Here is a 56688-nt window from a genome sequence, read left to right on the forward strand (position 1 = left end):
TGCTTATCAGATTCGTCTACCTTAAAGTCGACTTTGGCGAAGCGCGGGTCGGCTTTCACGATCTCCATGTACCTGTCGCAGTCGGCCTTCAGACCCGACACAGTGCCGTTAAGGCCCTCTTTGGAAATGATGATGCGGCCGAGCAGATTCAGCTCCAGGCAAAGTAGGTGGTGCTCCTCCCGGAACGCCTCAGGGTCTGCTATTGGTGTGTAGCAGTAGTACAGTAGTATGCTGTAGGGTTTGTTCATAACTGCTTAGGTTCAACTAAGTGTTAAAATTAATTGTTGATTGTTTGCCCCTTTGGGGCTATTGTTAAATTGTTGGTGGTTAAATTGTTGTTAGTGCACGATTGGGCAGATCGCGATCTGGCCGTACGAACGGGCCTGGTTTTATACCTGCCCACCATGACGTTACGGTGTAACGTAGCTACTTTTCAACTATCTAACTACCGGCAAATTTCTTGCTTTTCTCTTTAACCAAAAATGACTTTGGTCAGTTCGGTTTTCAAAAGCAGGACAGGTATAAAATTACTTAACCGGTGCAGCCGGGTTGCCGAATACAGTGGCTTTGGCAGGCACGTTCGCAACTACCACAGAGCCAGCGCCTACACGGGCGTTCTTACCAATTTTCACACCCGACACGATCACAGCACCTGAACCAATAAAGGCACCGTCTTCCACTACCACTTCAGAGTTAACAATGGCGCCTGCACCGATCTGTACGTTATCGCCGATCTCGGCTTTGGTGTCTACCAGCGCACGCGATTCGATGATGTTGTTGTCTCCGATCTTTGCGTTGTTATTCACGATGGCACCCGCTGCGATCATGTTCCCATGACCCAGCCAGGCGTGTTCTGACACTGCACTGAATTTATGGATCGCATTCACAGGCACCACCTTGTACTCGTCTTTGAGCATCTTGATCAAACCCTTGCGGGCGGCTGAGTCCTCTACAGCCACAAATACATCGCACTTCTTGCCGATCAGTTTCAGGAATTCGCTGTCTTCAGTGCCGCTCATCACCGACACATTGTTCAGTTCCTGCTGCTGCAGGTCCTTGCTGTCGTCGAGGAAGCAGTACACCACCACGTTGTTGCTGTTAAATATATCGAGAGCTGCCGTACCCAGTTTCTGGGCACCAAGTATAATTACCGGATTTTGCATAGCCTATGTCAAATAAGGTGCAAAGGTACGAAGATTAGCGCTAATCTGCAGCGATTTGTGCAGGCTCGTCTTCTTCGAGCTGCGGCTGACAGTTAAGCAGCAAGTACCGCAGCAGTTCGCTGTTGGTCTTACAAAGCAGCAGCAGGTATACCACAAAAGGCAGCACAACTACCCTATACCTGTTGAGCGTGCCCAGGTTCGGCATACTGTAAGCCAGCAGAACGCCCATCACAAAGATGTATACCAGCAATGCCGTGAGTAGATAGCCATAGCGCCACTTCACACGTCCGGCCTCAAACAAGTCGCGCACAAAGCCAAATGCCAGCGCCAATAGCAGTGTATTTTCAAGGGCAGCTACAAAGGTGCGCACATTGTATACCTCCCAGATGAAAGGCCGGAACAGCATCCCGATAAAGGCTAATTGTGAGTGCAGCGCAAAGCTCAGGTAGGTCGGCTCCAGAAAAGGAAAGTCGATGCGGGGTTTGTCCTGCGAGGCCAGCAGGCTAACCTGGTAATTGCCATACACCACATCCGGCAGGGCCTCGAGGTTCAGATTAGGGTTGAGTTGCGTACCTAGCCAGGCTATACCTGAAAACAGCACCAGCAGTGCCAGCCCTTTTAGCAGCCAGTGAATGTGCGCCAATTTCGGGCTGTAAAAGATCACTTTCAGGAGCAGCGCCAAAGCTAAAGTTAGTGCCAGGGCCACGGCTACAAAGTATTTCACGAGCCAGATCAGGTATAGGCCCAGCACGGCCAGCAGCAGGTATAGCACGGGCCTGCGCTTCAGCTTCCCGTACAGCAGGTATAAGCTACTGCCCAGCAGCAAACCCATCCCTCCCATCAGCACGCTCTCTTTGAGCACACCCGATGACCAGAAGACCACCGAGGGGAATGCCAGAAAGGCCACCACAGCAGGTATAGCCGTTGTTGGAAAATACCGGGCCAGCGCATTGACGAAGAACCAGAGCCCGGCAAAGCTGAACAGCGACAGGTAGAGTGAACTGAGGTAGTAGTTGCCGTTTGTCAGCAGCAGGGGCACGCTCAACAGACGCGGCATGTTCCAGGCGCTTTCATAAAATGGCTTTTGCAGCCCTTGAAAGGGTGTTCCTGTAGGGTCGTTAGAGAAAAGATACTGCAAGTAGGCACCTATACCTTGCTCGTGAGCCAGGTCGGTCATCAGGAGGGCGCGCTGGTAATAGAGCTGCGTATCGCCTTTGTCGTACACATGAAAGCTCAGCACCCCGATCAGGAGCCCGCAGGCCAGTTTGAGCAGTAGCGTCGGGAAGAAGAAAGGCCGCAATTTGGGGTTCCAGTCCTGTTTCCAGAGCCACCAGATTAGCCCAGCCAGCACCAGCAGGTTCAGGCCGTAGATCAGTACACTCACGTAGTTGGTAGATTTTGCTTCATAATCTTGTTGCCAATGGCACAGCGCAGGCAGTTTACCGGCTGGCAGTAGCGTTTGTAGAGTCCGAGGGCAGCCTGGTTATCAGCCGCAGAGGCGGCTTTCCAGCCCAGTTCCTCATACTGCCGCGTAATGCGGTTACTGGCTTCTTTCACCTTTTCGAGCAGCTCAACCGCCTTGTCCAGGTGCTCCAGCTGCTGCGTGTGCACGGCGTAAGCCGCCAGCAAGGGCGCTGCCACATTGATGGTCAGGTTCTGCGCACTCGACTTGCCCAGTTGCACCTGCACCGCCTTCGACTCCGCCCCAAAGGTATAATGTTTTTGCCAATAAGCCGACACCGGTGCCAGCCACAGCGCATCGTAGTTTTTGACGCCCTCGGTTTGGATGATGGTGGAAAACAAGCTTTTGTGCTTGTGAAGCAAGGCCGCCAGTTGCGCCAGCCGTACCGTCGGAAAGTTAGCAGGACGCATGCGCAGGAAGTTCCAGTGGTGGCGTTGCATAGCTTGCTCCTGTAGCTTGTACTTTTGGCTCAGGTAGGCATGCTCTTTGGCCAGCGAGGCGCTGTACTCGTCTACATGCTCAGCCAGAAAACCTGCCTGCCCAAACAGCAGAGCCTCCAGCTGAAACAAATCGTGCTGATGCTTGCGCACCACCTGCATCGGCAGCGCACGGGACAGTCGCTCGAAATGCTCCTGGTTGATCTTGAAGCCGAAGCCTTTGCTCAGCACCTGAAAAGCGGTGGCTTCCCAATCATTACCAAGCTGGCGGTATACCTGCAACACCTCATCGCCTTTCAGCTCCAGCCTTTCGGTGAGGGCACGGCCCAGCATCATGGTTTTGGTGATATCAGGCACGTGGGGCCAGAAGCCGGCGCAAGGTATAGCATAGGGAGCCCGCCGCAGTTGCTCGTAGGTTTGCAGCATCGCCAGGTTTACCCTGTTTTTCAGTTCCAGTGTAGGTATAAAGGTACCATCGGTACGGCGCACAGCCTCGTCGGCTTCCCACACCACGTGCAGCACCACCTGGTTGTACTTAAAATCGAGTTGGTGCTGGTGTCGCCGCCAATCCGAGCCGCGCAGGTGTATCTCCACGCTACCCGACCACTCCACCTCCCCTACCCGGATGATCGCCTCCTTGAAATCCGGTCCGGCGTCGGTGTTATACATTCCCACCCGCAGCACCTGCACCAGTTCCCCTTCTACTGTGTACAAATCCGTTTTGTCGAAATACTGATGCTGCCAGATGTAGTGCAGGAACTCTTCCTTCATGGGCGGTAGTTGTGGGTTGGGAAAGAATACGAGTTTAGAAGTTTGGGAGTTTGAGAGTTTAGGAGTTTGAGAATTATGAATGAAGATTTAAGAATTGAGATTATGGAAAGGGTTAGCAATTTTGCATTTGGGGAAAGCCTGAAACAGTGGACAAAGGAATTTGCACTGCGGTGTATCCGTCTGTTCAGGGCACTACCTAAACAAGCGGATGCTTACATTTTTGGGAAACAGTTATTAAGGTCAGCTATATCGGTTGCTGCTAATTACCGCGCTGCTTGCCGGGCACGCTCCAACGCTGAGTTCGTAGCAAAGATAGGTATAGCCCTTGAAGAAGCTGACGAATCGCTTTTCTGGATTGAGCGCTGGAAGAATCCGAAATAGTAACAGCAAGCCGTCTAGCCGCTCTGAAGCAAGAAGCCAATGAACTAACCGCCATATTAGTGACAATCAGAAAATCATCCTATAAACGCATCAACTCCTAAACTCCCAAACCCTTAAACTCCCAAACTTTTGTATCTTTGCAGCCTTAAAATTAAACGTTTATGATTTCAGTTGACGCGGTGAGCGTGGAGTTCAATGGGGCGGCCCTTTTCAGCAATGTTTCCTTTAACATCAACGAGAACGACCGCATTGCCCTGATGGGGAAAAACGGAGCGGGTAAGTCTACTTTGCTCAAAATTATAGCAGGCGCCAGCAAGCCTACCCGTGGCAAGGTGTCGGCTCCGAAAGATGCCGTGATCGCTTACCTGCCGCAGCACCTGCTCACCGAAGACAACTGCACCGTGTTCGAGGAGGCCTCCAAGGCTTTTGCCAAAGTGCTCGACATGAAAAAGCAGATGGATGCCCTCAACGCTGAGCTTGAAACCCGCACCGACTACGACTCTGATGAATACTACAAGATCATCGAGCAGGTATCGGAGCTGGGTGAGAAGTACTACTCCATCGAGGAGATCAACTTCGACGCGGAGGTAGAGCAAACCCTCAAAGGCCTGGGCTTCTCCCGCGAAGACTTCACCCGTTCCACCACCGAGTTCAGCGGCGGCTGGCGTATGCGCATCGAGCTGGCCAAGATCCTGCTACAAAAGCCGGACCTGATCCTGCTCGACGAACCGACCAACCACCTCGACATCGAGTCCATCCAGTGGCTGGAGGATTTCCTGGTAAACAATGCTAAGGCTGTGATCGTGATCTCGCACGACAAGACCTTTGTGGATAACATCACCAACCGCACCATCGAGGTAACGATGGGCCGCATTTACGACTATAAGGTAAACTATACCCAATACTTGCAACTGCGCAAAGAGCGCCGTGAGCAGCAGCAGAAACAGTTCGACGACCAGCAGAAGGAGATCGCCGACATTCAAGCGTTTATTGACCGCTTCAAGGGCACTTACTCGAAGACCCTGCAGGTGCAGTCGCGGGTGAAGATGCTCGAGAAGATGGAAATTGTGGAGGTGGACGAAGTGGACACCTCGGCTCTGAATGTCAAGTTCCCCCCAGCGCCACGCTCGGGCAACTACCCTGTTATCGTGGAGGAGCTGACCAAAAAGTACGGTGACTACACGGTGTTCAAAGATGCTTCCATGACCATCAACCGGGGTGAGAAAGTAGCTTTTGTAGGCAAGAACGGTGAGGGTAAGTCGACGATGGTAAAAGCCATTATGGGCGAGATCGACTTTGAGGGCAAGCTGCAACTGGGCCATAACTGCCTGATCGGCTACTTTGCCCAAAACCAGGCCGCCCTGCTCGACGGCGAACTGACCGTTTTCCAGACCATCGACGAGATTGCCGTGGGCGATGCCCGCACTCGCGTGAAGGATCTGTTAGGCGCCTTCATGTTCAGCGGCGACACCATCGAGAAGAAAGTGAAAGTGCTATCCGGTGGTGAGAAGACCCGACTGGCCATGATCAAGCTATTGCTGCAACCGGTGAACCTGCTCATCCTGGACGAACCGACCAACCACCTCGACATCAAGACTAAGGACATCCTGAAAGATGCGCTGAAGGCTTTCGATGGCACGATCATCCTGGTGTCGCATGACCGCGACTTCCTCGACGGGCTGGCTGACAAAGTGTTTGAGTTCGGCAACAAACGGGTGCGCGAGCATTTCGAGGATATCAACGGCTTCCTCCGAAACAAGAAAATGGAAAACCTGCGGGAGATTGAACGCAGCGCAGCCAAGTAACAAACGAAAGCCCTGGTTCTGCGCCGGGGCTTTTTGCTTTAAATTGTGAATTGCCTGAACCGTAACTCCTTTTCCGTATACCTTAAAAACACTGAAAAACCTGAGATACTTCGTTACAGTGCCATCACCAGCTTAAGCGCCTCAATTTATGAGTAACAATAGCGGGACCAACATTGCCCAAGAACTAAAGTTTTACCTATTCGAACTAAAGCAATCGGAGCGACTCTGGCACATTCCGGTGCTGGCTTCTTTGTGCGTAGGTATACCCCTGTTCGTTGGCTATTATTTTGGCCGGCTGGATTACAGCATACTGGCTTCAACCGGCGGCCTGGTTATTTTATACCTGCCCTCCACGTCCCTGGCCAACCGCATGCTCACATTGCTGGTCTGCTCGTTTGGGTTTGTGATTTCATTCGCCGTGGGCATCAGCTTTAGCTTTAACCCGATCATGTCTTCTGTTGTACTGGGCCTGTATACCTTGTTTGTGCACTGGGTAGCTAAATATTTTGCCATGAAACCGCCGGGCAACTTCTTCTTTGTTATGCTGGCGTGCATTGCCAGTGCCTCCCCCTTCGACCTGGCAAGTATACCCACCAGAATAGGCTTAATCGCAATGGGCACTATCTTCTCCTGCGTGCTGGCATTCTTTTACAGCCTTCTGATGATCAAGAAACACCGGTCTGGCTCGGCCTTGCTCTATATTAAGAAAAATGCCTTTACCAACCTTGTGGAGTCAGCTGTGGTAGGTATGTTCATTGGCGGCTCTTTTCTGATCGGGCACCTGTTGGAGTTGGAGAACCCGTACTGGGTGCCTATCTCCTGCCTGGCTGTAATGCAGGGCGTGAATACCCGCCATATCTGGCAGCGTAGCCTGCACCGGATTCTGGGCACTTTCGTGGGGCTGGGTTTAACCTGGCTGCTGATCTCCCAAAATCTGACTGCGCTGGGTATTTGCGTAAGCATATTGGTGCTCCAGTTTATTATTGAGATGCTCGTGGTGCGGCATTATGGCTTAGCAGTTGTTTTTATCACGCCCATGACCATTTTTCTGGCAGAAGCCAGCAGCGCCATGACTGCCGACCCGAACGCGCTGGTATACTCCCGGTTCCAGGATATATTGGTGGGTAGTCTGATTGGTGCGGTGGGTGGCTGGGTGCTGTACCACCAGAAACTGCGTTACAATGCAGTGCGGCAGCTTCGTAAAACACGTGTGGCTATCTTGCGCCGGCAACCCAACCGCTCCGTCTAGCTTATACAACTTTTCTTAAGCTAAAAAGCTGTGTCAAGAGATGGCTGGTTTGTTTAAAGTTCTATACTTCAGGTATAGGCACTGGGTAACAGCCATTATGCTTTCAGGTATAAGCGGCTTGTTTGGAGGGTGCTTTACTACTTAAGGTATAAAAACTCCATGGTATAATCGGTGTATTCCGGCTGGGTTATGCCGATCGCGTAGGGAAGGTTTTCGGGCGTGGTATACCTTTTTCGGTAAGCCTGATCGATTTGCCTATTCAGCGAAGGGTCTTTACAAGGTATCCCTATAACATTCACTACCCTTTCACCAAACTTGATCTGCCCCTCTTTTTCTTCGAGAAGTGTGGTAAACCAGCTACGTTCGCTCTTTCCCCAACTTCTAGCAAAGATCCGTCCTTCCACATTTACCATCCAGATATTCAGGAACGTCGATCTGGCTTTGCCTGCTTTAATGCCGGTTAGGGTGTTTTCCTCCAAGTGTCGGTAGAATTCTACAGGAAATTCAGATGGTGGCATAGCTGATAGCATGGTTTGCGCTCCTACAAATGCATTACATACTGCTCCAGGTACTGCTCCATCTCTTTCTGTACTTCCAAAGCAGCTTCACGGGCTTTTTCGGCGAAGTCGCGGCCAGACGAGGCGTAAATGATGGCGCGGGAAGAGTTGACCAAAAGGCCGCACTGCTGGTTCATACCCAGGCGGGAAATCTCTTCCAGGCTGCCGCCCTGGGCACCCACGCCCGGTACCAGCAGGAAGTGGTTCGGTACGATGGCCCGCACCCGCTCAATATACTCGCCCTGCGTAGCACCTACTACATACATCATTTGCCCTACGCTGGCCCAATTGGCGCTCTCGCGTAGCACTTGCTCAAACAGGTACTCTTCGTTACCATCCGACAGCTTCAGCATCTGGAAGTCTTTACTGCCTGGGTTAGAAGTAAGCGCCAGCAGAATCACCCAACGGCCCGGCTGCACCAGAAAAGGCTTCACTGAGTCCGCGCCCATGTAGGGGGCCACGGTAATCGAGTTAAAGTTCATGGTCTCGAAGAAAGCGCGGGCATAAAGCTCCGAGGTATTGCCGATGTCGCCGCGCTTGGCATCGGCTATGGTAAAGATTTCCTCTGGTATGATCTCCAGCGTTTTCTCCAGACTCACCCATCCCTTTGGCCCCTGCGCTTCATAGAAAGCAATGTTCGGTTTGTAAGCCACGCACAGGTCGGCGGTGGCCTCCACGATCTGGCGGTTGAACTCAAATACCGGGTCCTCGTGGTCGAGCAGGTGCTCGGGCAAGCGCTTTGGGTCGGTGTCGAGGCCAATGCACAGGTAGGACTTTTTCTGGAGGATTTGCTCAAACAGCTTTTCTCTGGTCATGACAGGTATGGGGGCTTAGGTTCAAGGTAGAGCAAAGCTAGTTTATTTAGAGGCAGCTACAAACTTTTTATACCTGCAGAGCCCACTAATTATAGTATCCGACCAAATCTTATAAGACTTGCAACCCTTCCACCATAAAAAGGATCGACATAGTAACCAGCAACTTAAATCCAAAGTCCATGAATCGACTTGTTTGCCTCTTTGCTATTATGCTCTTCTCTGTAACGGGCTGTTCTAAAGAAGACGCTGAGCCGCCGGCACAGGAGCGCCCCGCTCCTATTGTGCGTGTGGAAGCGCCGGCAACTGCCCAGGCAGGTGAAGCGGTGGCGATGGATATTTACTTTCAGGTGAACGGAGGTTGCGGCCAGTTCGGGTCTTTTGACATAAGCACTTCCGGCAAGGAAACAGTTATCCGGGTCGTAGCAAAGTATAGAGGGAAGATCTGTACCGATGATCTGCCTATCCGAATGGCTGCCTATACCTTCCGCCCGACCGAGGCCGGTACTTATACTTTTCGGTTCCGGTCCACAACGCAGGTAGGTTTTATTTCTAAAATCATCGAAGTCAAGGCACCCTAAGCACCTTATTATAGCAACAAAAAGAGCTGCCCCAAACAGAGCAGCTCTTTCCTTTTATCATAAATTGGTTGGTTTATCGCAAATCTACCACCTGCACGCCTTTGTATTTGGCCTTATTGAAGCTAAAGGCGTCAGAAGCCAGCTCAGGGTTTGCCTGGAAGTTTTTGATGGTATAGGTATAGCGGTTGCCGTTATTGCGGAACATCTGCCAGCTCTTCAGCGATTTATCTTTTTGGTTGATGTGCAGACGCACCTTAAAGATTGGGTTACTGCGGTCTACCGGCGCCAATTCGATCACGTCGTAAGTGTCAGCGCCCTGTTTTTCGGTGCCGGCATAGGCGTACTTGTAGCCTTTCTTATACATGTCGAATATCTTGCTTGGGGCCATGGCCTCTGCTTCGGCGTCGGACTCCGTGATGGTCACTTCGTTTACTTCTTTCAGGTAAGTCCACATCAATTTGCCGTCGCTGATAATCTCCTGTCCGCTCACAGCCAGTCTATACTTGGGGCCACTCACCAAAATGTCGCCCTCCATAGTTTCTTTTACCTTGGCCGACGGATTCTCCAGTGTTTGTGCAAAAGTCGCTTTAAAAGCTTTCATACTTCTGTACTTCTGGCTCATCTGGTCCAGTATTTTGCCTGCTTTCGGGTCCTGCTGCGCATGGGCCAGGTTCACAAACATAAATACGGCCAGCAATAGGGATAATACTCGTTTCATTTTAGTAGGTGTCTTGTTTCGTTCTTTCTACAGCGTATTCAATAACTGTTCCAAACTGTACTCGTCCGGAATTAAAACCTCACGGGCCTTGCTACCCTCAAACGGCCCCACGATGCCTGCCGACTCCAGCTGGTCGATCAGGCGGCCGGCGCGGTTGTAGCCCAGCTTGAGACGGCGCTGCAAAAGCGAGGTACTGCCCTGCTGGTGCTGCACAATAATGCGGGCCGCTTCCTCAAACATCGGGTCTTTGGAGCTCGGGTCGAAGTCGGCTTTCTCGTTGCCGCTCTCGTCGCCCACAAACTCTGGCAGCAGGTAGGCGTCGCTGTAGCCCTGCTGCTCACCAATGAAGTCGCAAATGCGGTCTACTTCAGGTGTATCCACGAAAGCGCACTGGATGCGAATCATGTCCGAACCGATAGAGAAGAGCATATCACCCTGGCCAATCAGCTGGTCGGCGCCACCGGCATCCAGAATGGTGCGCGAGTCGATTTTGGAGGTTACTTTAAAGGAGATACGTGCCGGGAAGTTCGCTTTAATGATACCTGTGATCACGTTCACCGACGGTCGCTGTGTGGCTACCACCAGGTGTATACCGATGGCACGGGCCAGCTGGGCCAGACGGGCAATCGGCGTCTCCACCTCTTTGCCGGCTGTCATCATCAGGTCGGCGAGCTCATCTATCACCAACACAATGTAAGGCATAAACTTGTGTCCCTTTTTCGGGTTCAGCTTACGCTCCACAAACTTCTTGTTGTACTCTTTCAGGTTACGGCAGCCGGCATCCTTCAAGAGGTCGTAGCGCATGTCCATCTCCATACAGAGCGAGTTGAGCGTGTTCACCACCTTCTTAGTGTCGGTGATGATGGCCTCCTCTGTATCCGGTAGTTTGGCCAGGAAGTGGCGCTCAATCTTGTTGAACAGCGAGAGCTCTACCTTTTTCGGGTCGACGAGCACGAACTTAAGCTGCGAAGGGTGACGCTTATAGAGCAGCGAGGTCAGGATGGCGTTGAGACCAACCGACTTACCCTGCCCCGTGGCACCTGCCATCAGCAAGTGGGGCATTTTGGCCAGGTCGGTGATGAACACTTCGTTGGTGATGGTCTTACCGAAAGCAATTGGGAGGTCCATCTCGCTCTTCATGAACTTCTCCGTCGACAGGATCGACTTAATCGACACCATCTCCTTTTTGGTGTTCGGCACCTCTATACCGATTGTACCCTTTCCGGGTATAGGCGCGATGATGCGTATACCCAAGGCAGCTAAGCTCAGGGCGATGTCGTCTTCCAGGTTTTTGATCTTGGAGATACGCACACCGGCATCCGGCACGATTTCGTACAGCGTCACTGTCGGGCCAATAGTGGCTTTGATGCTGGCGATGCCGATGTTGTAGTGGCCCAGCGTGTCCACGATTTTATCTTTGTTGGCCTCAAGCTCCTCCTTGGTCACCGATACTTTGGTGGTACCGTAGTCGTTGAGCAGGTCAATGGTCGGGTACTGGTAACGGGCCAGGTCCAGGGTTGGATCGTAGTTTTCGGTTGCCAATACATCGGCAACTTCCTCTTCCGGCGTCTTCTCAACTTTCAGGTCCAGCAGGTCGTCGCCGTCAGCCGTGTCAAATTCATCCTCAGCCAGTTCTTCCTCTAATTCAGTTTCAATGTCGAGCTCCAGGGTAGGTGCCGATGTAGGTATAGCAGGCTTAGACGGTTCTGGTTTGATGGCGCTCAGCTCCATTTCGAGAGCACGGTTAATGGCCTCTTCCTCTTCTTCAGCCAGGTATAGGTCATCTTCCTCTTCTTCGGCATCCAACGAAGCGGTCGGGTCGGCGTTGTGGTTGATGTTGCGGGCCGAACCATGCACCACATCGCGCAGCGAGGATGCGCTACCGCGCTCAATTTCCACATCACCGGTCTCCTCAGCGGCAGGCTTGCTCCAGCTCATGCTGGTGATATTGAAGAAAAAAACCAGGAAAATAAGCAACAGGAAGCCCAGCAGCAGGCCACTCCCCCAACCGATCAGGCTGCTCAGCCAGATGGCTGTTTCGATGCCAATACCACCTCCCAGGAAACCCAATTCGCTTACTGTATTGGTGGTCAGCACGACGTAGCCCAACGTCAGGCTCAGCCACAGCGTCGAGAAAGTGCAGAGGCCCAGCACATACGACATGGAGATAGATTTCCAGCGGAATACGATGCGACTGCCCGCGAAGAATGCGATCGGGATCAGGAAGAAAGCTCCTATACCTAGCAGATTATAAATAAAATAATGCGAAACCCAGGCCCCAAACAGCCCTAGCCAGTTCTCCGCCTCCTGCCCCGACTCCTTCAGCCCCGTGCCCTGCACCGACTCCACCACGCTTTGGTCTGCCTGCCCTGTAAAGAGGTAGGACACGAACGCGATGGTCATGAAAAATGAGATAAGCAGAAAAGAGAAGCCGATGAACAGTTTAAAGCGGCGGTCCGTCAGGAAAGCGGGCGCTTTGATACTGAACCGGAAAGACGGCAGCTTGAAAAAAGGCTTTTTCTGTTTCTTTTGTTTCGTTTTTTCGCTGGCAGGGGCAGTACCACGTGGTTCATTACGGCCACGCACTTCATTCCTCGCCCTTCCCGTGCTTACTGCATCGTTTCTGTAAGTGTTCTTCGCCATACCCTTCGACTAATTAAGATTTCAAATTTACATTTTTTCAACACACGCCGCTCAGCAAATCTGAAGGCATTTGTGGAAATGTGCTAAAAAAATGAACCTCCCCCCGGCCCCCTCCTTTTGTCGATGGCCCCTACTCCTAAAACAGGAGGGGGAGCTCAAAAGGGATACTCTAATATTGAATTGGAACGTCTTCATCAGGAACTGTTGTTGGTCACCAAAAATATAGTTCAAGTGTGAAAGGACCAGTTTAGTTTGCCGCATCTGTAACAGATTAGAAGCAGGCTTAGAGATGAAAATACGCCAGCAGAGGAGTTCCTATGATCAATGCTACGGGGCAAAAAGCTTGAGAGAAGAAAATTCAGACGGCAACCCAGCATTGAAAATTATGAGGTAGACTTCTACTGTGGCTCTGAAAAACTAGTCATCGAAGTTGACGGATCTGTTCACGACTCGCCCGAGGCAATTGAAAACGATAGTCTTCGGGATGAGACATTGACAATTGGGGATTTAATAGTAATGAAGAGATCTTCAATCAAATGCAGACCGTGCTACAGAAAATAAAAGCTTCATTTTAAATCTCCCCCTCCTGTTTTAAGGGTAGGAGCCCTCGACAAAAGGGGGGGGGCCGAGGGAGGTTACTTCAACAACCGTTTATTAATACCCGCAATCAGCGCAGGTCCTTCGTAAATAAACCCGGTATACAGCTGTACCAGATCAGCTCCAGCCTCTAACTTCTCTACAGCATCCTCCGCCGTCATGATACCGCCCACGCCGATGATCTTGATGTGCTGTGGCAGGTGCTGGCGCAGGTAGCGGATGATCTCGGTGGCATGTTTGGTGAGTGGCTTTCCGCTCAGGCCGCCGGCACCAATCTCTGAAACGCGGCTAACTGAAGTGTGTAGACCTTCGCGGCTGATGGTGGTGTTGGTGGCAATAATACCACTGAGCTTGGCGCCAATGGCTATTTCAATTATATCATTTAATTGGGCCTCGTTCAGATCCGGAGCAATTTTAAGCAGCAGGGGTTTGGCCTTGGGCATGGAATTGTTCAGCTCCTGGAGCGCCATCAGCAATTGCTGGAGTGGCTCTTTTTCCTGCAGGGCGCGCAGGTCGGGCGTGTTGGGTGAGCTCACGTTTACCACAAAGTAATCGACTACATCATACAGTGCCTTGAAGCAGTAAATATAGTCGTTCAGTGCCTCCTCGTTAGGCGTTACCTTGTTCTTGCCGATGTTGCCGCCGACAATGATGTTGCTTTTGCGGTTGCGCAGTCGCATTACTGCCGCATCCACTCCCTCGTTGTTGAAACCCATGCGGTTGATAATGGCCTGGTCTGCCGGGAGCCGGAAAAGGCGTGGCTTCGGGTTGCCCTCCTGCGGTTTGGGTGTGAGCGTACCGATCTCGATAAAACCAAAGCCTAGTTCTCCCAACTCATCCACCAGTTTGGCATCTTTGTCGAAACCTGCTGCCAGACCTACCGGGTTGGGGAATTTCAAGCCGAACAACTCCCGCTCCAGCCGCTTGTCTTCAACCCGGAACATACTTCGGCTGATGCCTTTTGTGAACGGCAGACTGAAGGCCGTGCGTAGGGCATCGGTGGTGAGGTAGTGTACTTTCTCGGGGTCTAGTTTGAAAAGCAGCGGACGAAGGAGGCTCTTATACACGGCAGCGGATTTGGTTGTGGTTAGCTGCCCGCAAAGATAGAAAGAGAAACCATACAGCGCTTGAGAATTCTGGTATGGATGATACGCATCCTGCGGCGCATTCGGACCTGCGAGTGTCTGACACGAAGGTAGCAGCCAAACCCTGTTACGAGGCTCTTCCGTCGAGCCCTAAACACTCCCGGGAGCTGCGCAGACCGCTAGGTCTTTGCGCTATACCTTGTTTAGTGTTTAGCGCTTCAACTGCTTCCAGTATCGCTCTAATTCCGGATTCTCTTTAATCGACTGCTTCTTCTCCCCTATCAGATCGTTCAGCACCTTGATGCGGTCGCCTGTGTTGGGGTGTGTGCTCACAAAGGCGAGCATCTCCGATTCGCTGCCCGATTGCAGGCGCTCCATCAGCAGAATGACACCTTGTTCGTTCAACTCGTTTCGTCGCAGCAGTTCCAACCCTTCCCGGTCTGCTTCGAGTTCGAGGCTGCGGCTATATTCCAGGTTGCGCAAGGCTGAGGCATTGTCGACCAGCACGGCGGCGACTCCGCTTACATCACCGAAAAGCACCGAGGCCAACATGTAGTAAGACAAACTGCGCGCCATGGCACGCAGCGAATGCCGGTTTTGGATGTGCGCCAGTTCGTGCCCCATCAAGGCGGCCAGTTCTTCGTGGTGCTCCATTTTATCGAGAATCCCTTCGTACACCACCACATAGCCTCCAGGCACGGCAAAGGCGTTTACATCATCGCTCTTTACCACGGCAGCCGTAATCGGATAGTCTAAATTCGTATCCAGCTCATTGAGATAGGCATTCAGTGCAGCCGTCTTTTCATCATTCACCTGGTAGCCCTGCAGCATTTTTGTGTAAAGCTGCTCGCCCAGCTGGCGCTCGTAGCTCTCCGGGAAATGCATGGCCACCCGGTCGGCCAGGGCGGGTATACCCCAAACAACAAAGGCCACCAGCAAGCCGAGCAGACCCAGGGCCAGCGCGCCTATACCTGCGCAGCCCATACCCAACACGCTGCTGTAGCCAGACTTCAGGAAGGCTGCGCCACGGTACTGTTGCTGCAGCGCTTCCCTGAATCCTGGATCTACGACTGAAATACTCTGTTGTGGGAATTTTCCATAGCGCAGCAGCGTGGTTACATCGTTGAACTCCGACTGGTGTATGCCTGCCACTTCCCAATGCACCGAACCATATGCCTCGCCAGCCCAATAGTCTATTTGCAGCCCGTGTGGCAGCAAGGCGATCTGCGCCGGCATGCCTTTGGAGCTCTGCCCGTTGTAGTATTTCCCTTCAAATGTCATGTTAGATTACACCGATGTCCATCATGTCTGTCATGCTTTCGTAGGTGGCCGAATCGTAAGCGGCTTCGGTCTGCACCAGTGCGTCGGCATCAAAGTGTCCGCTCATCACGGTGTTGTTCATAATCAGCGCCATCGTGCGTGTGGTGGTAAATGGCACACCCAGCCCGAGTGTGAACACCACGATCAGGAGGTTGCCCACTGTCAGTTTGAGCACATCCCAACCCGAAACATGACACTGCAGGCGGCTATACGTACCGTCTTCCTGCAGCACCACAATGTTGTTTACATAAAAATGCAGCAGGTTCTTGGTGTACCAGAAGAAGTAAACCCCCAGTGTAAAAATGGAAAACAAGTAGCCCTTTATGTTAATCAGGAAAAGATCGGCTCCATCGCCTACGTAACGCAGACGCACATTACCAAAACGCACGTTATCGATCATTTGCTTGCGCAGCTTCACGATAAACCACGAACTATAAATACCAAGTGTGAGGATGGTTAGAAAAAAGCCGATCAGGTAGGTGGAGTACATGTCGGAAAGCGTGCCCCGGTAACCCATGTGAATGCCACGCCAGCTGGTGCGGGACGTGCGGTAGCGCATCATACCGTGCAGTGCTAAAGGCACCAGCGCCAGAAAGCCCAGCAGAAACACAGCGTAGGCCAGCAGCATCATGCCTATGTTTTCTGTTACCACCGCGTAAATCATAAATGCATACAGCGATGCAAGTATGACCACGCCCTTAATAAAACCGATAAACATCTCTTTGCCGGTGCCATGGAAAATGAAGGGTGTGCCGGCCAGCTCGGTTTTGCGGTACAGGTACTGCAGCGGCTTGGCCTTTGCCCACGGGTAATAGAGACCCAGCGTCAGCACAGTGAGCAGGATGTTCACGATCTCAATGGCGAAGTACTCAGAGCCTTAGCCGGTGAAAGAGAAATGGGTAGTCTGTTTTTCTTTTTCGAGTAAAGTTGTTGTCATAAAAAGCTTGGAAATGGGTTGAAAAAAATAACACAGGCCATGCATGAAACACAGCCTGTGTTATTACAGCTTTTAAATATAGTAATTATCAATTACCAACTCTATATATCGCTGCTTTTCAGTCCATTTTTACGTATTATTTCCCCATCATCCATTGCTCAAAGTGCGGGAAGTACTTTGCTCCCCAGAAGGTATAGCGCGGAATGATGGCAGTGTTGATCCTATGCTTGAAATCAGTGAAATTCTTCTTCTCGGCTGGTGACCACAGCACTTCGCTCAGCGCCGTCATACGCGGGAACACCATGTACTCCACTTTGGCCGTACTACCAATATACTCTGTCCACAAATTAGCCTGCGCCCCGATGATGTAGTGGCCCAGTTTCTGTTCGCGCAATGCAGCAGGTATAGGCTCAAAATTATACACAGCGTCCAGCGGGTTGTAACCGTGTATGGCCAGGCTGTCGTTCGGGTCTTTGGACTGGTAGTGGTCAAAGTACAGCGGGTGGCCTGGCGCCATGATCACCTGGTGACCACGGGTAGCGGCTGCTATACCTTCCTTCTCTCCTCCCCAGTTCATGATCAGTGTCGAAGTGCTCAGGTCGCCTTCCAGGATCTCGTGCCACCCGATCACTTTCTTGCCCTTAGCAGCCAGGTATCCGGCCACTTGCTCTACAAAATAGGTCTGCAGTCCTTTCTCGTCCTTCAGGTTATGGTCTCTGATGAAAGCTTGCGAAACCGAGTCTTCTTTCCACCATTTCTTGCTTGTTTCGTCGCCACCCAGGTGGAAGTACTCATATGGAAACAGGTCGGCTACCTCCTGAAAAACAGTCTCCAGAAACTGGAAAGTAGCCGGATTAGGCTGCAACACGTTGTTCTGGCGGTTATACATACCCCAAGTAGTGGCTACGTTCCAGGTAGTGTCGGGTCGGGTGCTCAGCTCAGGGTAAGCGGCAATAGTGGCGCGACTGTGGCCCGGAATATCGATCTCAGGTATGATGTTGATGCCGCGAACAGAAGCATAGTTGATCACATCGAGTATTTCGTCCTTGGTATAATAACCGCCATAGCGGGTACCGTCATACCTTGCCGGCTGGTCTTTGAAGTGGCCGATGAGCGTTTCCTTTCGCCATGAGCCCACCGAGTTCAGCTTTGGGTAGGACTCTATTTCGATGCGCCAGCCCTGGTCGTCGGTCAGGTGCCAGTGGAAGGTGTTGAACTTGTGAAAGGACAGGTAGTCGATGTACTTCTTGATAAACTCCACGGGGAACATGTGCCGCACTACGTCCAGGTGCATGCCGCGGTAAGCGAAGCGTGGGTAGTCTTTGATCTTCACATCCGGAATTTTCGCCTCGCGCACCTGCTTGATAGGGAATAGCTGCAAAAGGGTCTGTATACCATAGACCATGCCGCCAGTATCTTTGGCCCGAATCGTTACGTCCTTGCCCGATACGGTCAAGGTATACATCTCGGCTTTGTCGATGGTTTTGGTGTCGAAAACAAGACGGATGTGGTGACTGGCTTTGGGTTTAGTTGCCGCATTGGAGTATAACTGTAAGTTCAATCCCGTTTGGGCTGCCAGCATTTCCTGCAGAAACTCCGCCTGGGACCCGAACTGCTTATCGAACACGATTTGTGTCTTGCTGTTGATGCTCACATGCCCCCGACCCTCTTTAATCACTTCAACAGGTATAGGCATGATGTCGTCCGCGGACTGGGCGGTGGCCAGGAAAGGTATAGAAAGGGCTAGTAGTGTGGTGGTGATTAACCGGCAAAAAGTAGATCGCATGTCGTGTTTTAGGTTTGTGCAGTCTATGGACTAGTGTTGGAACGCTTGGTTTAATGGGATTGGTGTGGAATTGGTCTTCATGGAAGTTCGTGTATAGGTATATAAATTAATTCATAGCGTGAGCGTCTTTGCTCGTGCTGGGTATAGAGGGGCCTCTGGCCCATTTGTGTATACTTGCATGAGCAGCTTGCTGGGCCAGAGGCCCCACGATAGTAAATCACGAGCGAGGACGCTCGCGCTATAGCCATCACGATTGATCATGCACGATTTGGGTAGGCCCCGACCTGGCCCTACAGTGTAGTAGCAATGCTGCGTAGCACCCCGACGTTACGCTGTAACGTCGCTACATCTTAATTCCTAAACTCTCTATCTCCTAAACTCTCCAACTCCCAAACTTAACTCAGCTTCTCGGGTGGTAATCCCTGATCACCTGCTTCAGATAATCCCGGTCGAGGTGGGTGTAGATTTCGGTGGTGGTGATGGACTCGTGGCCCAGCATCTCTTGCACGGCACGCAGGTCGGCACCTCCCTCAATCAGGTGTGTGGCGAAGGAGTGGCGGAAAGTATGGGGACTCACCGTTTTCTGTATACCTGCCTTGGCGGCCAGGTCTTTGATGATCGTGAAGACCATCACCCGTGTCAGTTTAGCACCGCGACGGTTCAGAAACACAAAGTCTTCGTGGCCTTTTTTGATGGTGAGGTGGCAGCGCACGCCCTCGCGGTAAAGTTGAATGTGCTTGAGCGCATCGCGCCCGATCGGCACCAGTCGCTCCTTGTCGCCTTTGCCGGCCACTTTCAGAAAGCCCATGTCTTCATAGAGGTTACTCAGTTTCAGCTCCAGTAATTCTGACACACGCAGGCCCGAACTGTAGAGCGTTTCGAGCATGGCGCGGTTGCGCGTGCCCTCCGGCGTCGACATATCGATGGCAGCCAGCAGTTGCTCTATCTCGTGAAAGTGCAGCGTGTCAGGTAGTTTGCGGCTCAGTTTCGGGGCTTCTATCGTTTCGGTGGGGTCAGCGGTGAGCATGTCCTCCATGATCAGGAACTTGTAGAAAGCCCGTATACCTGACAGCGTGCGTGCCTGCGAGTGCGGCGTCATGCCCAGTTCGGCCACCCACTCCAGGAACTCGCGCAAAACAGGAGGAGTTACCTGCTCCGGCTGCACGGCTATACCTTTTATGTCCAGAAAATCAGTCAGCTTGCGGATATCGCGCAGGTAGGCCTCCACGGAGTTACCGGACAGCGACTTTTCCAGGCGCAGGTACTGTTCAAACTGGGTAATGCAGATGGACCACTTCATAGGTATAGCACAAAACTTTCTTTTGTCAAAAAATCAAAGCAAAGATAGTTAATCCTTAAATTGCAGACGCTGATTTCAGCTGAAAACGCATTTATACCTTAAAACTATGAAAATCCTGATCCTGAACGGCCCCAACCTCAATCTTTTAGGTGTTCGCGAAAAATCTGTCTATGGCTCGGAGTCTTTTGAGTCCTATTTCGAGGAGCTCAAGGAAGCTTTCCCGGCCATGGAGTTATCCTATTTCCAGTCCAACACCGAGGGTGTGCTCATAGACAAACTGCACGAAGTGGGCTTCAGCTACAAGGGCATCGTGTTCAATGGCGGCGCCTACACCCATACCTCCGTGGCCCTCTCCGACGCCATTAAAGCCATTGAAGCGCCGGTAATTGAGGTGCACATCTCCAACGTATACGCCCGCGACGCTTTCCGGCACAAGAGCATGCTGGCGCCGTTTTGCAAAGGCGTAATCACCGGTTTCGGGCTGGAGAGTTACCGGATGGCCCTGCAATATTTCGAGCGTATGAAGCCGAAGCAGATCGGTTTTGGCTCGAAAAAATAACAGTACAACACTAAATTTCCGTTCACTAAATATCGTATGACGTATATAGTAGCAATACTATAATTGTTTTATATTTCCCGCATGCTGAATTTCTTCCCTGGTCCGTCAAAACTATACCCTGAGGTGCGCACCTATCTGACAGATGCGTACGACGAAGGAATTATGGATGCTCCGCATCGCGGAGAACAGTTTGTGCAGCTCTCCCGCGCCGTGGTGGGCTCGCTCAAGCGTCGCCTCAATATTCCACAGGATTACTCTATTTACTTCACCTCTTCCGCCACCGAGTGCTGGGAGATCCTGATCCAGAGCCTCACCAAAAAGAAGAGCTTCCACATCTACAATGGCTCATTTGGCGAGAAATGGTACGAGTACGCCAAAAAAATGCGCCCTGAAGCAGAAGGTCACCGGTTCGATATAAACGAAGTGATGCCCGTGGAGTCGCTCGACATCAGCACCGACACGGAACTGATCTGCATCACCCAAAACGAAACCTCCAATGGCACCCAGGTAACAGCCACCTCTATCCTCAACCTGCACAACCGCTTCCGCGACACGCTCACGGCCGTGGATGCCACTTCGTCTATGGCGGGCCTTAACCTGAAGTATATCAAGGCGGATATCTGGTTTGCATCGGTGCAGAAATGCTTTGGGCTGCCGCCTGGGCTGGGTATACTGGTATGCTCCCCGCGTGCCATTTTCCGGGCCAAGCAAATGAACGAGCGCAACCACTACAACAGCCTGGTGTCGCTTTACGAAAAGATGCTGAATTACCAGACAGTACATACGCCCAACACGCTCAACATTTACCTGCTCAAGCGCATGCTCGAAGACCGGCCTTTCATCAAGCAGATCGACATCGACCTGATCGACCGCGCCAATGAGCTTTATGAATTCTTTGGGCAGTTCATCGACTTTAAACTCCTGATCGAGAACGAGGAAGTACGCTCCAAAACGGTGCTGGTGCTGGAGGCGAACGAGCGCCTGGTGGAGGACATCAAGAAGCGGGCCCTGCACCACAACATCCGGTTGGGCAACGGCTACGGCCCCTGGCAGCGCAATACCTTCCGGGTCGCCAATTTCCCGGCCATCGATAACGAGGAGTATGAAGAGCTAAAACGCTTTTTCCTGCATTATTACGCCTAAGAATCCTACCTTTGCGGCTTGTTAAATGGTTGCGTATCGCAATCTACTGTATACCTGCATCTTATAGTTTGCTGGAGTTACGATTTAACAATTAACCACCAACACTTAAAAGCATGTTCAGTTTCAAGGAAATTGCGTCAGTCACGCTCATTCTGTTTGCGGTAATCGATATCCTCGGCTCTATCCCTATCATCATCGATCTGCGCAAGCGCGAAGGCAAGATCGAATCTGAGAAAGCCACGATCATTTCGGGTATTTTGATGATCGTGTTCCTGTTTGTGGGCGACGGCATTCTGAAACTATTCGGCATCGATTTCGAGTCTTTTGCCATGGCCGGCGCCATTATCATTTTCCTGATCGGTCTGGAGATGATCCTGGGCAAAGACCTTTTCCACTCTGACCCTGAGGTAAAAAGCGGCTCCATCGTACCGCTGGCGTTCCCGCTCATTGTAGGGGCCGGCACCATGACCACCCTGCTCTCCCTACGTGCTGCTTACTCACTGCCCAACGTGCTGGTGGGCATTGTCCTGAACCTGATGTTTGTCTACATCGTTCTAAAAGCTTCGCCATGGCTGGAGCGCAAACTCGGCAAAGCCGGTGCCAACGTACTCCGCAAAGTGTTCGGCGTTATCCTGCTGGCCATCGCCATTAAATTATTCAAAACGAATCTACCGATTTAGATTTAGTGATTGAGTGATTTAGCGAATGAGTGGATTATTATTTTTCTCACAATCACTCATTCACTAACTCACTCAATCGCTAAATCAAAAGGTACTCACTCATTCACTCAATTTAAAATATGATCGAGCTTTTTACAGACGGTGCTTCACGAGGGAATCCGGGTCCGGGAGGGTATGGCACCATCCTGCGCTGGAAAAACCACGAGAAAGAACTGACTGCCGGTTTTCGCAAGACTACCAACAACCGCATGGAGTTGCTCGCCGTAATTGTGGGGCTCGAGGCGATCACCAAACCCGGTATTCCTGTCACGGTCTACTCCGACTCTAAGTATGTGGTGGATGCCGTGGAGAAGCGCTGGGTTTTTGGCTGGCAGAAGAAAGGCTTCGCTGGCAAAGCCAACGGCGACCTTTGGGCCCGGTTCCTACGGGTATATGCCAAGCACAACGTCAAGTTCGTCTGGATAAGAGGCCACGCCGGTCACCCTGAAAACGAGCGTTGCGACGAACTGGCAGTTGCCAGCGCGCTGGCGCCTAATCTGTTGATTGACGAGGGGTTTGAGTCGGGGATGTATAACTCGAAGTGATGATGAGCGAATGGATAATTATAGATGAGTAAAGAATAATTAAACAACATGATTGCACTGGATGGCTTGGTGGCGGTAGTATATGTAGCAATCTTATTGCTGCTGTCAGCGCTTGTTGTTTTTCTGGCTGTTGGTGTGGTCGTGGTTTTAAGAAGACCGAACCGTATCGTAGCCGTCTATTTCACAGCAACTCCAGTGCTATTTCTTGTTGGCTATCTATTGACACACGCTTTCAACAACCCTGATTTTATACTTATCACCGCAGCTGTTATGTTACTTTTCAATAGCGCATTCCTTCCCTACACAAAAAAGCACCTAAAAAGAGCATAAGCCATTACTCATTAGTCATTAAATAACCTTGCCTAACACTTACTTCCAATTCAAGCAGTTCCGTATCAATCAGGACCAGTGCGCCATGAAGGTATGCACCGATTCCTGTGTGTTTGGCGCTTATGTGGAGGCGAGCAAGGCGAAGCAGGTGCTGGATATGGGGACGGGGACGGGTTTGCTGGCGCTGATGGTGGCGCAACGGTCGGAGGCTGTAGTGGAGGCAGTGGAGATTAACCCGGAGGCGCAGGCGCAGGCAGCACAAAATTTCGAAGAAAGCCCTTGGGCGGAACGATTGAAACTCCACCCCATGCCTCTGCAGGAATTTGCCAGGACCTGCACGCAGCAATACGACGTTATCCTGTCGAACCCGCCGTTTTTTCTGGCTTCGCTCAAGTCTGATGATGCCGCCAAAAATACCGCCAAGCACACCGGCGACCTGCTCTTTGAAGATATTCTGACTTTTGCGCAGGAGCGTCTGGCTTCGCACGGAAAACTATACCTGCTCCTGCCACCGGCCGAGGCGCAGCACTTTGCCGAACTTGCCAGATCGTACCGGCTATACCTGAACGAGACGCTGGAAGTATACACCCGCACCGGCGGCAAGTGCATCCGCCATATCCAGACCTATACCTTCGCACCGACGGAAACGGCCATCACTAACAAGCTCGACATACGCCAGGATGATGGCACAACCTACACGGCTCCCTTCGCTGAGTTGCTGCGCGCATATTACCTGATTTTCTGAAACACGCCGGCAGCGATACCTGCTAATGTGCCGCTTTTACCGTTTCTACTTCCACAAAGTCGACCCCGTATCCTTTCAACTCTTCGAGCACCGGCTCGTATAGATCGGGATAAATAGGGATCACTACGCCGCGACGATCAATTTTGCCCTGTAGCAGAAGCTTTGCCAGTATACCTACCGGCAGGCCCACAGTTTTGGCCATGGCCGTTTGTACTTCGTCGTCGCCTAGCACTACCAGCGAGGAAGTGAGTTCATGCTGCTCGCCGTTCAGTTCGAACTCAAACAGGTGCTGCATCACAATCATGTCTTTGTCACCAGGCTCCAGCTTCCATTTGCCGACCAATATCTTTTCGAGTACCTGCGCCGGTGTGGCCACCGTCATCCCCAGTGGAGTTTCTTCAAACAGACCGAGCCAGTTCAATTTTTCCAGTACCTCCCCTTCTGGTGCTATACCTACATAGCGGCATAGGCGCTGCTGAGGGGTTTCGTCCGGAGAGGCTGCCGGTGGTAGGAAGGCGTCGAGGTAGCTGCGGTTTGTCATGCTCTCCACCCCTTCCAGGTCGTAGGTATCGTCGGTGAGGCCAAGTTGCACAAACACGTCCCAGGCAGCGCAGTAGCCAATGCGGCGCAGTGTGCCGCGCAGCATGGTAGGGATATCCTGCAACCCGTAGTGCGCCCGGTAGCTGAGCGAATCGCGGTTGGCATAGCCGTCGAAGTGGCCATAGCCTTCTACGTACAACTCGTCGGTGCGCTTGAACAGCTGGTGGTATGGAATGTACTTGTACTCGCCGTTTTTGATGTACTTGGCCGTTCCCTGCCCTGCCAGCACCACATTGCGCGGGTTCCAGCTAAACTTGTAGTTCCAGGGGTTGTTGTCCGACTCCGGTGCTACCAATCCGCCCGTGTAAGACTTGAAAGAGGTGATTTTACCGCCCATACCCTGCACGCGCTGAATAACGGCCATGGCCGACATGTGGTCTATCCCCGGGTCAAGACCCGATTCCATCAGGATAGTCAGGTTCTTGCTTTTCGCCTCCTCGTGCAGCTCCCTGAACTCCGGTGAAACGTAGGAGGCCGTGATCAAATGCTTCTCCTGCTGAAGGCACTCCCGCGCTACTTCTATATGGAAGATGGCCGGCAACAGCGAGATTACCAGATCGGCCCTGTTTACCTCAGCTGCCCGCTGGGCCTCATCGTGCACATTAAACACGATGGCTTCGGCAAAGTCCAAAGGTGCGATCTTGCTTTGCAGGTGGCCCACGTGGATGTCTCCAATGGTGATGTGCCAATTCTCGGCAGGAGCGTGTTGTAAGAGGTACTGGATCAGCGAAGAGGCGGAGCGACCGGCTCCAAGCACGAGTATTTTCTTCATAGCATTTGTATCGTTGCGTTTGAATTTAGCAATTAGCCCCTGCAAGGCCAACCTTTTGCATTGTTTTATCAGAATATTCCGTTAAATTTATAGCCCTTTTCTAATTTTTATACCTAAAAGGTCTTAAATGGCAAGTGAGCTGAATATTCATATCTGCATCGACGTACTCGACTCGACAAACGAACTTACCCAACAGGAACGCGACGCGATGTCGCTCGCGCAGGAGGCAGCAAACGATGCCTACGCTCCTTACTCCAACTTTCTGGTAGGCGCTGCTCTTGTGCTGGAAGATGGTACCCTGTTTAAAGGCAGCAACCAGGAGAATGCGGCTTACCCATCTGGTATGTGCGCCGAGCGGACGGCCCTGTTTGCCACAAGCGCCCATTATCCGAACAAAAAAATAAAGCTGATCGCCGTAACCGCCCGACGCAGAAGCGAGCAGCACTTTTTGCCAGCTATGCCCTGCGGTGCCTGCCGCCAGGTAATGGCCGAGTATGAGCACAAACAGGGCGAAGCTATACCTGTGCTTCTGCAAGGCCCCGATGGCAAATTCTACCGCCTGCGCAGCGTCAGCGATCTGTTGCCTTTCCAGTTCAACAAAGAACACCTTTAATTGAATGAGTGATTGAGTGATTGAGTGATTGAGTGATTTTTGAATAAGTGGTTGAGTGAATTGTCAGTTTGTTGATGGCTAAATTGTTTAATTGTGATTAGAAAAATCAAATTCACTAAATAAATCATTTACTCATTCACTCAATCACTCAATCAAAAATGAACTCGCACAAACTGACAGTGCCTCGCACGGCGCGCTACTATACCTTGGGCACCTCCTCCGAGCACACCCGCGATGTTTGGGTGGTTTGCCATGGGTATGGACAGTTGGCTCGCTACTTTTTAAGGCACTTTGCGGTGCTGGACGATGGCGCTACCCTGGTGGTGGCGCCAGAGGCACTGTCACGATTTTACCTCGATGGGTTTTCGGGTAGGGTGGGCGCTACCTGGATGACCAGGGAAGACCGGCTTTCGGAAATTGAGGACCAGGCTGCTTACCTGAACTTACTGTTGCAGGAGGTTTTGCTGCAGGTGCCGGCAGATGTGCGGGTACATGTGCTGGGCTTTTCGCAAGGCGGTGCCACAGTCTGCCGCTGGCTTTCCACGAACCAGGTGCCTTGCCGGCATTTGGTGCTCTGGGCAGCCTCTTTTCCCGAAGATATTGAGTTTGAAACAGGTAAAACAGCATTTGCAGGTAAAGCAGTAGATGTGGTATACGGCACGCAAGATGAATTTATTACGCCAGACAAGCTGCAGCACCAGCAGCAAATCATGAACCGTCTCGGAATTTTACCTCAAATCCACACCTTCGAGGGAGGGCATACCATAACCCCGGATCTGCTGCTTAAACTGAAAGCTTAATCTTTCACCTATCTTTCTTGAGACAAAACCTGGCTTTAACGCCGGAGTTATTGTTATAACATATGATACACTTTTATTAAGTATAGCACCCCGGAAATACCCATTTCTAGGTATTTTAGTTAATGTACAAATAGATATATACAAATTTAAAGAAAAGTTATTTAAATTTGTGGTGATCTAACTGTAACAAACCCATTTCCATTTCATATCTACTTTATTTAATTCCTATGAGGAGAAATCTCTACTTATCCTTTATTTTCTTTTTACTCGCGTTTTCTGCCCTTGCACAGGGCAAGATTAACGTCGCTTCGAATTTCCCGGATGCCAAGTTCTTTTTACTCAATGATGCGGACAACAGCACCGTGAGCGAACTCGGTGTCGGAAGCATAGAGCTGAAGCTGAACAAAGACTCCCGCAACCGCATAGCTGTGGTGAAAGAAGGTTATGAGCCTGTGATCCGGGAGTTTCCGCGCACCATGAAGTGGGACAAAGACCAGAAAGTTGAGCTGGCCAACCGCCTCATCGACATCAGCGTAGAGCCTTATGATGCGGAGATCTACATTGACGGCCGTCTGGCTGGCACCAAACGCATTAACCTGATCGTGGAGAAGGACAAGTTCCTGAATGTAGAGGTAAAAAAGCCGGGCTTCGCACCGCAAACCAAGGTATACTACAACCAGAAGGACCGCGAGGCGCCTCCCGTAAAAGACTTTTTTGAACTAAAAGACCGCCAGGTGCGACTGGAAGTGATTCCGGCCGACGCCTCCGTGGCGCTGAACGGGGTAGTGACCGGCCGCGGCAACACCGATGTGAGCGTTCCGTTTGGCACCTGCGTAACCGTGACCGTTACGAAAGACGGCTTCGCTGAGGTGGTGCAAGTGTTCTGCAACAAACCTGCCACAGACCCGCTTCCTCCGCTGCGCAGCCGCGCCCTGCTCGAGGACCGTCTGGTAAAAATGACTACATCCCCAGCTGATGCCAACATTGAAGTGGCTGGCAAAGTGGTTGGGGTGGGTAAATACGACCTGAAAGTACCCAAGAACGGCTGCGTGGAAGTACGCGTGATGAAAGACGGTTTCCTGCGCTACATCAAAAACTACTGCAACCAGGAAAACATGCAGGCACCGGAGCCGACTGAGTTCGTAGAACTAGCTGTGGATGAGGCCTATACCTCTTCTATCTCTTCCGACATGGCCAATGTGCGCATCACCATACCTGTGAACAAAGGAGTAGACCCGGCCGACGCCTGGAGAATCCTGAGCTCAATCATCACCAAGCGTTTCGACGTGCTGGAGACAGTGGACTACAACACCGGTTACCTGACCAGTGCCTGGCAGGTGCAGAACTTCAACGGCGCCAACATGATCCGCACCCGCGTGATCGTGAGCAGCGGCGGTAACTCCAACGACCTGACCTATGTGGTGAAGATCGTAAGCCAACGCCACGAGCGGGAAAACAACACGGCACGCAACATTAGTGTGAAAGATGACGAGGACTTTAAAGACTGGGGTCGCCTACTGAAGCGCTACGACGGTCTGATCGAGGAGATTCAGGCACGATTACAGTAAGTTTTTATACCTCAGGATCATAACAAAGCTCCGGCCAAATCGCCGGGGCTTTTCTTTTTAATGGCTTCTCATACCATACAAGTACAGAATCCTGCAGCTTATTGCAGCGTAAGTCTAAATTAAGTCTTAGCTTTAATACACGAATTGCCCGTTGTCGGTTATACCTGCCCATGTCACAAACAGAGCCTTTCTTCAGATTCGACTGGTTTGCTGCCATTCTGTTGGTAGGCGTGGTGCAGGGCTTCTTTATGAGCCTGCTGTTCCTGGCCAGGCGCCCGCACAGGCAACCCTACCACCACCTGCTCTTGGCGGCGCTGGCCTTCACCTTCGCCTGCATGGTGCTGGAGGTTTTTCTGTGCTACAGCGGCCTGATGTTCCGCACCTTGCACCTGGTTGATTTCTCGGAGCCGGCAAATTTTGCTGTTGGTCCGCTCACGTATCTGCTTTTCCGGAGCCTAAGCGGTTACAAGTGGACGAAGCGGCAGTGGCTGCATTTCATTCCTTTTGCGGTGTACTTCCTCTACCACATCCTTTTTTACATTCAGCCGGAGGAAGTCAAATACAACGCTTACATCAGTGCCTACTTTCCGGAGATGGCGCGTTTGCCGGTCACCATCGAGCTTTTCTGGGACCCGCTGCACTGGACTTGGTATGTGAACGAGCTGACCATACTGCACATTCTCGTCTACATTATCATGTGCTTTCTGCTTTTAAGGAAAAAGAACACAACGGAATCCCCAATCCCCTACTTCTATACCTGGGCCAGGTTTCTGCTCTACTTCTTTGTTGCCACGCTGGTGCTGATCGTGGTCGTGAAGCTAAGTTACGAACGCGACCTGGGCGATCATTTTCTGGCCATTTTCCTGGTGCTGCAGCTCTTTTTTGCGAGTTACAAGATCATCACCGATTCTGCTTTCTTCCAGCCCGTGGTGCAGGTGAAGTATGAGAAGTCTGCCCTGAGCGAGGAGGCCAAGCAAGACCTGATCCACAAGCTCAAAGCGGCCGAGCAGGAAAAATTCTATACCCTGCCATCTGCTTCCCTCCCTACCCTGGCCAAACAGCTGCATACCTCGCCCCACTACCTGTCGCAGAGCCTGAACGAGCGCCTGGGCAAGAGCTTTTTTGAATACCTGGCAGAGCTGCGCATACAAGAGGCCAAAGCCATCCTGGCAGACCCTGCTCAACAGCACCTGAAAGTAGAGGAAGTGGCCGAGCAGGTAGGCTATATGTCGAAGTCCGCCTTTAGCAGCGTGTTTAAAAAATACACCGGCCAGACGCCGGGGCAATTCCGCAAATCAGCCGTTTCCGGCTCCGTTTAAGTACTTCCCTATAAATTAGCACCCCGCCCTTATCGGCAGATTCTTCTGATGAGGTCTGCTTTAGCGATGTTTGTATCAAACTAAAACGCTATGGAAAATCAGATCAAAATCAGACGCTACGAGTTCGACTGGCTGCGGGTGCTGGCCTTTTCGCTCCTCATATTTTACCACACCGGCATGTACTTCGTCAGCTGGGACTGGCACGTCAAAAACCCGGTTCTCAGCGAAACGCTGCAGGTGCCCATGATCTTCATGAGCCAGTGGCGCATGTCGCTCATTTTTCTGGTGTCGGGCGTGGGCGTATACTTTGCAATGGGATTCCGGAGTGCGGGTACTTTCGCCAGAGACAGGCTCAAGCGCATTTTGCTGCCCTTGGTCATCGGGATGCTGCTGGTCGTGCCGCCACAGGTATACTTTGAGCGGGCAGCGCAGGGTACGGCCACCGATTACTGGAGTTTCTATTCTTCTATTTTTGAATTTGAGCCCTACCCGGAAGGCAACTTTAGCTGGCACCACCTCTGGTACCTGGCTTACATCTTTTGCTACAGTCTGCTGCTTCTGCCGCTGCTGGCATATCTGCGCCGGGCCAGCGTGCATACGGCAGGTATACGGGGCTGGGTGCTACTGACAGCGCCAGCGCTGTGGCTAAGTATAGGCGGTGTGCTTCTCAACGAACGCTTTCCGGCCACTAACGCCCTGATCGATGACTGGGCCAACCATTTCCTGTATATCACGGTCTTTCTGATCGGCTTTCTGTTGATGAAAATCCCTCAGCTGCAGGATCAGGTGCGGGAGATACGCTGGCACAGTCTCGCCTTGGCAGGTATAACGCTAGCCCTCCTGTATACCTTTTACTGGTTTAAGGACAGAGACCTGAGCGGGATGGAGTTGAACTTCTACTATGTATTAAAACAAAGTAATCGCTGGTTTTGGCTGATGGTAATACTCGGGTTCGCCATGCAGCACCTCAACCTGAAAAACAAATACCTGGCGCAGGCCAACGAGATGGTATACCCATTTTACATCCTGCACCAGACCGTGATCGTGGCATTGGGCTATTACCTGCTGCAGGTAGACTGGAGCATCGGCTTTAAGTTTGCATTTATGAGCCTGAGCACCTTCGTTATCTGCTTCCTGCTGATCAGATACCTGATCATGCCATTCAATTGGCTCCGTATACTTTTCGGCATGAAATCCGTCCAGAGAATAGAAACGCTGCGACTTACGGGACTAAATATCGAGAAGAGAAAGGAAAGTGAGCCCGTTGTGAGCAGTTGGGAGGTTCGGCAATGATGTCCGGGAAGAAGAGTCAGCAAGAGAGCTGTCGCTAACTCTTCTCCCACATGCCTTCCATCACCACCTCCAGTAAGTGCTGGTCCGGATCCCGGAAGTAGAACGACAGGAAGCCGCGGCCCCAATCGTACTCCTGCTCTACGGCTATACCTGCCTCCTCTACTGTGCGCTTCCAACCATCGTAGTCATCCCGGCTTACCTCAAAAGCCAGGTGTAGCTGGCCCGAGCCGTAGTGCGGTGGCAGGGTCCCTCCTTTTTTGGAGGCCTCGGGCAGGAAGCACAGCAGTACCGACTCTCCAGCCCTGAAAAAGATGTGCCGGTCCTTCACCTCCCCGATCACAGGCAAACCTAACTTGCCATTATAAAACCGGCGGCTGCGCTCCAGATCCGTCACATACAGGCAAGTTTCTTTTATTTTTTTTATCTCCATCGCTACACATTGAAAACATTCATCCGGCAAAAAAACAGGTATTTCCAGTTTGTACGCAACCACAGGGCTTTTGCTTTCCGTTATACCTAGGCGCACCTACTTCTATTAAATAACGCTATGAAGCTTATGTTGAAAATACTCGCCTTTTTCATACCTGTCCTGGTAGTCCTCTTTTACTTTTTAGGGCGCCCCTTCGATACCAACACAAGCGCATCCCCAGCAGCCGGGAAACTAGTCAGACTGGCGAAATTACCCTCTCAGGTGAGCGAAAGCTCAGGCGTTGAGTTTATACCTGAGCGCGACGCCTACATCACCCACAACGATGCTGGCAATAAACCATACCTCTACCTGGTGGACCGCAAAGGAAAATTGCTTGAGACCATTAAACTTAGCCTCCCTAATGTAGATTGGGAGGACCTGGCGCGCGACAGCGATGGCAACATCTACATAGCAGACACGGGCAATAACAACAACAAGCGCAAGGAGTTGGCCATCTACAAACTCCAACTCGACAAGCCGGATCAAATAGAGGCCATTCGGTTTACCTACGAAGATCAGAAGAAGTATCCGCCCGCTGAAAAAGACATGAACTTTGATGTGGAGGCCATCTTCTGGCAAGGCGGCAAGCTATACCTGGTATCGAAGGACAGGGGCAAAAAAGTAACGGCCAAGGTATACGAGCTCCCCGACAGCGGCGGGCAATACAAGGCCAAACTGCTGGGCAGTCATAAACTGGGCGTACCGGTAACTGGCGCAGCCAGCAATGCCGATGGCAGTGCTGTGGCGCTTGTGAGCGAGGGTGCCCTACATGTTTTCAGCAACGTGGACAACCCAGGCTCCTTTTACAAAGGCGATTACCAGAAAATGGGTATTAAAAAAGCTGGGCAGACAGAGGCTGTGGCCTTTGAAAATGAAAACACGCTGGTGATCACGAGCGAAGACGGCGGCTTGTTCAGGTTTAGCCTGAACTAAGGGCGTATACTTCCCCAAAACCAAACGGCCAGCATTACTGCTGGCCGTTACTATTTCTGTGTCGTTTCTCTATTTCCGGGCAACCTGCCGTGACGACTTCCCTCCTGGCAAGGCTGGCTTTGGGTTCTGCCATACTCTGAAAAGGATGATCAAACCGGCAATGATCAGCGGGATGCTCAACTGCTGCCCAATGTTTAGCGCCATCGTCGCCTCTTTTTCTACCTGCACTTCTTTCAGGAACTCTACCAGGAAGCGGAACGTGAACAGGGCCGTCACGAAAATACCGAACAGCAAACCTTTAGGCAGTGCCTCTTTGTATTTTTTCCAAAGCCAGTACAGCAGCACAAACAGCACAAACACACTGAACGACTCATACAACTGCGTAGGATGGCGCGGCACGTGCGAGTACTCGCTCTGGCGCACGAAAATAAAGCCCCACGGCAGGTCAGTCGGTCGCCCGAATATCTCAGAGTTCATCAGGTTGCCCAGTCGGATGAGCGCGCCACCGAGGGCCACCACGATTACGATCCGGTCCAGCACCCACATGTAGTCGAAGTTGTGATTGCGGCTGAACAGCCATAGCGCCAGCAGAATGCCAATGGTAGCACCATGACTGGCCAGTCCGCCTTCCCAGATCTTCAGTATTTCGATCGGGTTGCTCAGGTAATACTCGGGCTGGTAGAACAAGGTATGGCCCAGGCGCGCGCCTACCACCGTGCCCACGATCATGTACAGGGTGATGATGTCCACATCGCCTTCGGTGCGGCCCTCTGCCACGTAGATTTTGGTCAGGATGCGTTGGCCAAACACGAACGCCAGCGCGAACAGGAGTCCGTACCAGCGCACCTCGAAGGCCCCAATGGAGAAGATGGAAGGACTTACGTCCCAGGTAATATAGTTCAGGATGCTCATATACAGCAGTATGGTTCCGCCAAAGTTACAATATTTAGCAACTCCAAAAAACCAGCACCTGTCAGGTGTAGGTATATTTATCCACAGGTAGAGCCACCTAAGCAAAAGGCACCAGCCTACCTTGCGCTCGCAGGTATAGGCTGGTGCCTTTTACAGGTAAAGGCTGCCTCCTGTTATTTCAGCTTGCTCAGCTCCTCCCGGAAACCACCGCTCAGGATCGGGTAACGGAGCCAGCTGCGCGGATCCAGGTTATAGTCATCGAGGTGGAAGCCCGGGGCGTAGCGCTCGCGTTTCCATTGGTTGCGCGACCACAAGGTATAGAACTTGTGCACATACGCTTTCAGGGAGTCAACCGGCGCTACGTTCTCTTTCTCTAACTGATCCACCACCTGCTGCGGCGATAGGCGGTCGTGCCAGGCCAGTCGCTCGATCATGTTGAGGATTTCGTAGGGCATCAGGTCCTTTTCGTCCGTCTGGTTCTCGGAAGAAGGGCGCAGCTCGGCGGTAGGCTGCAGGTTGTTTACGTAATCCAGCCCCAGGTAGCCCAGCTCCTCCTGCATCCAGATAAGGAACTGGCGGATGAAGGATTTGTCTATACCTGCTATCGGGGAGATGCTGCCGGCCGTGTCGCCATCCATGGTAGCATAACCCACCGCTGCCTCACTTCGGTTGGAGGTTGCCAGCAGCAGGGCATTATTGATATTGGCTAGCATCCAGATAGCGGGGGCGCGCACACGGGCCTGAATATTCTGCAAGGTCACATCGTCGTGCTCCCAGGTCAGCTCACGCGAGAGCGCTTTTTCTATTTTGGAGGTATAGCCCTGCACTTCGTCGTCGATGGTCCAATCATAGAACACGGCCCCAATCGACTCGGCCAACTCTTTGGCAGAGGTATAGGTAGCGTCAGAAGAGTTAACGGTACCCTGATAGGCACAGGTTAGGATGCGGCCTACAAGTTCCTTTACCACACGTTCCTGCGGCAGCTCCTCGAAGCACTCAGCGTCCTCCAGCGAGAACATGCGGGCTTTCGTCACAAATCCGGTCACGCCCAGGCTATCGACACCGCGGCGCACCATTTCGGCCACCGCCACCGCACAGCACGACGAGTCGGCACCCCCGCTCAGCGACAGCACAAAGCCTCGGCTGCGGCTCTTGCGCATGTAGTCGAACAGGGCCAGGCTCAGAGCGGCGATCAGCTCGGCATTCTCATCGATGGGCGGCAGGTACTCAATTGTCTCGGCAATTTCGGGGTTGGGACCAAAGCTCACCTCTGCACATTCCAGGTCCACGTCTTTGAAACACAGCAGCTCGTTACGTCGAATCAATTTGCCGTTCTGGGCGATCAGTACTTCCCCGTCAAAGATCACACGGCCTGACTCATTTCCAAGCAGGTTCGCATACAGGTAAGCGCATTGATATTTTTTGGAAGCCTCTACTACGAGGCGGTGGCGAAGGTCGGTTTTGCTTAGGGCAAAGTGGCTGGCACTCGGATTCAGGATCAACTGCACGCCCTTCTGCATGTGGCGCTCAGCAGGGCGGTTCGGTCGCCAGGCGTCTTCGCATATCTCAAAGGCATACTTCACGCCTTTCTCTTCATACACCAGGTCGCCGATCGGGTAGCGCTTTCCCTTCATTTCAAACTCGTCCACCACATCGGCAGGCCACGGTGTGAACCAACGCGGTTCGTAGTGTATGCCGTCGCGGGCAAGGAACTGTTTGGCGGTAAAGCCTACGATCTCTTTATTTTTGATGACACAGGCCGTATTGAATACCTCCTGCCCAATGATCACATGTACACCCAGGCACACTGTCATGTTATCGCACCACTCCTTTACCTGAAGCAGCTTGTCGAACGTCTCTTCAGCAAACCAGGGGTGCAGAAACATGTCTTCGCAGCCGTAGCCTGTAATGCAAAGCTCAGGCAGCAGCAGGATGTCCACGTTTCGGGTGCTTGCCTCGATGATGGCAGATCGGATATTGAGCAGGTTGGCTTCCCAGTCAAGCGGGGTCTGATTCAGGGCGGCCCCGGCCAGTATCAGTCTTGTTTCTTCCATAGTGTGTTCTCTAACGCAACAATACGGAAGCAAGTTAAGCTTTGGCAGCCAAATAACGAACGCTTAAGCCTAAACAGGTATAGCCTGATGCTCAAACAGCCCAATAAGTAATAAAAGGAGGTAAAAGGAAGGGTTGGGTCGGATGCGCGTAGAATCAGGTCAAAAGTGTTTCGCCCTTAGCTGATATTCAGCACATCCAATGCCTTTTCGGCGGCAGCCTGGTCGGCCTTTTTCTTGGAGAGGCCCACGCCCACGGCCACTGGCTTATCGTTCAGGTAGATCTCGCAGGTAAACTCGGTGGTATTGCCCTGGTTCTTACGGTTCACGATCTCAAAGCGGATCTCGGCATTCTGGCTTTGCGCCCACTCAATGAGCTTACTTTTGAAGTTGGAGGTTGTGTTGACCAGTTTGTGCAGGTCTATGTGCGGCTTGATGAGCTTGCCCAGGATAAACTGCCGGGTTGTGGTATAGCCTTTGTCCAAATATATTGCGCCCACCAGCGCCTCCAGTGCGTTGCCGTGCACTGATTTGTGACGTGTGCCCTGTCCCCCGGAAGTATCGACTTTAACGAGCAGGTTCAGGCCTATTTTGATGGCAATATGATTGAGTGACTCACGGTTCACGATCCGTGAGCGCATCTCTGTCATAAAGCCCTCGTCTTCGTAAGGAAATTTCTTGAAAAGCAATTCCGCGACCACCGTACCTAACACCGCATCGCCCAAAAACTCCAGTCGCTCGTTGGTATCGTGCTTGCTGGCCAGGTTTTGACGCGCAAAGGACGTGTGTGTGAGCGCCAGTTTGTACAGGCGTATGTTGTCGGGTGTGCTGCCAATAATTCCGGAAATGGCGCGCACTAACTCTCTATCCTTGGTAAATAGGCTGTGATAGAAGCGCCGTACTGGTTTTATTGGACCAAACACTTAGTCGATAAATTGACGGAATAAAACGGAAGTATTGTGTCCACCGAAACCGAAGGTGTTGCTCAACGCCACTTTCACTTCGCGCTCCTGCGCTTTGTTGAATGTAAAGTTAAGACCTGGGTCAAAACTCTCATCATCTGTAAAGTGGTTGATCGTAGGCGGCACCAGGTTGTTTTGGATCGACATGATCGCGGCGATCGCCTCGATCGCACCTGCCGCACCCAACAAGTGACCTGTCATTGACTTGGTCGAGCTGATGTTGAGTTTATAGGCGTGGTCACCAAAAACTGTTTGGATGGCTTTCACCTCGCTGATATCTCCGAGTGGCGTAGAAGTACCGTGCACGTTGATGTAATCTACCTCCTCTGGTTTGATGTTGGCATCGCGCAGCACGTTTTTCATCACGTTCAGGGCACCCATTCCATCCGGATGCGGCGCTGTGATGTGATACGCGTCTGCGGACATACCGCCACCGATCACCTCGGCGTAGATTTTGGCGCCACGTGCTTTGGCATGCTCGTACTCTTCCAGGATAAGGGCACCTGCACCTTCACCCAGCACAAAACCATCGCGGTCTTTGTCGAATGGACGGGAGGCTGTTTCCGGAGAGTCGTTGCGCTCTGAAAGGGCTTTCAAGGCATTGAAGCCTCCTATACCTGCTTCGGTTACAGCCGCCTCTGAGCCACCGGTTACCACCACATCGGCCATACCCAGACGGATATAGTTAAACGAGTCGATGATAGCGTTGGTAGCAGATGCACAGGCAGAAACCGTTACGAAGTTAGGTCCACGGAAGCCGTACTTAATTGAAATGTGTCCGGCGCTGATGTCCGCGATCATCTTCGGGATGAAGAAAGGATTGAATCGCGGCGTACCGTCACCGTTGGCAAAGTTCACGCACTCCTCCTGAAAAGTACGCAGACCGCCAATGCCAGAGCCCCAGATCACGCCTACGCGGTCGGGGTTGACGTTCCCCTCGATCAGGTTCGCGTCCTGAACCGCCTCGTCAGCCACCACCATGGCGAACTGCGAGAACAGGTCCATTTTACGCGCTTCCTTACGGTCGAAGTAATTTTCAGGATCGTATCCCTTTACTTCACAGGCAAACTGGGTCTTAAACTTACTCGCATCAAAGCGTGTAATAGGCGCAGCTCCACTCACACCATTGGCAAGCCCGTTCCAGTACGCTGCAACGTTGTTTCCAAGTGGGGTGAGTGCGCCAAGCCCTGTAACTACAACTCTCTTAAGCTCCATAAGCTGTTAGTAGAGGATAGATAGTAAAAATTACTTAATACAATAAGGTAATCGGGGTTATATTACTTTGCGTGCTCTTCCAGGTAGCTGATCGCCTGACCTACAGTGGCAATGTTCTCAGCCTGGTCATCTGGAATAGATACGTTGAATTCTTTCTCGAATTCCATGATAAGCTCTACTGTATCCAGTGAATCTGCGCCAAGGTCATTTGTGAAGCTAGCCTCTGGAGTAACTTCTGACTCTTCAACACCAAGCTTATCGATGATGATAGCCTTTACTTTTTCTGCGATTTCTGACATTTTTTCTTATAGTTTATTAAAACACTGTGCAAAGAAATGTAATTAGGCAGACAATGTCAAAAAAAATTGCTGTATTCGGTAAGTGATAAAAGTTTTTGACTTAAAGGTCGTTTTCCGATGCCATGTTTATAAATTTGCAATTACGCTGTTTAGTAGCCCATGAAAACACTGCACCTGGACATTGAGTATGATTTCGGCTTCGCCCTTTTTGGCGTGGTGGCTTCATGCCGCGATTACAAGATGGCCTGGTCGCTCAACCGCCTGCTGAGCCTAAACCTTACCCGCCAGCAGGACCTGTGCTACGAAACGACAGACCGGCAAAAGATGTACATCTCGCATTTTGAGCACCACGACTTCCATAGCACTGTGCGGCTGTTCCGCAACAGAGCGCTGGGTATACTGGCTTCCAAAAAGCCCTTTATGCTGCCCGATGTAAAGGAGTACGATTATATTCTGCAGATTACAGGGGCGCTGCAGCATTACCTTCATCCGCAGGAACTCCTAAGGAGGCTTCAAACCCTGCCCATGATTCAATACACGAAACAATTCGACCCACTTACACTTAAGAACAAGGAACACTTATTATTCTGATATATGAAGATAGTCTTCAACAAGACCAAAGTACTGGCCACTGTTGGCCCTGCCAGCAATACCTTTGACCGTCTGCTAGCACTGGTGCAGGAAGGCGTAGATGCATTCCGCCTGAATTTTTCGCATGGAGAACACGAAGAACACCTGCAGGTAATAGAGCACATCCGCGAATTAAACCGTCGCTTCAACACCAACGTCTGCATTGTGCAGGATTTGCAGGGTCCGAAGATCCGCATTGGCGAAGTGGAGAATGGCGGCGTAGAAATAAAAGAAGGGCAGCGCATCTTGCTGCGTTGCGACGGTTCCGTTAGCAACCACGAGCACCTGGGCACCAGCTATACCGCCCTGGCCAAAGACGTAAACCCAGGCGACACCATCTTGCTCGATGATGGCAAGCTGGAACTGAAAGTAGTCTCTACTGATAAGGAATGCCTTGTAGAGGCCGATGTGAAATACGGCGGCGTTGTAAAACCCCGCAAGGGCATTAACCTGCCCGACTCTTCGGTATCGGCCCCTTCCATGACCGAGAAAGACATCCGTGACCTGCACTTCGGGCTGGACCATGACATTGAGTGGGTCGCCCTGTCTTTTGTTCGTAAGGTAGAGGACGTAATGGAGATCAAGCGCATCATCAAAGAGCGTGGCAAAGACACCCGTGTGATCGCCAAAATTGAGAAGCCAGAGGCTATCCGCAACATCGACGCCATCATTGCCGCTGCCGATGCCCTGATGGTGGCCCGCGGCGACCTGGGCGTTGAGACAGGTATGGAGCGCGTGCCGATGCTGCAGAAAATGATTGTGGAGAAGTGCAACAAGGCCGCCAAACCGGTAATCATTGCGACCCAGATGATGGAGAGCATGATCGTGAATCCAAAGCCGACCCGCGCCGAAACCAATGACGTGGCCAATGCCGTGATCGACGGTGCCGACACGCTGATGCTAAGCGCCGAAACAGCAGTAGGTGCTTACCCGGTTGAAACGATCCGTTCTATGAACTTAACCATTAGCGAAGTAGAGCGTCAGGCCGAGATCTTCAACAAAACATACATCCTGAACCCGCACTCACAGACGTTCTACAATGACAGCCTGGTAGCAAACGCCTGTAACCTAGCCCGCGATACTAACGCCCGCGCCGTGATCGGCATGACCAAATCAGGGTATACCGCTTTCCAGCTGGCGAAGTACCGCACGAAGGCCGACATCTTTATTTTCACAGAGAACGAACGCTTGCTCAACACACTTAACCTGGTATGGGGGGTTCGCGGCTTTTATTACGACAAGTTTGAGTCTACTGACGCCACTATTGAGGATATCAAGCAGATGCTCCTGAAGGCAGGTTACCTGAACAAGGGCGATGTGTTCATCAATACGGCGAGCATGCCGATCTATGAGCAGAAGCGCACGAACATGATTAAACTGAGTATCGCCTAGTTTTAGGCTAATACCTTTTCAAAATCCTGCGGTTGACGTATCAGCCGCAGGATTTTTTTATTTAAAGGGGATTTTCAATTGGAGTTCTGTGATACCTGGAGGTATAGCGTAGTTTGCTTCTCTGTTGTGATGCCTTAAGTAGCTGCATCGTGTTCATGGCGCGAGCGTCTACATATCCCTGTTTAGCGGGGCCCTCGATCACCAAGATCCTTACAGGATGACAAAACGGAAGTATGAAAAGTCCTCCTTGGGGGTAGGGGCCCTCGACAAAGAGGGGGGCAGGGGGATGACGGTATTGTTAAACTATACAGCAGCTACAGCGACTATAGCTGAGAAGTGGCAGCTAAAGGTTCCATCCCTTAGACAAGGAGGGGTTAGGGGGTGGTTCGGCCCGGCCTAGCGTTGGATGGCATTTATTTACAAGTATGCAATCACTAAACTCAACGATCCATACCTGCATGATTGAACAATCAAAAGGGATGCCCGGAGGTGAATCCCAACTTTTGAACGTTCCTGACTGAAAACACAAAAAGCCTTACACGCATGTGTAAGGCTTCGGAAAGGTATTCCAGCAAAAAACTAGGCTGCAGCCAGGCCGTTAACGAACTTAGCCAGTTTCGACTTGTTGTTAGCAGCTTTGTTTTTGTGGATGATGTTTTTCTTTGCCAGACGGTCAAGCATAGAAGAAACTGTCTTGTACAGTTCTTGCGCCTCGGCCTGGTCAGTAGTGCCTTTCAGCCTTTTGATGAAAGTACGAGTAGTTTTCGCCTGATATCTGTTACGAAGACGTTTCGCGTCGTTAGATCTGATTCTCTTTAATGCCGACTTGTGATTAGCCATGTTATTTTATACTAATTAAAATTTCGTTGCGTATCCTAAATGAGTTTGCAAAGATATATTCTTTGAAATTAAATTCCAAAGCCTCTCCACTATAAAAAAAGCCCGGTCAGGTATTTATCCGTGTGCTGGAATCAATCCGGCCTAAATACTTAATCTTAGCTGGCCCAAAATTACACTTAATTAGCCCGAATACCATAGCACAGTTGACTTTCTTTCTGCCGTTTGCTATTAATTGTCAGCTCCGGCGTTTGTCTAATGCTTCAACCCGTAAAGCTCACAGTAAACAGAAAAGCCTGAGTCCACAGCTTTCGCCGCAGCCCCAGGCTTGCTCTTCAACTAAAGGCTAGCTTAGTTGTTTCTTCTTTCTACGTCGACATCCACATCGATATCACCGATGCGCTTCTGTACCTTGTCTTCTGTGCGCTTCCAGCTGTCTTTCACTTCCTGCCACTCGCGCTTGGCTTCATCATCCCAGGTATCGCTTTTAGCGTCCAACTCAGCTTCTCGGCGGTTGTATTCCGCTTTCATTTCACGCCACTCTTCTTCGGTGGCTGTCTCGGCGCGAGAAGACTGTTCATCTACCCATACCGCAAATTCATCGTATTCGCGCTCGGCTTCTGCACCGGTTTCGTTCATTTCTACCTGCGCTTCGTCAATTTCGCTGTTCGTTTCGGTGCGGGTTTCGGAATTACAGGCAAAGGTAAATGCACTAACTGTTAGCGCCATACCTAGTACTTTCAGATTTGATTTTATATTCATCTTGTAATTAGCATTGGTTATAATGCCTTATACGACACTGTTAGCATTTGGAATATAAATATTCAAAGTAAAGCATATAAATGTATAGCATTCTGCTATATAGTGTTGTATGGGATTCTATTGCCCACCTTCTTCCGGCTCCACTTCAAACTCCGGTTCTTCATCAGTGGCCCTGAACCTGGTATTGGCCCGACCGACTGTCTCCTGCCACTGGGTGCGCACTTTTTCCCACTCCGCTTTGGTCTGGTCGTCCCAGTCGGCGCTGCGTTTCTCTATTTCGGTGGCTTTGTAGTTGTACTCCGCCTCCATCTCATTCCATTCCTCTTCAGTGGCTGTCTCGGCCCGTTTGCTGTTCTCGTCTACCCAAGCCGAAAATTCCTCTACCTCCCGATTGGCACTATGCCGTGTTTCGGAAGTACAGGCCATTACCAGGCACGCCAGCAGGCAGGCCAGCGCGCACGATTTTATATGTTTCATAAACTTCATCTTCTTCTGTTCTGTTAGTGTTCTATAGAGAGTACGACAAAAGCGGCCCACAGATAGGGCAGTAAATATAGAAAGACTGTAATTTTGAATTTTTCGTATTAATTACAAATACCCTTACGCTCCATGCCGATCCTACCATCCCTGCACAAACCTCCCTTTTACCTGTTCAACGGGCATATCCAAACCATTGTGCCTAGTTTGTTCCGGCAGGTGGAGGGCGTGTACTATCATCGCGAGCGGCTGACCACCCCCGACGACGACTTTATCGATGTGGACTGGTCGCGCGTAGAATCCCGGTCGCTGGCCATCCTTTCGCACGGGTTGGAGGGCGACTCGCACCGGCCTTACATCATGGGCATGGTGAAGGCTCTGAACGAGCGCGGTGTAGATGCGCTGGCCTGGAACTACCGTAGTTGCAGCGGCGAGCCCAACAAACTCCTCCGCTCCTACCACCTGGGTGCCTCCGACGACCTCGACTTTGTAGTGCGCCACGCCCTCGGCAAAGGAAATTACGACACCGTATACCTGATCGGCTTCAGTGCAGGCGGCAACATCAGTCTGAAATACCTCGGCGAAAACTCGGGGCAAGTGCCTGCGGAAGTGAAGCGGGCAACTGTTTTCTCGGTGCCGATCGATCTCAAAAGCTCTGCCAGTCGCATCTCCAAGATCTATACCCAGCGCTTCTTAAAAACGCTGGGCCAGAAGCTGGAGCAGAAAAAAGAAATGTACCCGGATGCGCTCGATCTCAGTAAGTATAGTTTGTTCTGGTCGTTTCCGGAGTTCGATAACAAATACACGGCCCCGCTTCATGGCTTTGAAAATGCAGACGACTACTACAAACGCTCCAGTAGCAAACAGTTTCTGGAAAGCATACAAGTGCCAACCCTGCTAGTGAACGCTAAAAATGACCCTTTCCTGACAACCTCATGCTTTCCGTTCGAAGAGGCCAGGAAAAACCCATACCTATACCTGGAAACACCCGAAGGAGGCGGCCATGTAGGCTTTGCCGAAGATTTCAGGAACAACATTTACTACTCAGAGGCCAGGGCCGTGCAGTTTTTGCTGGAGGGAGTGTAATGAAATGTTAAATTGTTGATGGTTGAATTATTGCTTTTTATTGTCAATATCTAGCCCATTATAAAAGGGTAATCTATACCTATTAAACTCAATCGCTTGAGACAAAACAATCAGCAACTAACAATCAACAATTTTTAAGGCATCGGTACTACTACAACCTTCTTCGTCTCGAAGAACTCTTCTGAGAAGTAGTCTTTCAGGTCGTAAACCTTCGTGATCAGGCCAGACTCGGCTATTTCTTCGTCCAAATCGCCCCCTTTGAGGTAGTAGATACCTTTATTAGGTATAGCCTCTTTCTTGAAGCTGTTCATCACCCATGGGTAGAAATTGGCCAGCCGGGTGACGGCGCGGCTCACCACGAAGTCAAACTTTTCGCGTACCTGCTCGGCACGGGTATGGGTGGCGGTTACGTTATGCAGGTGCAATTCACGGGCAATCTCCTGCACTACGTGTATCTTTTTGCCAATAGAGTCTACCAAATGGAATTTAACTTCCGGAAACATAACCGCCAGTGGTAGTCCCGGTAGTCCGCCGCCGGTGCCTACATCGAGCACATGCGCCTGCGCCGGAAACTGGATCACCTTGGCTATACCTAGCGAGTGCAGGATGTGGTGCTCCCCGATATGCTCCATGTCCTTGCGCGAAATCACATTGATCTTCTCGTTCCACTCGCGGTACAGCTCGGCCATACGCTCATATTTTTCCAACTGGTCCTCGGTAAGCTCCGGAAAATAACCTGACAAAAGTGTGCGGATGGAGATGGACATGGTTTCAGTTTAGAAGTTAGAAAGTTTAGAAGTTAGAGAGTTGAATGGTTTGAAAGTTGAGAAGTATAAAGCAAAATCAATTAACTTTTCACTTTTCTAACTTTTTACCTTTCTAACTCAAAACAAGGTATAGTATACCTGCCACAACAGCTACCACCACTACTACAGCCAGGGCCATGAACATATCGAAGAGCAAAACCAGGCCGGCGTTGCGGTACTGACCTTGGTACTTGCGGTGCAGTTCTTGCTCAGCCTCTGCCCGCTTTCTATGGCGCAGGTGTAGGTGCAGCTTCCCCATTCCTACCAGTATGGCTTCGCGCAGGTTTCGCATAGACTGTGTTTGCAAGGTATAGGTGTTTTGCTGGTGGTGCCCCATTACAGGTATAGGTATTGCAAAAATATGAAATAAGTACGGAAATCAGCTAAAATATAAAGCCCCTGCCGCACAAAGCAACAGGGGCTCTAAAAACGTAATCAATATTTTTGTGATTGTTAATTGATAATTGTTGATTGTTTTCCGGATTAATCGTGTTGTGATCCAACAATTAACAATCAGCAATCAACAATTAAATAAGGTGCTTCTTATTCTTCACCATGTCATAGAGCAGCTCGCGGGCGCGGTGAAGCTGGGCTTTTACGGTGCCGAGCGGGGCGTTTAGTTCTGTGGCGATCTCTTCGTAGGACAGTTCGTTGAAGTAGCGGAGCGTTACCAGTCGCTGGTACTTTTCTGGCAGCTTGGCCACCACGTACTGCATGATTTCGATCTTCTGGTTTTTGATCGCCTCTTCCTGCGGGTTCAGGTTCTTGTCCTTAAAGTCAATCGTGATCTCGTCTCCATTGTCAATCTTAATGGCCGAGTCGATGCTCATCGTCTTGATGCGGTTCTTGCGGATAAAGTCGATACAGTTGTTGGTGGCAATGCGGAATAGCCAGGTACTGAAGGCATACTCCGGGTTGAATTTATGCAGGTTGCGGAAAGCCTTGGCAAAAGCCTCTATGGTCAGGTCCTCGGCATCGTCGGCGTTGCGCACCATTTTGAGAACCACGTGGTATACCGGCTTCTTGTAGATGCTCATCAACTCAGCATAAGCTTTCTCGTCGTTTTCCTCAACAGCCGCCTGTATCAGCTTGAAATCGTGCTTTGCTTTTGCGGAGAATTGTTTGTTTACTTCCATCTGATTCGTTTGTTCAATACTACGGATACCCCAAGGAGCAGGTAACTAAAAAAATAGGCAATATCGAGCAGCGGTAACAACGGCAAAGAAACCCCTTCGTCTAATCTGCGCGCCACACTTAAATAGACCGGAAACACCACCAGGTAGCGAACTCCGATCAGTGCAGCCAATATAGTCAAATGGCTATTTAGAACAAGAAGAATAATTACTAGCGTGTAAAAAAGAATGTTGGATGAAATAAAAGTCCCTATCCTTCCTCTGTCTGCCGCATTGTACTGCCTGCCGGCGGCCATGTGCCTCCTTTTTTGTATCAGCCACTCCCGAAACGTCCTTTTGGGAATGCTGACTGTTTGCCCTTCCTTGCTGATAACAATGCTTGCTTTACTATTGTTGACGGCATCTCTGACAAAAAGATCATCGTCGCCGCCAGTAGTCTTGATATGAGATGCAAACCCCTTGTTCCTAAAGAAACATGACTTAGTATACGATAAGTTTCGGCCAACGCCCATGTAAGCGTGTCCTTTGTTTGCATGAGACAGATACTGAATTGCGGTCAGTAAGGTTTCATACCGGATCAGATGATTGAGGAAACCGCCCAGCTTTTTGTAAGGCGAGTAACCGATAACTAGGTCAGCACCAGCAGAATAGCCGCTCTGCATTTTTTCGATCCATCGGTCGCTGCAAGGGCGGCAGTCCGCGTCCGTGAACAGCATGTGTTCGTAACGGGCCGCGCGTATACCTAAAGCTAACGCGTATTTCTTCGAATTGAGATATTCCGGTGTCTTTTTAATCGTCACCACCCGGAAATTCGGGAACTGGCGCTCGAGCTCATACACGTAAAATTCTGTGTCATCGGTTGAGCGATCGTTTACCAGGATCACCTCGAACTCGGGGTACTGCTGGTCCAGCAGCATGGGCAGAAGTTCAAATAAGTTATCCTGCTCATTGTGCGCCGCCACAATCACCGACACTGGCCGAAGGGTGTCCGGCTCCGGGTCTTTATACCTGCTCAGGGGCAGGAAATAATACAAAGCATAAAAGAGCTGCACCAGCACGCAGAAAGCCAGCACTGCCAGGAGTATAAGTGGAATCAAATCTTGTTAATGGTTGAATTGTTAACTGTTAAATTGTTGAAGGCACTACATCTTAAATCGCACATACTGCTACAACTTATCTAACAACCAAAAATAGGTATAATTAGGCCATTTACGAACATCTTGTCGATTTAATAATCTTTTATGTTTTGTGGCATTGCGCTTTGTATCTTTGCAGATTATTCCGATAACCATTTAGCAAAAAACAGGGGCCTTTGCGCCGCTTCAGCTTTGGCTTGCTGCTTATAGCATAGCGCGCTGACAATCACAGACCATGCAGTTTTCATTAGTAGCAAAAGATATACAGTCGAAGGCTCGCGCCGGGGTGGTGCAGACCGCACACGGCGCCATCGAAACCCCAATCTTCATGCCCGTAGGTACAGCTGGCACCGTGAAAGCGGTTCACCAGCGCGAACTCAAGGAAGATATCAAAGCTGAGATCATTCTGGGCAACACCTACCATCTCTACCTGCGCCCGGGCCTGAACATACTCGAGCAGGCCGGTGGCTTACACAAGTTTAACGGTTGGGACCGCCCGATACTAACCGACAGCGGCGGCTACCAGGTGTTCTCGCTGGCCGGCACGCGCAAAATCAAAGAAGAAGGCGTCAAGTTCAAATCGCACATCGATGGCTCTACGCTCAACTTTACGCCGGAGAATGTGATGGACACGCAGCGCACCATCGGGGCCGACATCATCATGGCGTTTGACGAGTGCACCCCCTACCCGTGCGACTATACCTATGCCAAGAACTCAATGGAGCGCACCCACCGCTGGCTGCAGCGCTGCGTCGACCGTTTCGACAGCACCGAACCTAAGTATGGCTATGACCAGACACTCTTCCCGATCGTGCAGGGCAGTACTTACAAAGATCTGCGGGTGCAATCAGCGGAGACGATTGCCAGCTTTGGCCGCGAAGGCAACGCCATTGGCGGCCTATCTGTGGGCGAACCAGCCGAAATGATGTACGAGATGACCGAGATCGTGTGCGACATACTGCCAGCTGACAAGCCGCGTTACCTGATGGGTGTGGGCACGCCGGCCAACATTTTGGAAAACATCGCCCTGGGTGTGGATATGTTCGACTGCGTGCTGCCGACCCGCAATGCCCGCAACGGCATGCTGTTTACCACGCAGGGCGTCATCAACATACGCAACCAGAAGTGGGCCACCGACCACAGCCCGATCGATGCGGAACTAGGCGGCTATGTGAGCACGTTCTACAGCAAGGCCTATCTTCGCCACCTGATACACAGCGGCGAATACCTGGCCGGGCAGATCGCCAGCGTGCACAACCTGACGTTCTACCTATGGCTGGTAAAACAGGCCCGCCAGCACATTATTGCCGGCACTTTCCGCGACTGGAAAGACGTGATGGTGAAGAAACTGATGGTAAGGCTTTAAGTTAGAAAGTTGGGAAGTCAGAAAGTTAAAAAGTTGTTTTCTGTTGAGAACTTATAACTTTCGATCTTTAATTTCATTTACTTTTTAACTTTTTAACTTTTTAACCTTCTAACTTAAGACAACGGCTTGAAGCTAATTGACAAATACATCCTGAAGAAGTTCCTGACCACGTATGTGTTCACGGTGCTGATCATGGTCGCGGTGATCCTGGTGATTGACTTCACCGAGAAAAACGACGACTTCATCAAGCACAGTGTGCCCATCTCCGAGATCATCTTCGACTACTACATCCACCTGATTCCGTTCTACGCCAACATGTTGAGCCCGATCACCGTGTTTATTGCCACGGTGTTCGTGACCTCTAAAATGGCTTCGCATACCGAAATTGTGGCTATTCTGAGCGGTGGCGTTAGCTTCAAGCGTTTTCTGGTGCCCTACCTGATCGGAGCGACTATCATTGGCGCTTTGATCTTTGCGCTCATCGGCTGGGTTATCCCGAACTCGAACAAGGAGAGTGTGGCTTTTCAGGTGAAGTACGTGAAGAGCCCCTTTACCTACGACAGCCGCAACATCCACCTCAAAATAGCGCCTGACACCTACGTGTACATGGAGAGCTACAACAACACGGCGCACGTGGGGTATAACTTTGCCATGGAAGAGATAAAAGGCACCAACCTGAGCAAAAAGCTAACTGCTAACAGCATACAGTGGAACCCGGAGCGGCAAAAGTGGAGTGTAGACCGCTATACCCTGCGCACCTTCGACGGCGAAAATGAGAGCATCTACCACGGCGGCGCGCTGGACACAACGCTCAATATGCTTCCCAAAGATTTTGAGAGTACTTACAAGCTGGAGCAAACTATGACGCTGCCGGAGCTCAACCGCTTTATCCAGGAAAAAGTCAACCGGGGCGCTGACGACATCGAAACCTACCTGATCGAGAAATACGAACGCTACAGCTATCCTTTCGCCATTATTATCCTCACGGTAATTGGTGTGATCGTGAGTGCCCGTAAGGCACGGGGTGGTGTAGGGATGCAGATTGCGCTGGGCTTCTTCCTGGCCTTCGTGTTCATTATCTTCGTGATCACGAGTCGCAGCCTGGCCCAGGTAGGCGACCTTAATCCAATGTATGCGGCCTGGGTGCCGAGTATTATTTTCACAGGTATAGGATTCCTTCTTTACCGTTATATTCCACGCTAATGCCGCGTCTCAAGGATTTTATCGAGCTCCATTTCATTGTCTTGCTATGGGGTTTCACCGCCATATTAGGCAAACTGATTACCATACCTGCGGTTGAGTTGGTTTTCCTGCGCACGCTTATCGCGGCACTGGCATTGGGTGCCATCATTTACCGGCGCAAGACGCCCTTCTGGCTTGGCCGCAACAACATGTTCATCATCATGGGGGTCGGGTTGATGATCTCGGCGCACTGGATCCTGTTTTTCGCATCGGCCCGCATCTCGTCGGTTTCGCTGTGCCTGGTAGGTATGGCAACCTGCAGTTTGTGGACGGCCTTGCTCGAGCCCGCCTTCACCAGCAAAAAGCTTAAAGTTCACGAAATCCTGCTGGGGCTGCTAATCCTGTTGGGGCTTTATATCATTTTTCAGGCTGAAACGGAGTTTGACAACATGCTGGGAATCGGCATGGCCGTGGGTTCTGCGCTGCTCGGCGCCATCTTTACGATCATCAACGCGCGTCTGGCTAAGAAACACCCATCCACCACCATTACCGCTTATGAAATGGCGGGCGCCTGCCTTGGCACCGCGCTGTTTTTTCCTGTTTATGCCGACCTGTTCACAGAGACGGGGTCGCTGAGCTTTGCCATGAATGGCATGGACTGGGTATACCTGCTGGTATTGTCGTTGGTGTGTACGGTGTACGCCTATACGGCTTCTGTCAGGCTGATGCAGAAAATCTCGGCCTATACCATGAACCTGACCGTGAACATGGAGCCGATCTATGGTATTCTACTGGCCTGGCTCATTTTCAACGAGAACGAGCAGATGACCTCCAACTTCTACATAGGGGCGCTGGTTATCCTGATCAGTGTGTTCATCCACCCGGTGCTGGACACCTACAGCGAGCGTCGCAAGAAGTTAAAGCAGACCTTTCCAGAGCAGGTAGTGGCCGGGAAAGAATAGGTCTGTGGGTTCTTCCTTAAACAAGCCATATATGGCCGAGCCTGATCCGGTCATGGAAGCATAGTCGGCACCTGCGCCGTACAGCTGTGCTTTTATACCTGCCAGCTCCGGGTAGCGCGGGAAGAGCGCTTCTTCAAAGTCATTGTGGAGCATCTCTTTCCATACCCTTACATCCTGCTTCAGGTACATCTCGATGCCACAGCTTGGCCTTTTGGGCGTAATGTTGCCATACGCTTCGGCGGTTGTGATATGGATGCCGGGGTATACGATTACACAGGTATAGCCGCTCAGGTCAAGCTCAACCGGCTGAAACACATCCCCCTTTTCAACTGCGATCACCGGTTTATTCCGGATAAAGAAAGCACAGTCGCTGCCGAGCTGGCGGGCATAGTTTTCGAGCTGGTCTTCGTTCAGGTTTAGGTCAAACAAGCCATTGAGCTGTTTCAAGGCAAAAGCTGCATCGGCCGAGCCTCCTCCCAGCCCCGCTCCCATCGGGATAACCTTGTGCAGGTGCAGGTGCACAGGTGGTAACTTAAAGTCCTGCTGCAGCAGGCGATAGGCTTTCAGGCACAGGTTGGTGTCCGGGTTGCCGGGCACGGGCAGGCCGCTCATCGTAAACGTCTCCTTTTCGGCTGGCACGATCTCCAGCGCATCGCACCACCGCACCGGGTAGAAACACGACTCCAGGTTATGAAATCCGTCCGGGCGCTTCTCCGTCACGAGCAGTCCCAGGTTTATCTTAGCATTCGGAAAATCCAGCATAGGTATGATTGTTTATCTGCCTTGGAGACCTCCATATGGAAGTTCTTTTGACAAAAGACTTTTAGACAAAGGACGAAAGACTTGATCGTATCATCACATCAATTCAGCAAACGAATACCCTTACTCACCCAGGCATAGCCCCCATCCTTCTATAACTCACTAAATCACTAAACTTTATCCAGCGCCTGCGCCAGATCAGCCAGCAGGTCTACGGTTTCCTCTATACCTACCGACAGCCGGATCACTCCCAGCGTGATGCCCAGTTTCTGCTGTTGCTCCGCGCTAAGGCTGCGGTGCGAGGTGCGGAGCGGGTGCGATATAGAACTGCTCACGCCCGCCAGTGATGGGGCGAACGGAATATGCTTCAATGCTCTCATAAAGGTGTTCACCGTGTCCAGGTCGTCTTCGATCCGGAAAGAGAGCATGCCCCCAAACATGCCCGAGCCTTGTCCCTTGGCCAGCTTGTGTTGTGGATGTTGCGCCAGGCCGGGGTACCATACCTGCTCCACTTTTGGGTGGCTGTACAAATACTCGGCTACTGCCAACGCATTAAAACAGTGTTGTTTCATCCGCACGTTCAGGGTCTTGAGGCCACGGGCCGCCAACCAGCTTTCAAAAGGGCTCAGGTTGAGGCCGTATACCCGCATGATCTGTTTGCTGCGCTCTATGTCTTCTGCTTTGGCTGCCACTACAGCGCCTGCCGTCACGTCGCTGTGGCCAGAGAGGTATTTGGTTACACTATGGATCACCATGTCCACCCCCAGGTGCAGCGGTTTGGTTATTACGGGTGTGGCAAAGGTGTTGTCGATGAGCAATTTTATACCTGCGCGTTTGGTTTCGGAGGCGAGCCGCTGGAGGTCTACCACCTGCAGGAGCGGGTTGCTCATGGTTTCGGCCAGCAGCAGCTTCGTGTTCGGCTGCACATACTCCGCTAAGGAATAAAGTTTTTCGCCAGGTACATAGCTCACGGCCACGCCCATGCGGGTCAGCTCCTGCGACAGCAAAGCCGCCGAGCCACCGTATATTTCTTCGGCACACAACAGATGATCCCCTGACTGGCAATAGGTAAGCACCGCCGTCAGGATGGCCGACATACCCGACGAAGTGGCCACAGCCCCGGCGCCTCCTTCCAGACTGTTCACCTCGTCGGCCAGCTCGTCGGAATTGGGGTTGCCGTAGCGGGTGTACATGTACTTGTGGTCCGGCTGGTCGAAGTACAGCTCCAGGTCATTCAGGTCTTCGAAGGTGAAGACGGAAGTCTGGTAAATGGGCGTGGTTTTCGGGTGGATCTGTGCCATGGTCAGGTATAGCGTATTTCTTCGTTAAAGATAGGCAGGATTTGGAAATAGACCGGCAAACCTGCTTATTTTTGAGACAGGGCCTGGCTTAAACTTTTACTCCCGGCTGCCTGACCCACATAGCTAATAAGTTTCGTAAACAAAGACATGACGCACCCAATACCTGCCGAGAACCAACATTACCGCAGCCTGACCATCCGTCATATACAGGAGGAGGTACCTGGCGTGAAAACTTTTACACTGCAACCCGAAGATGGCCAGCCACTAACTTACAAAGCCGGCCAGTACCTGACACTGGTGCACCCTAGCACGCATGGCGAAGTGCGCCGTTCCTATTCCATCACCTCTGCTCCCGTTTTGCAGGAGCCACTCACCATCGGGGTCAAGCGCATCGAGAACGGCCTTTTCTCGCGCATGCTCATCGACAATGCCCGTGTGGGAGACAAGCTGATCACTACCGGGGCAGCCGGTTTGTTTACCTTGCCGGAAGAAGGAAGCGCTTACAAGCAAATTTTCTTTCTGGCTGCCGGCAGTGGCATCACACCAATCTACGCGCTGCTCAAAGAGTTGCTGCACGCCCGCCCGGACTTGTCGGCTGTGCTGCTTTATAGCAACAGCTACGAAGAAAAGAGTATGTTCCTGCCCCCTCTCCGGCAATTGGCAACCCGGTTCCCGGAGAGGCTGCATACCGAGTTCCTTTTCAGCAACTCCCCTGACCTGAGCCGGGCACGATTGCACAAAGACCTGCTCCAGCGCTTCGTCAGTTCGCTTGCCAGGGCGCCGCACCACGAACTGCTCTTCTACCTTTGCGGCCCTGACAACTACATGCGCCTGATGTCGTTTGCCCTGCGCCAGTTTGGTATACCTGAAAGCAATATCCGCAAAGAGATCTTCAACACCGATATCCGCAAGCCCGCCAAGCTCATGCCCCCCGACACGGCCGCGCACCGTGTTACGCTACACATCGGCGGCAGTACGCACCAGATCGTATCGCGCTACCCAAACAACATCCTGCAGAGTGCCCGCCAGGCAGGTATACCGATGCCCTACAGCTGCGAAACGGGCAAGTGCGGCAGCTGCCTGGCCCGGGTGCTGCACGGTAAGGTATGGATGTCGTACAACGAGGTGCTCACAGAGCGGGATATGGAGAAAGGTATGACACTAACCTGTGTCGGTTTTCCGGTGGATGGGGATGTGGAACTGGAGATCTTGTAAAGACTACGCCCGGCCGCCATACTACAATACATCCTAAAAAGTGCAGTTAGTGTTCAAAATCTTATTAAGATTTCACTATATTTAAGAAGCGTTATTTAATTGGCAGCTGCCATACCTGCTTACACCCAGGTGAGTTCTGACTGATCAAGTCAATAGCGGGGAGCAGGCTGATGAGATAACGCCCCTACATCTTTACTGCACAGTACATGAAAACACTCACCGCTATTGCCTGCCTAGTGCTGGTATGCCTTGCAGCACAGGCACAAGACCTGGACCGACCACAGCTGCGGTTAAAGCCGTCTCACAAAAAACTCGATCTGCGATACAATGGCAGATACTCCTCATCAGGTATACTGAGTCCACTCCAAAAGCCAGGCAGCAGGTATAGCCTGCTGCCAAAATCTGCCCATAAAAAACCTGGCAAAGCAGAAAACACGCAACTACGGGGCCAGATGCCCATTCTAAAGCCCGATTCAGCTGTACATTTCCCCATTCTGGCTTTAAAGCCTGACACTGCGATAGCCTTCCCGATGCCGGTTATCAAACCTTAAGCCCTACTTAAAAGCTTACGAAACACTGTACGCCGGCCCGTCTCCTTTTAGCTCTTATCTTTCTGCTGAGCAGCCTTTCGTTCGCTCAGGCGCAAACCATTACCTCCCCCCGAAACTGACCAGCTGGTGGAACGGACGATGGCTACTTTTCAGGTGCCAGGTATAGCCATGGCTGTGCTGAAGGACGGGAGAGTAGTGCAAATGAAAGGCTTACATCAACACTCTACCTCAAGCTCCCTGACTTCTACTCGCTGGACCAGGCTTACGTGGACAGCCTGCTGAAATTGCATCATGCCAACATCATGAAAGCCAATTTTATGATCGTGGATGTCCGGGGAAACAGCGGCGGAAATGATGCTAATTACTTTCTGGTGATGCCCTACCAATACCCTCAGGCGGTTTTTGGCTTAATAAATAAACATTCAGTAGCTGATGGATTATAAAACAGGAAAGCCCGGTAAAAAAATTGAAGCGTATAACGAAAAGGAAATCTACGAGCTCCCGCTGACGAATAAAGGAATAGCCTACTTCGATTATCCAGAGCCTTTTTTTCCTACAAACCGGACACGCTATACCATGGTCCGAAATAAATCGCGATTCTGACAGACAAAGAAACGGCGAGCTCCGGCGAGACTTTTGTATTTCGCGCCAACCAAAGTGACCGTGTAGTAGTGTACGGCCAGAACACTGCAGGTGTAGTAGATGGCTTCAATGGTCTCTCGAAGAACATTGGCTGTTTCGAGGTCGTGTTTCCTTCGTCCTATCGGGCAAGAGATCTTGATAAAAACCCAATCGACCCTTATGGTATAGCACCGGATGTTTTTGTGAATGAGAAGGTGGATGTGCTGCACTAAGCCATAGATCACATGCGACAGCTAATCAGAAATGGAAGTACTCAGGAATAGCTGCTTAGCTAGGTAATATGGTTATATTTCTTTCATCGCACCTAACATTAATCTTAAAGAAAGCAGAAAGCCCCTTCTACTCTTTCGAACAGAAGGGGCTTCTTTATTCTTTAGCTAATGCTGTACTATTCGCTTACTGACTCAGCCAGTACGATGATCTTGTTGTTCAGCACTTCTACCACACCACCATCCACATTGTAGAACGTCTGTCCTTGCTTGGTAGTGATACGGATTCTGCCATTTTCGAGGGTGCTGATAAGGGGAGCGTGCGAGTTCAGGACTTCAAACGAGCCGTTTGTACCCGGAAACTGAGCCGCCTCAACCTCACCGGCAAAAACCTTCTTATCAGGTGTGATTATCTCTAAATACATCTGTTTCAGTTAACAGTTAACAGTTATCAGTGACCAGAATTTGTTTCCTGATCACTGATGTCTGTTTAATGAATTTATTTTGCTTCGGCCATCATCTTCTCACCTTTGGCTACGGCGTCTTCAATGGTACCAACCAGGTTGAAGGCTGCCTCAGGCAGGTGATCGTACTTACCGTCCATGATCTCGTTGAAGCCACGGATGGTGTCTTTGATGTCAACAAGCACACCTTTCAGGCCAGTGAACTGCTCTGCTACGTGGAATGGCTGTGACAGGAAACGCTGCACACGGCGCGCTCTGTGTACTACCAGCTTATCTTCCTCAGAAAGTTCGTCCATACCCAGGATGGCGATGATGTCCTGAAGTTCTTTGTAACGCTGCAGGATCTCCTTAACACGCTGTGCTGTACCGTAGTGCTCGTCACCAAGAACATCGGCAGACAGGATGCGCGAAGTAGAGTCGAGTGGGTCCACCGCAGGGTAGATACCCAACTCTGCAATCTTACGGGAAAGTACGGTTGTAGCGTCCAGGTGAGCGAACGTTGTCGCTGGAGCCGGGTCAGTCAAGTCGTCCGCAGGTACGTAAACGGCCTGTACGGAAGTAATGGAACCACGCTTGGTTGACGTGATACGCTCTTGCATGGCACCCATCTCAGTGGCCAGCGTTGGCTGGTAACCTACCGCTGATGGCATACGACCAAGAAGGGCCGATACCTCAGAACCCGCCTGCGTGAAGCGGAAGATGTTATCGATGAAGAACAGGATGTCACGACCAGCGCCAGTGCCGTCACCGTCACGGAAGTTTTCCGCAACCGTAAGACCAGACAGGGCCACACGTGCACGCGCCCCAGGAGGCTCGTTCATCTGACCGAACACGAGCGTCGCCTGAGACTTCGCCAGTTCGTCCATATCTACTTTAGAGAGGTCCCAACCACCTTCTTCCATCGAGTGCTTGAACTCCTCACCATATTTAATTACACCAGACTCGATCATCTCACGCAGCAAGTCGTTACCCTCACGCGTACGCTCACCCACACCGGCAAATACAGAAAGACCTGCGTAAGCCTTTGCGATGTTGTTGATCAATTCCATGATCAATACGGTCTTGCCTACACCGGCACCACCGAACAGACCAATTTTACCACCCTTCACATAAGGCTCGAGCAGGTCAATTACCTTGATACCTGTGTAAAGAACTTCAGAAGAAGTAGCCAGGTCCTCGAAACGAGGAGCACCACGGTGGATCGGAAGACCACCAGCGCTTACTGGCTGCTGAATACCGTCAATGGCTTCGCCGATAACGTTGAAAAGACGGCCTTTGATGCCTTCGCCTGTCGGCATGGTAATAGGACCACCCAAGTCAACTACTTCAGCGCCACGGGTAAGACCTTCGGTAGAGTCCATCGCAATGGTACGTACACGGTCCTCGCCAAGGTGCTGCTGACACTCCAGGATGATTACCTGGCCATTGTCTTTCGTCACTTGAAGGGCATCCAAGATGTTTGGAAGTTTTGCGTTTTCACCCGCAAAGCTAACGTCCACAACCGGACCGATAACCTGGGTAATTCTGCCAATATTCGCCATTTGACTTTTTATATTGATTAACTTGTATAACGGAGTTATTTCAAGGCGCAAAACTAAGGTATATTAGGGACAATTCCACACAACACTCTAAAAAGTTTTAACTTACTCAATATCAAAGTATAGCCGCCGGCCCAAACATTTACAGCCCTTTGGCGGCTGCAGGTATACAAAAGGGCAAAGCGTACCCTAATCCCGGGGCATGGCCTCTCCCGAAGCAACTGGCAAAAAAGGGGATACGCCGGAACAGGTTACAGTAAACCTTCAACCTAAAGGCGCTCTAACACGAGCTGTACCTCTTTCGTTACACGTTTCTGGTCACTATGCTTTGGCAGCGGTGTCACGTCCAGTAGCCTTACTTTGTAAGGTATAGCACCTATGGGTACTACGGCTTCATCCACCCACTGACCGCCCTTGCCACAATCGCCCAGACACATGGTAATGTTCCTGTAGCTGCTATCCATTGTCCCCAGGCTCAGCTTAACCTCCACGCTGCCATAGGTGATACAGACCACATCGCTCGGACATCGGCTATCCCTTACCTCCTCAACTTTTAATTTTATAGCGGGGGCGCCCTCGCTACCATTACTATTATAGAGTGCGGATTGCCCTTCTTTGAGCTTAATTTCCTGGCCCAAATAGGCACTCACAGTACCCAGATCTTCTTTGGAGCAGGCAAGAAGCAGACATAAGAAGGCGGAGATGAGTATAACGTTTTTCATGGAATGGCGCTGTTTTTAACTATTTGACCCTAAATTGCAACAAAGCGTTGCATCTTTGGTGTTGCTA

Annotated in this window: 59 protein-coding genes and 1 pseudogene (1 of these 60 cut by a window edge); 27 read left to right on the top strand and 33 right to left on the bottom strand. The window is 51.3% G+C overall.

What is annotated here, in order from left to right:
- The 4 genes from trhO to BD749_RS07235 all read right to left on the bottom strand — a co-directional run.
- Positions 1-248, bottom strand: the 5' end (the start) of a protein-coding gene (trhO, locus tag BD749_RS07220; protein WP_101443745.1) for an oxygen-dependent tRNA uridine(34) hydroxylase TrhO. The gene continues 721 nt to the left of window position 1, outside the view; 248 of the gene's 969 nt are visible here — the first part of the coding sequence; the start codon lies at positions 246-248; its stop codon lies beyond the left edge, outside the window.
- A gap of 279 nt (positions 249-527) precedes the next feature.
- Positions 528-1163, bottom strand: coding sequence for a NeuD/PglB/VioB family sugar acetyltransferase (locus tag BD749_RS07225; RefSeq protein ID WP_101443746.1), 636 nt, complete (start codon positions 1161-1163; stop codon positions 528-530).
- Between the two features lie 40 nt (positions 1164-1203).
- Positions 1204-2547 carry a hypothetical protein gene (locus tag BD749_RS07230; RefSeq protein WP_101443747.1) on the bottom strand — a complete coding sequence of 448 codons (1344 nt, stop codon included), beginning with the start codon at positions 2545-2547 and terminating at the stop codon, positions 1204-1206.
- A complete protein-coding gene (locus tag BD749_RS07235) occupies positions 2544-3833 on the bottom strand; it encodes a DUF2851 family protein (RefSeq protein WP_101443748.1) in 1290 nt (429 codons plus the stop codon). The genes BD749_RS07230 and BD749_RS07235 overlap by 4 nt, the downstream gene beginning before the upstream one ends.
- A gap of 75 nt (positions 3834-3908) precedes the next feature.
- Between BD749_RS07235 and BD749_RS07240 the strand changes: the two genes are divergently transcribed.
- The 3 genes from BD749_RS07240 to BD749_RS07250 all read left to right on the top strand — a co-directional run bounded on the left by BD749_RS07240 (position 3909) and on the right by BD749_RS07250 (position 7268).
- Complete coding sequence (locus BD749_RS07240; RefSeq protein ID WP_245868891.1) at positions 3909-4214, top strand: four helix bundle protein; 306 nt, start codon at positions 3909-3911, stop codon at positions 4212-4214.
- Positions 4215-4375: 161 nt separating this feature from the next.
- On the top strand, positions 4376-6019 hold the full coding sequence (locus BD749_RS07245; protein WP_101443749.1) for an ABC-F family ATP-binding cassette domain-containing protein: 1644 nt from the start codon (positions 4376-4378) through the stop codon (positions 6017-6019).
- Between the two features lie 148 nt (positions 6020-6167).
- Positions 6168-7268: an FUSC family protein gene (locus BD749_RS07250; RefSeq protein ID WP_101443750.1), complete on the top strand. Its 1101-nt coding sequence runs from the start codon at positions 6168-6170 to the stop codon at positions 7266-7268.
- A gap of 137 nt (positions 7269-7405) precedes the next feature.
- On the opposite strand, the gene BD749_RS07255 is transcribed toward BD749_RS07250, so the two are convergent.
- A complete protein-coding gene (locus tag BD749_RS07255; RefSeq protein WP_101444688.1) occupies positions 7406-7786 on the bottom strand; it encodes a DUF2255 family protein in 381 nt (126 codons plus the stop codon).
- A 23-nt stretch (positions 7787-7809) separates the two neighbouring features.
- A complete protein-coding gene (gene pyrF / locus BD749_RS07260; RefSeq protein WP_101443751.1) occupies positions 7810-8640 on the bottom strand; it encodes an orotidine-5'-phosphate decarboxylase in 831 nt (276 codons plus the stop codon).
- A gap of 179 nt (positions 8641-8819) precedes the next feature.
- Here pyrF and BD749_RS07265 point away from each other — a divergent pair, with 179 nt between their 5' ends.
- A complete protein-coding gene (locus tag BD749_RS07265; protein WP_101443752.1) occupies positions 8820-9218 on the top strand; it encodes a hypothetical protein in 399 nt (132 codons plus the stop codon).
- Positions 9219-9291: 73 nt separating this feature from the next.
- Here the strand turns inward: BD749_RS07265 and BD749_RS07270 are convergent, their stop codons facing one another.
- Positions 9292-9936 carry a LolA family protein gene (locus BD749_RS07270; RefSeq protein WP_101443753.1) on the bottom strand — a complete coding sequence of 215 codons (645 nt, stop codon included), beginning with the start codon at positions 9934-9936 and terminating at the stop codon, positions 9292-9294.
- A 27-nt stretch (positions 9937-9963) separates the two neighbouring features.
- A complete protein-coding gene (locus BD749_RS07275) occupies positions 9964-12579 on the bottom strand; it encodes an FtsK/SpoIIIE family DNA translocase (RefSeq protein WP_101443754.1) in 2616 nt (871 codons plus the stop codon).
- Positions 12580-12903: 324 nt separating this feature from the next.
- On the opposite strand from BD749_RS07275, the gene BD749_RS19745 reads away from it, so the two are divergent.
- Entirely contained in the window at positions 12904-13140 is a 237-nt protein-coding gene (locus BD749_RS19745; RefSeq protein ID WP_101443755.1) for an endonuclease domain-containing protein, read from the top strand.
- Between the two features lie 74 nt (positions 13141-13214).
- On the opposite strand, the gene BD749_RS07285 is transcribed toward BD749_RS19745, so the two are convergent.
- The 6 genes and pseudogenes from BD749_RS07285 to xerD all read right to left on the bottom strand — a co-directional run bounded on the left by BD749_RS07285 (position 13215) and on the right by xerD (position 19604).
- Positions 13215-14243, bottom strand: coding sequence for a quinone-dependent dihydroorotate dehydrogenase (locus BD749_RS07285; RefSeq protein WP_101443756.1), 1029 nt, complete (start codon positions 14241-14243; stop codon positions 13215-13217).
- 228 nt (positions 14244-14471) lie between these two features.
- Entirely contained in the window at positions 14472-15542 is a 1071-nt protein-coding gene (locus BD749_RS07290) for a M48 family metallopeptidase (protein ID WP_101443757.1), read from the bottom strand.
- 1 nt (position 15543) lies between these two features.
- The gene (locus BD749_RS19665) at positions 15544-15981 is read right to left on the bottom strand and encodes a YjgN family protein (protein ID WP_262502999.1); all 438 of its coding nucleotides are present in this window, start codon (positions 15979-15981) and stop codon (positions 15544-15546) included.
- A pseudogene (locus BD749_RS19670) lies at positions 15958-16446 on the bottom strand (DUF898 family protein); the annotation flags it as partial. The pseudogene BD749_RS19670 and the gene BD749_RS19665, both read right to left, overlap by 24 nt.
- Before the next feature lie 208 nt (positions 16447-16654).
- Positions 16655-18304 carry a beta-N-acetylhexosaminidase gene (locus BD749_RS07300; protein WP_101443759.1) on the bottom strand — a complete coding sequence of 550 codons (1650 nt, stop codon included), beginning with the start codon at positions 18302-18304 and terminating at the stop codon, positions 16655-16657.
- A gap of 400 nt (positions 18305-18704) precedes the next feature.
- Positions 18705-19604 carry a site-specific tyrosine recombinase XerD gene (gene xerD / locus BD749_RS07305; protein WP_101443760.1) on the bottom strand — a complete coding sequence of 300 codons (900 nt, stop codon included), beginning with the start codon at positions 19602-19604 and terminating at the stop codon, positions 18705-18707.
- Positions 19605-19710: 106 nt separating this feature from the next.
- Between xerD and aroQ the strand changes: the two genes are divergently transcribed.
- The 6 genes from aroQ (at position 19711) to BD749_RS07335 (ending at position 23645) form a co-directional block, all read left to right on the top strand.
- Entirely contained in the window at positions 19711-20163 is a 453-nt protein-coding gene (gene aroQ, locus BD749_RS07310) for a type II 3-dehydroquinate dehydratase (protein WP_101443761.1), read from the top strand.
- 81 nt (positions 20164-20244) lie between these two features.
- Positions 20245-21306 carry an aminotransferase class V-fold PLP-dependent enzyme gene (locus BD749_RS07315; protein WP_101443762.1) on the top strand — a complete coding sequence of 354 codons (1062 nt, stop codon included), beginning with the start codon at positions 20245-20247 and terminating at the stop codon, positions 21304-21306.
- A gap of 113 nt (positions 21307-21419) precedes the next feature.
- Entirely contained in the window at positions 21420-21986 is a 567-nt protein-coding gene (locus tag BD749_RS07320) for a MarC family protein (protein ID WP_101443763.1), read from the top strand.
- Between the two features lie 119 nt (positions 21987-22105).
- On the top strand, positions 22106-22570 hold the full coding sequence (gene rnhA / locus BD749_RS07325; protein ID WP_101443764.1) for a ribonuclease HI: 465 nt from the start codon (positions 22106-22108) through the stop codon (positions 22568-22570).
- 48 nt (positions 22571-22618) lie between these two features.
- Complete coding sequence (locus BD749_RS07330; protein ID WP_101443765.1) at positions 22619-22900, top strand: hypothetical protein; 282 nt, start codon at positions 22619-22621, stop codon at positions 22898-22900.
- Positions 22901-22928: 28 nt separating this feature from the next.
- Positions 22929-23645, top strand: coding sequence for a tRNA1(Val) (adenine(37)-N6)-methyltransferase (locus BD749_RS07335; RefSeq protein WP_101443766.1), 717 nt, complete (start codon positions 22929-22931; stop codon positions 23643-23645).
- 22 nt (positions 23646-23667) lie between these two features.
- Here BD749_RS07335 and BD749_RS07340 read toward each other — a convergent pair whose 3' ends face one another.
- Positions 23668-25017 carry a saccharopine dehydrogenase family protein gene (locus BD749_RS07340; protein WP_101444689.1) on the bottom strand — a complete coding sequence of 450 codons (1350 nt, stop codon included), beginning with the start codon at positions 25015-25017 and terminating at the stop codon, positions 23668-23670.
- A gap of 127 nt (positions 25018-25144) precedes the next feature.
- On the opposite strand from BD749_RS07340, the gene cdd reads away from it, so the two are divergent.
- From cdd to BD749_RS07365, 5 genes are all read left to right on the top strand, one after another.
- A complete protein-coding gene (gene cdd / locus BD749_RS07345) occupies positions 25145-25630 on the top strand; it encodes a cytidine deaminase (RefSeq protein WP_101443767.1) in 486 nt (161 codons plus the stop codon).
- A 158-nt stretch (positions 25631-25788) separates the two neighbouring features.
- Positions 25789-26430, top strand: coding sequence for an alpha/beta hydrolase (locus BD749_RS07350; protein WP_101443768.1), 642 nt, complete (start codon positions 25789-25791; stop codon positions 26428-26430).
- Positions 26431-26657: 227 nt separating this feature from the next.
- The gene (locus BD749_RS07355; protein WP_101443769.1) at positions 26658-27998 is read left to right on the top strand and encodes a hypothetical protein; all 1341 of its coding nucleotides are present in this window, start codon (positions 26658-26660) and stop codon (positions 27996-27998) included.
- 170 nt (positions 27999-28168) lie between these two features.
- Complete coding sequence (locus BD749_RS07360) at positions 28169-29317, top strand: helix-turn-helix domain-containing protein (RefSeq protein WP_245868893.1); 1149 nt, start codon at positions 28169-28171, stop codon at positions 29315-29317.
- 90 nt (positions 29318-29407) lie between these two features.
- Positions 29408-30610, top strand: a complete 1203-nt coding sequence (locus BD749_RS07365) for an acyltransferase family protein (protein WP_101443770.1) — start codon at positions 29408-29410, stop codon at positions 30608-30610.
- Between the two features lie 34 nt (positions 30611-30644).
- Here the strand turns inward: BD749_RS07365 and BD749_RS07370 are convergent, their stop codons facing one another.
- The gene (locus tag BD749_RS07370) at positions 30645-31040 is read right to left on the bottom strand and encodes a VOC family protein (protein ID WP_101443771.1); all 396 of its coding nucleotides are present in this window, start codon (positions 31038-31040) and stop codon (positions 30645-30647) included.
- A 126-nt stretch (positions 31041-31166) separates the two neighbouring features.
- Here BD749_RS07370 and BD749_RS07375 point away from each other — a divergent pair, with 126 nt between their 5' ends.
- On the top strand, positions 31167-32012 hold the full coding sequence (locus BD749_RS07375) for a hypothetical protein (protein ID WP_245868895.1): 846 nt from the start codon (positions 31167-31169) through the stop codon (positions 32010-32012).
- 69 nt (positions 32013-32081) lie between these two features.
- Here the strand turns inward: BD749_RS07375 and lgt are convergent, their stop codons facing one another.
- The 5 genes from lgt to BD749_RS07400 all read right to left on the bottom strand — a co-directional run bounded on the left by lgt (position 32082) and on the right by BD749_RS07400 (position 37451).
- Positions 32082-32924, bottom strand: a complete 843-nt coding sequence (gene lgt, locus BD749_RS07380) for a prolipoprotein diacylglyceryl transferase (protein WP_101443773.1) — start codon at positions 32922-32924, stop codon at positions 32082-32084.
- Positions 32925-33097: 173 nt separating this feature from the next.
- Positions 33098-34978, bottom strand: coding sequence for an NAD(+) synthase (nadE, locus tag BD749_RS07385; protein WP_101443774.1), 1881 nt, complete (start codon positions 34976-34978; stop codon positions 33098-33100).
- Positions 34979-35154: 176 nt separating this feature from the next.
- Positions 35155-35832, bottom strand: a complete 678-nt coding sequence (gene rnc, locus BD749_RS07390) for a ribonuclease III (protein ID WP_245868897.1) — start codon at positions 35830-35832, stop codon at positions 35155-35157.
- 66 nt (positions 35833-35898) lie between these two features.
- Entirely contained in the window at positions 35899-37152 is a 1254-nt protein-coding gene (gene fabF / locus BD749_RS07395; protein ID WP_076669842.1) for a beta-ketoacyl-ACP synthase II, read from the bottom strand.
- 62 nt (positions 37153-37214) lie between these two features.
- Positions 37215-37451 (bottom strand): acyl carrier protein, encoded by a 237-nt coding sequence (locus BD749_RS07400; RefSeq protein ID WP_007659745.1) that lies wholly within the window; start codon positions 37449-37451, stop codon positions 37215-37217.
- A gap of 159 nt (positions 37452-37610) precedes the next feature.
- On the opposite strand from BD749_RS07400, the gene BD749_RS07405 reads away from it, so the two are divergent.
- Positions 37611-38042: an IPExxxVDY family protein gene (locus BD749_RS07405; protein WP_101443776.1), complete on the top strand. Its 432-nt coding sequence runs from the start codon at positions 37611-37613 to the stop codon at positions 38040-38042.
- Positions 38043-38045: 3 nt separating this feature from the next.
- The gene (pyk, locus tag BD749_RS07410) at positions 38046-39473 is read left to right on the top strand and encodes a pyruvate kinase (RefSeq protein WP_101443777.1); all 1428 of its coding nucleotides are present in this window, start codon (positions 38046-38048) and stop codon (positions 39471-39473) included.
- Between the two features lie 579 nt (positions 39474-40052).
- Here the strand turns inward: pyk and rpsT are convergent.
- From rpsT to BD749_RS07430, 3 genes are all read right to left on the bottom strand, one after another.
- Positions 40053-40313 (bottom strand): 30S ribosomal protein S20, encoded by a 261-nt coding sequence (rpsT, locus tag BD749_RS07420; protein WP_007659742.1) that lies wholly within the window; start codon positions 40311-40313, stop codon positions 40053-40055.
- 348 nt (positions 40314-40661) lie between these two features.
- A complete protein-coding gene (locus BD749_RS07425; RefSeq protein ID WP_101443779.1) occupies positions 40662-41072 on the bottom strand; it encodes a hypothetical protein in 411 nt (136 codons plus the stop codon).
- Positions 41073-41189: 117 nt separating this feature from the next.
- Entirely contained in the window at positions 41190-41549 is a 360-nt protein-coding gene (locus tag BD749_RS07430; RefSeq protein WP_245868899.1) for a hypothetical protein, read from the bottom strand.
- Positions 41550-41681: 132 nt separating this feature from the next.
- On the opposite strand from BD749_RS07430, the gene BD749_RS07435 reads away from it, so the two are divergent.
- The gene (locus BD749_RS07435) at positions 41682-42635 is read left to right on the top strand and encodes a YheT family hydrolase (protein ID WP_101443781.1); all 954 of its coding nucleotides are present in this window, start codon (positions 41682-41684) and stop codon (positions 42633-42635) included.
- 134 nt (positions 42636-42769) lie between these two features.
- Here BD749_RS07435 and rsmG read toward each other — a convergent pair whose 3' ends face one another.
- The 4 genes from rsmG to BD749_RS07455 form a co-directional block, all read right to left on the bottom strand.
- Positions 42770-43402: a 16S rRNA (guanine(527)-N(7))-methyltransferase RsmG gene (gene rsmG, locus BD749_RS07440; protein WP_101443782.1), complete on the bottom strand. Its 633-nt coding sequence runs from the start codon at positions 43400-43402 to the stop codon at positions 42770-42772.
- Positions 43403-43514: 112 nt separating this feature from the next.
- Positions 43515-43778, bottom strand: a complete 264-nt coding sequence (locus BD749_RS07445) for a hypothetical protein (RefSeq protein ID WP_245868902.1) — start codon at positions 43776-43778, stop codon at positions 43515-43517.
- A 190-nt stretch (positions 43779-43968) separates the two neighbouring features.
- On the bottom strand, positions 43969-44577 hold the full coding sequence (locus BD749_RS07450; protein ID WP_007659731.1) for an RNA polymerase sigma factor: 609 nt from the start codon (positions 44575-44577) through the stop codon (positions 43969-43971).
- Entirely contained in the window at positions 44568-45671 is a 1104-nt protein-coding gene (locus BD749_RS07455; RefSeq protein ID WP_101443783.1) for a glycosyltransferase, read from the bottom strand. Before BD749_RS07455 ends, BD749_RS07450 begins: the two co-directional genes overlap by 10 nt.
- A 274-nt stretch (positions 45672-45945) precedes the next feature.
- On the opposite strand from BD749_RS07455, the gene tgt reads away from it, so the two are divergent.
- The 3 genes from tgt to BD749_RS07470 all read left to right on the top strand — a co-directional run bounded on the left by tgt (position 45946) and on the right by BD749_RS07470 (position 49220).
- Positions 45946-47076: a tRNA guanosine(34) transglycosylase Tgt gene (gene tgt / locus BD749_RS07460; protein ID WP_101443784.1), complete on the top strand. Its 1131-nt coding sequence runs from the start codon at positions 45946-45948 to the stop codon at positions 47074-47076.
- A gap of 126 nt (positions 47077-47202) precedes the next feature.
- The gene (locus BD749_RS07465; protein WP_101443785.1) at positions 47203-48279 is read left to right on the top strand and encodes an LptF/LptG family permease; all 1077 of its coding nucleotides are present in this window, start codon (positions 47203-47205) and stop codon (positions 48277-48279) included.
- Entirely contained in the window at positions 48279-49220 is a 942-nt protein-coding gene (locus BD749_RS07470; RefSeq protein ID WP_101443786.1) for a DMT family transporter, read from the top strand. The genes BD749_RS07465 and BD749_RS07470 overlap by 1 nt, the downstream gene beginning before the upstream one ends.
- On the opposite strand, the gene ispE is transcribed toward BD749_RS07470, so the two are convergent.
- Both ispE and BD749_RS07480 read right to left on the bottom strand, forming a co-directional pair.
- Positions 49176-49982 (bottom strand): 4-(cytidine 5'-diphospho)-2-C-methyl-D-erythritol kinase, encoded by an 807-nt coding sequence (gene ispE, locus BD749_RS07475; RefSeq protein WP_101443787.1) that lies wholly within the window; start codon positions 49980-49982, stop codon positions 49176-49178. The genes BD749_RS07470 and ispE overlap by 45 nt on opposite strands.
- A gap of 167 nt (positions 49983-50149) precedes the next feature.
- Entirely contained in the window at positions 50150-51280 is a 1131-nt protein-coding gene (locus BD749_RS07480; protein WP_101443788.1) for a trans-sulfuration enzyme family protein, read from the bottom strand.
- A 147-nt stretch (positions 51281-51427) separates the two neighbouring features.
- Here BD749_RS07480 and BD749_RS07485 point away from each other — a divergent pair, with 147 nt between their 5' ends.
- The 4 genes from BD749_RS07485 to BD749_RS19245 all read left to right on the top strand — a co-directional run bounded on the left by BD749_RS07485 (position 51428) and on the right by BD749_RS19245 (position 53900).
- Positions 51428-52495, top strand: a complete 1068-nt coding sequence (locus BD749_RS07485) for a flavin reductase family protein (RefSeq protein WP_101443789.1) — start codon at positions 51428-51430, stop codon at positions 52493-52495.
- A gap of 206 nt (positions 52496-52701) precedes the next feature.
- Positions 52702-53046, top strand: coding sequence for a hypothetical protein (locus BD749_RS07490; protein WP_101443790.1), 345 nt, complete (start codon positions 52702-52704; stop codon positions 53044-53046).
- Positions 53047-53312: 266 nt separating this feature from the next.
- Positions 53313-53489, top strand: coding sequence for a hypothetical protein (locus BD749_RS19240; RefSeq protein ID WP_245868904.1), 177 nt, complete (start codon positions 53313-53315; stop codon positions 53487-53489).
- Between the two features lie 156 nt (positions 53490-53645).
- The gene (locus tag BD749_RS19245; RefSeq protein ID WP_245869124.1) at positions 53646-53900 is read left to right on the top strand and encodes a S41 family peptidase; all 255 of its coding nucleotides are present in this window, start codon (positions 53646-53648) and stop codon (positions 53898-53900) included.
- Between the two features lie 176 nt (positions 53901-54076).
- Here BD749_RS19245 and atpC read toward each other — a convergent pair whose 3' ends face one another.
- From atpC to BD749_RS07505, 3 genes are all read right to left on the bottom strand, one after another.
- On the bottom strand, positions 54077-54322 hold the full coding sequence (gene atpC / locus BD749_RS07495; RefSeq protein ID WP_101443791.1) for an ATP synthase F1 subunit epsilon: 246 nt from the start codon (positions 54320-54322) through the stop codon (positions 54077-54079).
- Positions 54323-54396: 74 nt separating this feature from the next.
- Positions 54397-55902 carry a F0F1 ATP synthase subunit beta gene (gene atpD / locus BD749_RS07500; protein WP_101443792.1) on the bottom strand — a complete coding sequence of 502 codons (1506 nt, stop codon included), beginning with the start codon at positions 55900-55902 and terminating at the stop codon, positions 54397-54399.
- A 266-nt stretch (positions 55903-56168) separates the two neighbouring features.
- Entirely contained in the window at positions 56169-56621 is a 453-nt protein-coding gene (locus tag BD749_RS07505) for a hypothetical protein (protein WP_101443793.1), read from the bottom strand.
- Positions 56622-56688: the final 67 nt, after the last annotated feature.

Source organism: Pontibacter ramchanderi (genome assembly GCF_002846395.1).
GTDB classification, from domain to species: domain Bacteria; phylum Bacteroidota; class Bacteroidia; order Cytophagales; family Hymenobacteraceae; genus Pontibacter; species Pontibacter ramchanderi.

Bases quoted from the DNA above. Each gene is read 5' to 3' on its own strand.
- BD749_RS07225 (WP_101443746.1), bottom strand. From the start codon at position 1,163: ATGCAAAATCCGGTAATTATACTTGGTGCCCAGAAACTGGGTACGGCA.
- BD749_RS07235 (WP_101443748.1), bottom strand. From the start codon at position 3,833: ATGAAGGAAGAGTTCCTGCACTACATCTGGCAGCATCAGTATTTCGAC.
- BD749_RS07240 (WP_245868891.1), top strand. From the start codon at position 3,909: ATGAATGAAGATTTAAGAATTGAGATTATGGAAAGGGTTAGCAATTTT.
- BD749_RS07245 (WP_101443749.1), top strand. From the start codon at position 4,376: ATGATTTCAGTTGACGCGGTGAGCGTGGAGTTCAATGGGGCGGCCCTT.
- BD749_RS07250 (WP_101443750.1), top strand. From the start codon at position 6,168: ATGAGTAACAATAGCGGGACCAACATTGCCCAAGAACTAAAGTTTTAC.
- BD749_RS07255 (WP_101444688.1), bottom strand. From the start codon at position 7,786: ATGCCACCATCTGAATTTCCTGTAGAATTCTACCGACACTTGGAGGAA.
- pyrF (WP_101443751.1), bottom strand. From the start codon at position 8,640: ATGACCAGAGAAAAGCTGTTTGAGCAAATCCTCCAGAAAAAGTCCTAC.
- BD749_RS07265 (WP_101443752.1), top strand. From the start codon at position 8,820: ATGAATCGACTTGTTTGCCTCTTTGCTATTATGCTCTTCTCTGTAACG.
- BD749_RS07270 (WP_101443753.1), bottom strand. From the start codon at position 9,936: ATGAAACGAGTATTATCCCTATTGCTGGCCGTATTTATGTTTGTGAAC.
- BD749_RS07275 (WP_101443754.1), bottom strand. From the start codon at position 12,579: ATGGCGAAGAACACTTACAGAAACGATGCAGTAAGCACGGGAAGGGCG.
- BD749_RS19745 (WP_101443755.1), top strand. From the start codon at position 12,904: ATGCTACGGGGCAAAAAGCTTGAGAGAAGAAAATTCAGACGGCAACCC.
- BD749_RS07290 (WP_101443757.1), bottom strand. From the start codon at position 15,542: ATGACATTTGAAGGGAAATACTACAACGGGCAGAGCTCCAAAGGCATG.
- BD749_RS19665 (WP_262502999.1), bottom strand. From the start codon at position 15,981: ATGATCGATAACGTGCGTTTTGGTAATGTGCGTCTGCGTTACGTAGGC.
- BD749_RS07300 (WP_101443759.1), bottom strand. From the start codon at position 18,304: ATGCGATCTACTTTTTGCCGGTTAATCACCACCACACTACTAGCCCTT.
- xerD (WP_101443760.1), bottom strand. From the start codon at position 19,604: ATGAAGTGGTCCATCTGCATTACCCAGTTTGAACAGTACCTGCGCCTG.
- aroQ (WP_101443761.1), top strand. From the start codon at position 19,711: ATGAAAATCCTGATCCTGAACGGCCCCAACCTCAATCTTTTAGGTGTT.
- BD749_RS07315 (WP_101443762.1), top strand. From the start codon at position 20,245: ATGCTGAATTTCTTCCCTGGTCCGTCAAAACTATACCCTGAGGTGCGC.
- BD749_RS07320 (WP_101443763.1), top strand. From the start codon at position 21,420: ATGTTCAGTTTCAAGGAAATTGCGTCAGTCACGCTCATTCTGTTTGCG.
- rnhA (WP_101443764.1), top strand. From the start codon at position 22,106: ATGATCGAGCTTTTTACAGACGGTGCTTCACGAGGGAATCCGGGTCCG.
- BD749_RS07330 (WP_101443765.1), top strand. From the start codon at position 22,619: ATGATTGCACTGGATGGCTTGGTGGCGGTAGTATATGTAGCAATCTTA.
- BD749_RS07340 (WP_101444689.1), bottom strand. From the start codon at position 25,017: ATGAAGAAAATACTCGTGCTTGGAGCCGGTCGCTCCGCCTCTTCGCTG.
- cdd (WP_101443767.1), top strand. From the start codon at position 25,145: ATGGCAAGTGAGCTGAATATTCATATCTGCATCGACGTACTCGACTCG.
- BD749_RS07350 (WP_101443768.1), top strand. From the start codon at position 25,789: ATGAACTCGCACAAACTGACAGTGCCTCGCACGGCGCGCTACTATACC.
- BD749_RS07355 (WP_101443769.1), top strand. From the start codon at position 26,658: ATGAGGAGAAATCTCTACTTATCCTTTATTTTCTTTTTACTCGCGTTT.
- BD749_RS07360 (WP_245868893.1), top strand. From the start codon at position 28,169: ATGTCACAAACAGAGCCTTTCTTCAGATTCGACTGGTTTGCTGCCATT.
- BD749_RS07365 (WP_101443770.1), top strand. From the start codon at position 29,408: ATGGAAAATCAGATCAAAATCAGACGCTACGAGTTCGACTGGCTGCGG.
- BD749_RS07370 (WP_101443771.1), bottom strand. From the start codon at position 31,040: ATGGAGATAAAAAAAATAAAAGAAACTTGCCTGTATGTGACGGATCTG.
- BD749_RS07375 (WP_245868895.1), top strand. From the start codon at position 31,167: ATGTTGAAAATACTCGCCTTTTTCATACCTGTCCTGGTAGTCCTCTTT.
- lgt (WP_101443773.1), bottom strand. From the start codon at position 32,924: ATGAGCATCCTGAACTATATTACCTGGGACGTAAGTCCTTCCATCTTC.
- nadE (WP_101443774.1), bottom strand. From the start codon at position 34,978: ATGGAAGAAACAAGACTGATACTGGCCGGGGCCGCCCTGAATCAGACC.
- fabF (WP_076669842.1), bottom strand. From the start codon at position 37,152: ATGGAGCTTAAGAGAGTTGTAGTTACAGGGCTTGGCGCACTCACCCCA.
- BD749_RS07400 (WP_007659745.1), bottom strand. From the start codon at position 37,451: ATGTCAGAAATCGCAGAAAAAGTAAAGGCTATCATCATCGATAAGCTT.
- BD749_RS07405 (WP_101443776.1), top strand. From the start codon at position 37,611: ATGAAAACACTGCACCTGGACATTGAGTATGATTTCGGCTTCGCCCTT.
- pyk (WP_101443777.1), top strand. From the start codon at position 38,046: ATGAAGATAGTCTTCAACAAGACCAAAGTACTGGCCACTGTTGGCCCT.
- rpsT (WP_007659742.1), bottom strand. From the start codon at position 40,313: ATGGCTAATCACAAGTCGGCATTAAAGAGAATCAGATCTAACGACGCG.
- BD749_RS07425 (WP_101443779.1), bottom strand. From the start codon at position 41,072: ATGAATATAAAATCAAATCTGAAAGTACTAGGTATGGCGCTAACAGTT.
- BD749_RS07430 (WP_245868899.1), bottom strand. From the start codon at position 41,549: ATGAAACATATAAAATCGTGCGCGCTGGCCTGCCTGCTGGCGTGCCTG.
- BD749_RS07435 (WP_101443781.1), top strand. From the start codon at position 41,682: ATGCCGATCCTACCATCCCTGCACAAACCTCCCTTTTACCTGTTCAAC.
- rsmG (WP_101443782.1), bottom strand. From the start codon at position 43,402: ATGTCCATCTCCATCCGCACACTTTTGTCAGGTTATTTTCCGGAGCTT.
- BD749_RS07445 (WP_245868902.1), bottom strand. From the start codon at position 43,778: ATGGGGCACCACCAGCAAAACACCTATACCTTGCAAACACAGTCTATG.
- BD749_RS07450 (WP_007659731.1), bottom strand. From the start codon at position 44,577: ATGGAAGTAAACAAACAATTCTCCGCAAAAGCAAAGCACGATTTCAAG.
- tgt (WP_101443784.1), top strand. From the start codon at position 45,946: ATGCAGTTTTCATTAGTAGCAAAAGATATACAGTCGAAGGCTCGCGCC.
- BD749_RS07470 (WP_101443786.1), top strand. From the start codon at position 48,279: ATGCCGCGTCTCAAGGATTTTATCGAGCTCCATTTCATTGTCTTGCTA.
- ispE (WP_101443787.1), bottom strand. From the start codon at position 49,982: ATGCTGGATTTTCCGAATGCTAAGATAAACCTGGGACTGCTCGTGACG.
- BD749_RS07480 (WP_101443788.1), bottom strand. From the start codon at position 51,280: ATGGCACAGATCCACCCGAAAACCACGCCCATTTACCAGACTTCCGTC.
- BD749_RS07485 (WP_101443789.1), top strand. From the start codon at position 51,428: ATGACGCACCCAATACCTGCCGAGAACCAACATTACCGCAGCCTGACC.
- BD749_RS07490 (WP_101443790.1), top strand. From the start codon at position 52,702: ATGAAAACACTCACCGCTATTGCCTGCCTAGTGCTGGTATGCCTTGCA.
- atpC (WP_101443791.1), bottom strand. From the start codon at position 54,322: ATGTATTTAGAGATAATCACACCTGATAAGAAGGTTTTTGCCGGTGAG.
- atpD (WP_101443792.1), bottom strand. From the start codon at position 55,902: ATGGCGAATATTGGCAGAATTACCCAGGTTATCGGTCCGGTTGTGGAC.
- BD749_RS07505 (WP_101443793.1), bottom strand. From the start codon at position 56,621: ATGAAAAACGTTATACTCATCTCCGCCTTCTTATGTCTGCTTCTTGCC.